The sequence below is a fragment of the Geobacillus sp. C56-T2 genome (assembly GCF_007829715.1).
GTDB lineage: Bacteria > Bacillota > Bacilli > Bacillales > Anoxybacillaceae > Geobacillus > Geobacillus icigianus.
In genome coordinates this window covers 405514-463184 of sequence record NZ_VJWB01000001.1, presented here as the reverse complement: position 1 = coordinate 463184, position 57671 = coordinate 405514, and the positions used below count along the sequence as shown (strand labels likewise).

General features: G+C 54.5%; 54 protein-coding genes and 2 pseudogenes (2 of these 56 only partly in view). 31 read left to right on the top strand and 25 right to left on the bottom strand.

Annotation, left to right across the window (positions count from 1 at the left end; translation table 11 throughout):
- The 5 genes from GC56T2_RS02290 to GC56T2_RS02270 form a co-directional block, all read right to left on the bottom strand.
- On the bottom strand, positions 1–831 hold the 5' portion of the coding sequence (locus GC56T2_RS02290; RefSeq protein WP_144972770.1) for a type I restriction-modification system subunit M. 627 nt of this gene lie to the left of the window's left edge; 831 of the gene's 1458 nt are visible here — the first part of the coding sequence; it begins with the start codon at positions 829–831; its stop codon lies off the left edge, out of view.
- Positions 832–1046: 215 nt separating this feature from the next.
- Positions 1047–2453, bottom strand: coding sequence for a 23S rRNA (uracil(1939)-C(5))-methyltransferase RlmD (gene rlmD, locus GC56T2_RS02285; protein WP_144972768.1), 1407 nt, complete (start codon positions 2451–2453; stop codon positions 1047–1049).
- Positions 2450–3316 carry a DNA-3-methyladenine glycosylase family protein gene (locus tag GC56T2_RS02280; protein ID WP_144972766.1) on the bottom strand — a complete coding sequence of 289 codons (867 nt, stop codon included), beginning with the start codon at positions 3314–3316 and terminating at the stop codon, positions 2450–2452. The genes rlmD and GC56T2_RS02280 overlap by 4 nt, the downstream gene beginning before the upstream one ends.
- Before the next feature lie 243 nt (positions 3317–3559).
- Positions 3560–4351, bottom strand: coding sequence for a delta-lactam-biosynthetic de-N-acetylase (gene pdaA, locus GC56T2_RS02275; protein ID WP_144972764.1), 792 nt, complete (start codon positions 4349–4351; stop codon positions 3560–3562).
- 173 nt (positions 4352–4524) lie between these two features.
- On the bottom strand, positions 4525–6072 hold the full coding sequence (locus GC56T2_RS02270) for a fumarate hydratase (protein ID WP_144972762.1): 1548 nt from the start codon (positions 6070–6072) through the stop codon (positions 4525–4527).
- 225 nt (positions 6073–6297) lie between these two features.
- Between GC56T2_RS02270 and yfkAB the strand changes: the two genes are divergently transcribed.
- Positions 6298–7437, top strand: a complete 1140-nt coding sequence (yfkAB, locus tag GC56T2_RS02265; protein ID WP_144972760.1) for a radical SAM/CxCxxxxC motif protein YfkAB — start codon at positions 6298–6300, stop codon at positions 7435–7437.
- 87 nt (positions 7438–7524) lie between these two features.
- Here yfkAB and GC56T2_RS02260 read toward each other — a convergent pair whose 3' ends face one another.
- Positions 7525–8313 carry a YfkD famly protein gene (locus tag GC56T2_RS02260; RefSeq protein ID WP_144972758.1) on the bottom strand — a complete coding sequence of 263 codons (789 nt, stop codon included), beginning with the start codon at positions 8311–8313 and terminating at the stop codon, positions 7525–7527.
- A gap of 490 nt (positions 8314–8803) precedes the next feature.
- On the bottom strand, positions 8804–9856 hold the full coding sequence (gene cax, locus GC56T2_RS02255; protein WP_144972756.1) for a calcium/proton exchanger: 1053 nt from the start codon (positions 9854–9856) through the stop codon (positions 8804–8806).
- A gap of 371 nt (positions 9857–10227) precedes the next feature.
- Here cax and GC56T2_RS02250 point away from each other — a divergent pair, with 371 nt between their 5' ends.
- Together GC56T2_RS02250 and GC56T2_RS02245 are read left to right on the top strand one after the other, a co-directional pair.
- Positions 10228–11361, top strand: a complete 1134-nt coding sequence (locus GC56T2_RS02250; RefSeq protein WP_144972754.1) for an MFS transporter — start codon at positions 10228–10230, stop codon at positions 11359–11361.
- A gap of 124 nt (positions 11362–11485) precedes the next feature.
- Positions 11486–11632, top strand: a complete 147-nt coding sequence (locus GC56T2_RS02245; RefSeq protein WP_033020583.1) for a BH0509 family protein — start codon at positions 11486–11488, stop codon at positions 11630–11632.
- Between the two features lie 242 nt (positions 11633–11874).
- On the opposite strand, the gene GC56T2_RS02240 is transcribed toward GC56T2_RS02245, so the two are convergent.
- Both GC56T2_RS02240 and GC56T2_RS02235 read right to left on the bottom strand, forming a co-directional pair.
- Entirely contained in the window at positions 11875–12708 is an 834-nt protein-coding gene (locus tag GC56T2_RS02240) for a YihY/virulence factor BrkB family protein (RefSeq protein ID WP_144972752.1), read from the bottom strand.
- Positions 12709–12813: 105 nt separating this feature from the next.
- Positions 12814–13296 (bottom strand): low molecular weight protein-tyrosine-phosphatase, encoded by a 483-nt coding sequence (locus GC56T2_RS02235; RefSeq protein WP_061912625.1) that lies wholly within the window; start codon positions 13294–13296, stop codon positions 12814–12816.
- Between the two features lie 217 nt (positions 13297–13513).
- Between GC56T2_RS02235 and GC56T2_RS02230 the strand changes: the two genes are divergently transcribed.
- The 9 genes from GC56T2_RS02230 to GC56T2_RS02190 all read left to right on the top strand — a co-directional run bounded on the left by GC56T2_RS02230 (position 13514) and on the right by GC56T2_RS02190 (position 21613).
- Complete coding sequence (locus GC56T2_RS02230) at positions 13514–13738, top strand: DUF1128 domain-containing protein (RefSeq protein ID WP_144972751.1); 225 nt, start codon at positions 13514–13516, stop codon at positions 13736–13738.
- Between the two features lie 706 nt (positions 13739–14444).
- Positions 14445–15152, top strand: a complete 708-nt coding sequence (locus tag GC56T2_RS02225; protein WP_144972749.1) for a phosphoadenylyl-sulfate reductase — start codon at positions 14445–14447, stop codon at positions 15150–15152.
- Positions 15153–15166: 14 nt separating this feature from the next.
- On the top strand, positions 15167–16240 hold the full coding sequence (locus GC56T2_RS02220) for a sulfate permease (protein WP_144972747.1): 1074 nt from the start codon (positions 15167–15169) through the stop codon (positions 16238–16240).
- Positions 16241–16277: 37 nt separating this feature from the next.
- Complete coding sequence (gene sat / locus GC56T2_RS02215; protein WP_144972745.1) at positions 16278–17438, top strand: sulfate adenylyltransferase; 1161 nt, start codon at positions 16278–16280, stop codon at positions 17436–17438.
- Between the two features lie 12 nt (positions 17439–17450).
- On the top strand, positions 17451–18062 hold the full coding sequence (cysC, locus tag GC56T2_RS02210; RefSeq protein WP_033020590.1) for an adenylyl-sulfate kinase: 612 nt from the start codon (positions 17451–17453) through the stop codon (positions 18060–18062).
- Positions 18063–18211: 149 nt separating this feature from the next.
- A complete protein-coding gene (cobA, locus tag GC56T2_RS02205) occupies positions 18212–18988 on the top strand; it encodes a uroporphyrinogen-III C-methyltransferase (protein ID WP_061912621.1) in 777 nt (258 codons plus the stop codon).
- 11 nt (positions 18989–18999) lie between these two features.
- Positions 19000–19746: a sirohydrochlorin chelatase gene (locus tag GC56T2_RS02200; RefSeq protein WP_144972743.1), complete on the top strand. Its 747-nt coding sequence runs from the start codon at positions 19000–19002 to the stop codon at positions 19744–19746.
- Between the two features lie 144 nt (positions 19747–19890).
- Positions 19891–21078, top strand: coding sequence for an IS701 family transposase (locus GC56T2_RS02195; protein WP_144972741.1), 1188 nt, complete (start codon positions 19891–19893; stop codon positions 21076–21078).
- Between the two features lie 250 nt (positions 21079–21328).
- The gene (locus GC56T2_RS02190) at positions 21329–21613 is read left to right on the top strand and encodes an acylphosphatase (RefSeq protein WP_144972739.1); all 285 of its coding nucleotides are present in this window, start codon (positions 21329–21331) and stop codon (positions 21611–21613) included.
- A 390-nt stretch (positions 21614–22003) separates the two neighbouring features.
- Here the strand turns inward: GC56T2_RS02190 and GC56T2_RS02185 are convergent, their stop codons facing one another.
- Entirely contained in the window at positions 22004–22774 is a 771-nt protein-coding gene (locus GC56T2_RS02185) for an arginase family protein (protein WP_144972737.1), read from the bottom strand.
- Positions 22775–22934: 160 nt separating this feature from the next.
- Between GC56T2_RS02185 and GC56T2_RS02180 the strand changes: the two genes are divergently transcribed.
- Together GC56T2_RS02180 and bshB2 are read left to right on the top strand one after the other, a co-directional pair.
- The gene (locus GC56T2_RS02180; protein ID WP_033020599.1) at positions 22935–23282 is read left to right on the top strand and encodes a YojF family protein; all 348 of its coding nucleotides are present in this window, start codon (positions 22935–22937) and stop codon (positions 23280–23282) included.
- 12 nt (positions 23283–23294) lie between these two features.
- Entirely contained in the window at positions 23295–23948 is a 654-nt protein-coding gene (gene bshB2, locus GC56T2_RS02175) for a bacillithiol biosynthesis deacetylase BshB2 (RefSeq protein WP_144972735.1), read from the top strand.
- A 254-nt stretch (positions 23949–24202) separates the two neighbouring features.
- Here bshB2 and GC56T2_RS02170 read toward each other — a convergent pair.
- The 5 genes and pseudogenes from GC56T2_RS02170 to GC56T2_RS02150 form a co-directional block, all read right to left on the bottom strand.
- Positions 24203–24577: pseudogene (locus GC56T2_RS02170) on the bottom strand (PhzF family phenazine biosynthesis protein).
- Positions 24564–25229, bottom strand: a complete 666-nt coding sequence (locus GC56T2_RS02165; RefSeq protein ID WP_144972733.1) for a precorrin-2 dehydrogenase/sirohydrochlorin ferrochelatase family protein — start codon at positions 25227–25229, stop codon at positions 24564–24566. The pseudogene GC56T2_RS02170 and the gene GC56T2_RS02165 overlap by 14 nt, the downstream one beginning before the upstream one ends.
- Positions 25230–25666: 437 nt before the next feature.
- Complete coding sequence (locus GC56T2_RS02160) at positions 25667–26230, bottom strand: hypothetical protein (protein WP_144972731.1); 564 nt, start codon at positions 26228–26230, stop codon at positions 25667–25669.
- A gap of 203 nt (positions 26231–26433) precedes the next feature.
- Complete coding sequence (locus GC56T2_RS02155; protein WP_144972729.1) at positions 26434–26805, bottom strand: DnaJ family domain-containing protein; 372 nt, start codon at positions 26803–26805, stop codon at positions 26434–26436.
- A 1-nt stretch (position 26806) separates the two neighbouring features.
- Positions 26807–29260: a putative bifunctional diguanylate cyclase/phosphodiesterase gene (locus GC56T2_RS02150; RefSeq protein WP_255515993.1), complete on the bottom strand. Its 2454-nt coding sequence runs from the start codon at positions 29258–29260 to the stop codon at positions 26807–26809.
- 344 nt (positions 29261–29604) lie between these two features.
- Here GC56T2_RS02150 and GC56T2_RS02145 point away from each other — a divergent pair, with 344 nt between their 5' ends.
- Together GC56T2_RS02145 and mreBH are read left to right on the top strand one after the other, a co-directional pair.
- Positions 29605–30057, top strand: coding sequence for a C40 family peptidase (locus tag GC56T2_RS02145; protein WP_144972725.1), 453 nt, complete (start codon positions 29605–29607; stop codon positions 30055–30057).
- A 434-nt stretch (positions 30058–30491) separates the two neighbouring features.
- On the top strand, positions 30492–31499 hold the full coding sequence (gene mreBH, locus GC56T2_RS02140) for a rod-share determining protein MreBH (protein WP_144972723.1): 1008 nt from the start codon (positions 30492–30494) through the stop codon (positions 31497–31499).
- Between the two features lie 254 nt (positions 31500–31753).
- Here mreBH and GC56T2_RS02135 read toward each other — a convergent pair whose 3' ends face one another.
- Positions 31754–33427: an L-lactate permease gene (locus GC56T2_RS02135; protein WP_144972721.1), complete on the bottom strand. Its 1674-nt coding sequence runs from the start codon at positions 33425–33427 to the stop codon at positions 31754–31756.
- Positions 33428–33894: 467 nt separating this feature from the next.
- On the opposite strand from GC56T2_RS02135, the gene GC56T2_RS02130 reads away from it, so the two are divergent.
- From GC56T2_RS02130 to GC56T2_RS02115, 4 genes are all read left to right on the top strand, one after another.
- Positions 33895–34620, top strand: coding sequence for a FadR/GntR family transcriptional regulator (locus tag GC56T2_RS02130; RefSeq protein WP_144972719.1), 726 nt, complete (start codon positions 33895–33897; stop codon positions 34618–34620).
- 111 nt (positions 34621–34731) lie between these two features.
- Positions 34732–35529 carry a (Fe-S)-binding protein gene (locus GC56T2_RS02125; RefSeq protein ID WP_144972717.1) on the top strand — a complete coding sequence of 266 codons (798 nt, stop codon included), beginning with the start codon at positions 34732–34734 and terminating at the stop codon, positions 35527–35529.
- A complete protein-coding gene (locus GC56T2_RS02120; RefSeq protein WP_144972716.1) occupies positions 35468–36898 on the top strand; it encodes a LutB/LldF family L-lactate oxidation iron-sulfur protein in 1431 nt (476 codons plus the stop codon). The genes GC56T2_RS02125 and GC56T2_RS02120 overlap by 62 nt, the downstream gene beginning before the upstream one ends.
- Positions 36895–37617, top strand: coding sequence for a LutC/YkgG family protein (locus GC56T2_RS02115; RefSeq protein ID WP_144972714.1), 723 nt, complete (start codon positions 36895–36897; stop codon positions 37615–37617). The genes GC56T2_RS02120 and GC56T2_RS02115 overlap by 4 nt, the downstream gene beginning before the upstream one ends.
- Before the next feature lie 46 nt (positions 37618–37663).
- On the opposite strand, the pseudogene GC56T2_RS02110 reads toward GC56T2_RS02115, so the two are convergent.
- The 7 genes and pseudogenes from GC56T2_RS02110 to hutP form a co-directional block, all read right to left on the bottom strand.
- Positions 37664–37924 (bottom strand): annotated as a pseudogene (locus tag GC56T2_RS02110) (NAD(P)-dependent oxidoreductase); the annotation flags it as partial.
- 106 nt (positions 37925–38030) lie between these two features.
- On the bottom strand, positions 38031–38366 hold the full coding sequence (locus tag GC56T2_RS02105) for a hypothetical protein (protein WP_144972712.1): 336 nt from the start codon (positions 38364–38366) through the stop codon (positions 38031–38033).
- Positions 38367–38763: 397 nt separating this feature from the next.
- Complete coding sequence (locus GC56T2_RS02100) at positions 38764–39309, bottom strand: hypothetical protein (protein WP_144972710.1); 546 nt, start codon at positions 39307–39309, stop codon at positions 38764–38766.
- 879 nt (positions 39310–40188) lie between these two features.
- A complete protein-coding gene (locus GC56T2_RS02095) occupies positions 40189–41121 on the bottom strand; it encodes a D-2-hydroxyacid dehydrogenase (RefSeq protein ID WP_144972708.1) in 933 nt (310 codons plus the stop codon).
- A gap of 23 nt (positions 41122–41144) precedes the next feature.
- On the bottom strand, positions 41145–41831 hold the full coding sequence (locus GC56T2_RS02090; RefSeq protein ID WP_144972707.1) for a TerC family protein: 687 nt from the start codon (positions 41829–41831) through the stop codon (positions 41145–41147).
- A 410-nt stretch (positions 41832–42241) separates the two neighbouring features.
- Positions 42242–43756, bottom strand: coding sequence for a histidine ammonia-lyase (hutH, locus tag GC56T2_RS02085; protein ID WP_144972705.1), 1515 nt, complete (start codon positions 43754–43756; stop codon positions 42242–42244).
- A 129-nt stretch (positions 43757–43885) separates the two neighbouring features.
- Complete coding sequence (gene hutP, locus GC56T2_RS02080; RefSeq protein ID WP_144972703.1) at positions 43886–44335, bottom strand: histidine utilization transcription antiterminator HutP; 450 nt, start codon at positions 44333–44335, stop codon at positions 43886–43888.
- 289 nt (positions 44336–44624) lie between these two features.
- On the opposite strand from hutP, the gene GC56T2_RS02075 reads away from it, so the two are divergent.
- From GC56T2_RS02075 to GC56T2_RS17700, 11 genes are all read left to right on the top strand, one after another.
- Positions 44625–45470, top strand: a complete 846-nt coding sequence (locus GC56T2_RS02075) for an SPFH domain-containing protein (RefSeq protein ID WP_144972701.1) — start codon at positions 44625–44627, stop codon at positions 45468–45470.
- Positions 45471–45485: 15 nt separating this feature from the next.
- Entirely contained in the window at positions 45486–45662 is a 177-nt protein-coding gene (locus tag GC56T2_RS02070) for a type II toxin-antitoxin system antitoxin (RefSeq protein ID WP_033018480.1), read from the top strand.
- Positions 45663–45753: 91 nt separating this feature from the next.
- A complete protein-coding gene (locus GC56T2_RS02065; protein ID WP_144972699.1) occupies positions 45754–45978 on the top strand; it encodes a hypothetical protein in 225 nt (74 codons plus the stop codon).
- Positions 45979–45982: 4 nt separating this feature from the next.
- Positions 45983–48238: a molybdopterin oxidoreductase family protein gene (locus tag GC56T2_RS02060; protein WP_144972697.1), complete on the top strand. Its 2256-nt coding sequence runs from the start codon at positions 45983–45985 to the stop codon at positions 48236–48238.
- A complete protein-coding gene (locus tag GC56T2_RS02055) occupies positions 48231–48674 on the top strand; it encodes a hypothetical protein (RefSeq protein WP_144972695.1) in 444 nt (147 codons plus the stop codon). Before GC56T2_RS02060 ends, GC56T2_RS02055 begins: the two co-directional genes overlap by 8 nt.
- 2 nt (positions 48675–48676) lie before the next feature.
- Positions 48677–49705 carry an XdhC family protein gene (locus GC56T2_RS02050; protein ID WP_144972693.1) on the top strand — a complete coding sequence of 343 codons (1029 nt, stop codon included), beginning with the start codon at positions 48677–48679 and terminating at the stop codon, positions 49703–49705.
- The gene (gene pucB, locus GC56T2_RS02045) at positions 49702–50355 is read left to right on the top strand and encodes a xanthine dehydrogenase accessory protein PucB (RefSeq protein WP_144972691.1); all 654 of its coding nucleotides are present in this window, start codon (positions 49702–49704) and stop codon (positions 50353–50355) included. Before GC56T2_RS02050 ends, pucB begins: the two co-directional genes overlap by 4 nt.
- A complete protein-coding gene (locus GC56T2_RS02040; protein WP_144972689.1) occupies positions 50327–52654 on the top strand; it encodes a xanthine dehydrogenase family protein molybdopterin-binding subunit in 2328 nt (775 codons plus the stop codon). Before pucB ends, GC56T2_RS02040 begins: the two co-directional genes overlap by 29 nt.
- Positions 52641–53477, top strand: coding sequence for an FAD binding domain-containing protein (locus GC56T2_RS02035; RefSeq protein WP_144972687.1), 837 nt, complete (start codon positions 52641–52643; stop codon positions 53475–53477). The genes GC56T2_RS02040 and GC56T2_RS02035 overlap by 14 nt, the downstream gene beginning before the upstream one ends.
- A 151-nt stretch (positions 53478–53628) precedes the next feature.
- Complete coding sequence (locus tag GC56T2_RS02030) at positions 53629–54111, top strand: (2Fe-2S)-binding protein (protein WP_144972686.1); 483 nt, start codon at positions 53629–53631, stop codon at positions 54109–54111.
- A gap of 215 nt (positions 54112–54326) precedes the next feature.
- On the top strand, positions 54327–54491 hold the full coding sequence (locus tag GC56T2_RS17700; protein WP_186440033.1) for a hypothetical protein: 165 nt from the start codon (positions 54327–54329) through the stop codon (positions 54489–54491).
- Positions 54492–54584: 93 nt separating this feature from the next.
- Here GC56T2_RS17700 and GC56T2_RS02020 read toward each other — a convergent pair whose 3' ends face one another.
- A complete protein-coding gene (locus GC56T2_RS02020; RefSeq protein ID WP_033018491.1) occupies positions 54585–55739 on the bottom strand; it encodes a saccharopine dehydrogenase family protein in 1155 nt (384 codons plus the stop codon).
- Positions 55740–56289: 550 nt separating this feature from the next.
- Positions 56290–57671 carry the 3' portion of an aldehyde dehydrogenase family protein gene (locus GC56T2_RS02015; RefSeq protein WP_144972684.1) on the bottom strand. Its footprint extends 100 nt past the window's final position, so the window shows 1382 of its 1482 coding nt (coding positions 101–1482); the start codon falls outside the window, past its right edge; its stop codon occupies positions 56290–56292.

Below are 57671 nucleotides of genomic sequence, written 5' to 3'. Positions count from 1 at the left end.
GCCTTTAAACGGCGGATTGGCCAAGACAAGGGTGTATTTGTCGCGATCGTTGTTTTGTTCCGACAAGGAGTCGCGATATTCGATATTCGGGTTTTCAATGCCATGGAGCATCATGTTCATCGCGCCAATCCGCAGCATCGTGCGGTCCATGTCAAAACCGTAGAACATCTGGTTGTGAAAATGTTCTTTTAAACTTTGCACTAAAAATAAGTCGCTGCGATGGTTGCGCAAATATTCGCCGGCGGCGACTAAAAACCCGGCGGACCCGGCGGCCGGGTCGACGATGATGTCTTCCGGCGTCGGTTTTACGAGTTCGACCATCATGTTGATAATATGGCGCGGCGTCCGGAATTGGCCGTTCGTCCCCGCGGTGGCGATTTTCGATAACAAATACTCGTACAAATCGCCTTTTGTATCGCGGTCTTTCATCGGAATGTGGTCAATGCCGTCGACAATTTTGACGAGCAGTTGCGGCGTCGGGATCATGAACATGGCGTCGCCCATATATTTCGCATAAGCGGACTCCTTGTTCCCATGCAAGTTTTTGATAAATGGAAACACTTCGTTGGAAACGACCTCATACATATGGGCGGCTTCAAAATGTTTGAATTTGCTCCAACGCAAGTGCTGCTTATCTGGCGGAAAGATGCGTTCCGATTCGATGCCCAGCAAAGCATCTTCCTGTTCGCGCTGCGTTTCGACTTCGTCGAGACCTTTGATGAATAACAAGTATGTAAACTGTTCAATAACCGTCAGCGGGTTCGTAATGCCGCCTGTCCAAAATGTTTCCCATATTTTATCGACTTTGCTCTTTAATTCTCCTGTCATCATATAGATGCCCCCTTATTATTTCCAAATTTAATTATACCTCGTTTTATCGTTGGTAGAAACTTCGATTTTGCAAGATTTCGTCATTCATGATAGACGAACCACGAAAATTCTCCCCTCGCCTCATCGGTCGTGTGGAAACCCGATGGAACGGCCAAAACGTTTTTGTCGATTCTCTGTTCCGAAAATGAAATAGCAGGAAACAACCCGTTTCCTGCTTACGTTTCTCGTAACACGATCTGCGCGACACATTCTACATGCGCCGTATGCGGGAACATGTCGACCGGCTGGATGTAGGCGACGCGATAGGCGGCCGCTAGGGTGTCGAGGTCGCGGGCGAGGCTGGACGGGTTGCACGAGACGTAGACGACTTTCTGCGGGCGGACGCGGAGGATCGTTTCGAGCAGTGCCCGGTCGCAGCCGACGCGGGGCGGGTCGACGATGATGACGTCCGGCTTCCAGCCTTCGTTCACCCATTTCGGCAGCCAATATTCCGCTTTGCCGACGACATAGTGCGTGTTCGTGAACCCATGTTTTTTGGCGTTTTTCTTTGCGTCTGCGATCGCTTCCGGAATCGTATCCATGCCGCGCACTTCGTTGGCGTCGCGGGCGAGCCACAACCCGATCGTGCCGACACCGCAATAGGCGTCCACGATCCTCTCTGTTCCGGTGAGAGCGGCCGCTTTTTTTACTTCATCGTACAATTTCACCGTTTGGATCGGATTGAGCTGGAAAAACGCGCGCGCGGAGAGCTCAAATGACAAATCGCCGAGCGTTTCTTGAATGTATTCGTCGCCGGCGAGCACTTCCGTCTCATCGCCGAAAATGAGCGATGTTTTTTCGCCGTTGATGTTTTGCACGATCGATTTGACTTCGGGGAGACGGCGGCGAATTTCGTCAATGAGCAGCTCTTGGCGCGGGATGTCTTTCGTCGCTGTGACGAGAACGACTTGGATGTCGCCGGTATGAAAGCCGACGCGGGCGACGATCGTCCGCACGACGCCGGTTCTTGTCCGCTCGTTGTAAATTGGGATGCGCAAGTCTTGCAAAATCGTTTTGATGATGTTTGTCACGCGCGTCGTTTGCGGGTGTTGGACGCGGCATTCCGACAAGTCGATGAGCCGATGGGAGTTGAGGCCGTACAGCCCGGCGAGCACCTTCCCTTCTTTCATCCCGACTTGGAACTGGCTTTTGTTTCGGTAATGCCACGGGTCATCCATGCCGATCGTCGGGCGGATGTCAAGCTGATCGACGTCGAGGCGGCGGGCGTGGCGGCGCAGCGCCTGGATGACAATGTCGCGCTTCGCCTCCAGCTGCGCTTCGTACGCCAAGTGCTGCAGCTGGCAGCCGCCGCACTGGTCATAGAGCGGGCATGGCGGCTTGATGCGGTTTGGCGAGCGCTTGCGGATGCGCTTGATTTTCGCCTCGGCATAGGTAGGGTGGATGTCGGTCGCCTCAACGATCACTTCCTCGCCCGGCAAGGCGCCGGGGACGAAGACGACTTGTTTTTGAAAATAGCCGACCCCTTCGCCGTTAATGCCGATCCGCTGAATCGTCAGCGGAAATTGGTCTCCCTTTCGAATCTTCACCTTCGTTTGTCGCTTTGCCATATCGGTCCCTCTCATTCAATGCTTCTCCATAAATAAAGCGCCGCGTAGCTCGCATACGGCTTCCACCGCTCGCCGAGCGCCGCCAGTTCGCTGGCGGTCGGCCGCTTCGGCAGCTGAAAAAGCTGTTCCACCGCCCGCTGCAAGCCAATATCCGCCGGCGGGAAGACGTTCAGGCGGCCGAGCCCGAACAGGAGGAAATTTTGCACGGTCCATGGCCCGATGCCGCGGATGGCGGTCAGCCGTTCCATCACTTCGCCGTCCTCCATCTGCCTGAGTTCATCAAGCCGCAGCTTCCCCTCGGCAATGAGGCGCGACATATCGACGATGTATTCCGCTTTCCGTCCACTCAGCTGCAAGGCGCGCAAGTCCTCGTACGAGCGGGCGGCGATCTCTTCCGGGCGCGGGTAAAACCAAACGCCGTCCCGCTCCTCGCCGAACGTTTTCACAAACCGCTCTGTGAGCCGATAGCCGACTTTGAGATGAAGCTGTTGGTGGATCAAACATTTGACGAGGCAAAAATACAAATCAAAATCAAGCACCAGCGGCAGCCCTTCATAACGAGCAAACAGCGGCGCCAGCTCAGTCGCCTGAAAATGACGGTGCACCGAAGCGAGCGGCGTCCGCCATTGAAACAGATCGGAAATCCGTTCAATGATCTCCTGTTGCCGCTCGGGATGCGGCCCCGACACGATCAAGCGCGGGGCGTCTTTTGTGCCGATGCTTTCCACCGCGACGGGCACTTTTACGTCATCGAGATGAAGCGGCACGGTGACGCGCTGCCGCTCTAGATCAACCGCCAGCAACGGATCGAGCGCCAATCGCTCCAACGCATGGGCAAAATCGTACGGCGCGGGCACGGTAATCGTTTGTTTCCACATCGTTCTCACCTTTCTCGTTCGTCCGTGCCCTTATTATAACGAAAAACGCCCCGCCAAACCAACGAATCGGACAAGCAGCCGATCCGTTTCTGGTGGCGAGGCGGGGAATGGCCTAGCGGCGCACCCTGTTGTTTTAACTATCCGCAACGCGACGACGACGGACACGGGGACAGAAGCTGTCGGCGCTGACCTTTGCACCAAAAAGCGCTCACTTCCATGAGCAGACAGGCCGCGCTGAAGGCCTTACGGACGAAACAGCCACGGATGGAGGCCCATCTTTTTCGCCATCAATTCATCTAAGCTGGCAAACGTATACCCTTGTTTGCGCAAGTCGTCGATCACCTTCGGCAGCGCGTCGGCGTTGTCTTTCGAGACCGAGTGCAAAAGCAAAATCGCCCCGGGGTGGATTTGCTTCATGATTTGATCGTACGCGTATTGCCAGCCGCGCTGGCGGTCGGTCTGCCAGTCGACGAACGCCAGCGACCAAAAGACGTGGTAATAGCCGAGCTCGCGGGCGAGCGCCAACGTCCGTTCACTGAAAATGCCGCGCGGCGGGCGAAGGTACGCCATCCCTTTTTGCCCGGTCAATTCCTCGGTCTTTTCTTTTACTTTTTCCAGCTCTTCACGGAACCGCTCTTCGCTTGCCGTTGTCAAATCGGGGTGGTGCCATGAATGATTGCCGATGATGTGCCCCTCGGCGGCCATTCGTTTCACCAACTCAGGGGCGGTTTGCAAGTAATGGCCGGTGACAAAAAAGGCAGCCGGCACGTTCTTTTCTTTTAACACGTCTAAAATTTGCGCCGTATAGCCGTTTTCATAGCCGTTGTCAAACGTCAAATAAATCGTTTTTTCGCTCGTATCGCCGACATAAAAGGCATCGTATTTGGCGAGCAGTTCGTCAAGCTCTTTTCCCACCGATGGGGGCTGATGGTTTTCGCTCCGCTTGAATCCCCAATGGATCGGCGCATGGCTTGCCGCGAACGCGGGGGCGGGGATCAACGTGAACAGCAACAAAAGAGAAAGAAGCCATTTCATGCGCACAATGCCTCCTTGGCTGCGGTCGTTTCCTTTTTCTTATTGTCTTCCCGCCTCCGCGCTTTACGCGCGCCATTTTTTGCAAAAAAAGCCCCAAACGCGCCTGTGGCACGCGCGTTTGGGGCTAGGTGAGCTGAGCGGCCAGCCGTTCGTTTGAAATCGCTTCTTTCTTTTTATTTGAACACCGGTTCTTTGAATTGAGCGAGCTTTTCAAGCGACGATTTTTCCACATCTTCATGCAAGCTGTTGCCGTGCGAATCCATCGTGACGACGGCGGTGAAGTTTTCGACGCGCAAATGCCACATCGCTTCCGGGATGCCGAATTCCAGCAAATCGACGCCTTCTACGGATTTGATGCAATCGGCGTAATATTGCGCGGCGCCGCCGATGGCGTTCAAATACACGCCGCCGTGTTCTTTTAAGGCTTGCAGCGTTTTCGCGCCCATGCCGCCTTTGCCGATGACGGCGCGGACGCCGAATTTTTTCATGATGTCGCCTTGGTACGGCTCCTCGCGGATGCTCGTCGTCGGACCGGCGGCTTTGACGTGCCAGCGGCCTTCTTCATCTTTTAACATGACCGGGCCGCAATGGTAAATGATTTGCCCGTTTAAGTCGACCGGCGCGTCATGATCCATCAAATATTTATGAATAGCGTCGCGGCCGGTGTAAATCATGCCGCTGATGCGGACGACATCGCCGACGCGAAGCTGGCGCACTTGTTCTTCCGACAGCGGCGGAACGAGGTCGATGACGCGTGTCTCCCCTTGTTCAAGCGCCGCGGCGGCTTCCGCTTTTTCCAATTCTTTCGCGAAATCAACGTCTTCGCCGTCTTGGTACAGCCATTCGATGATCTCGCCCGTTGCCGGGTCGATTTTCACGCCCATGCGGCGGAACGCCCAGCAATTGTAAGCCACGGAAACGAAGAAGCTCGCCGGGATGCGATGCATGACGCCGATTTTACAGCCCAGCAGCGTCGATTCGCCGCCAAAGCCCATCGTGCCGATGCCGAGCTTGTTGGCGTTTTCCATAACGTATTCTTCGAGTTGGCGCAGTTCTTCAATCGGATTGACGTCATCGACCGGGCGGAACAGCTGCTCTTTGGCGAGTTCATAGCCCGATGAGCGGTCGCCGCCGATGCCAACGCCGATGAAACCGGCGCTGCACCCTTGCCCTTGCGCTTGGTACACCGCATGCAAAATGCATTTGCGAATGCCGTCAAGGTCGCGGCCGGCGCGGCCGAGCCCTTCGAGTTCACACGGCAGGCTGTATTGAATGTTTTTGTTTTCACAGCCGCCGCCTTTTAAAATCAAACGGACGTCAATGTAATCGTTTTCCCATTGTTCAAATTTAATGACCGGCACGCCTTCTCCTAAGTTGTCGCCGCTGTTTTTGCCGGTGAGCGAGTCGACCGAGTTCGGACGCAGCTTGCCGTTTTTCGTCGCTTCAGCGATGGCCGCCCGAATCGCTTTTTTCATTTCAATTTGATTCACGCCGACCGGCACTTTGATTTTAAACGTCGGCAAGCCGGTGTCCTGACAGATCGGCGACACGTTTTCGTCCGCCATTTGAATGTTCTCGACGATCGTATCGAGCGCCATCGCCGCCCGGGTGCCGGCGTTTTCGCGCACTTTCGCCCGAGCGATCGCTCGACGAACGTCCTTCGGCAGCTTCGTTGACGTCTCAACGATCAAGTCATACATGCTTTGCTGGAATTTTTCCATGTCGGTTCCACGCCCTTTCCCTTTTGATCGCCCTATCGGCAGTTGTCTTATCTCCTTCTATTATACTGCTTTTTCTCGGTTATGGAAAAAATCTTTCTTTTCTGTCTCATCAGTCCCCCGCCCGCCTCATAGGAATGGGATAGAGGTTCGGTAAAACGATTGACAAGCGGAGTGACTGTTGCCGATAATGAACGTTGAGACTTTGAATGGAAAGAGGAGAAAGACATGCGTTCATCGACCATGCCAGCGATTACACCGGCGTATGACCCGTGGGAGGCGTATGTCGATATTGAAGAATATGGAAACCTTGAACTGACGAACATCGAGTTCACGACAACGACACTTTGCAATATGCGCTGCGAACATTGTGCGGTTGGCTATACGTTGACAGCCAAAGACCCCGAAGCGCTGCCGCTTGACTTGTTGCTCCGCCGGCTCGAGGAAATCCCGCATTTGCGCTCCTTAAGCATCACCGGCGGCGAGCCGATGCTGTCATTAAAATCCGTTGACCAATACGTTGTTCCCCTTCTCCGCTACGCGCATGAACGCGGGGTGCGGACGCAGCTCAATTCGAATTTGACGCTCGATTTAGCGCGTTATGAACGAATCATTCCGTATTTGGATGTGCTGCACATCTCCCATAACTGGGGAACGATCGATGACTTTGTCGACGGCGGATTCGCCATGATGGAGCGGAAACCGACGCGCGCCCAGCGTGAAAAGTATTTTCAGCGCATGCTCGACAATGCGAAAGCATTGGCGAAAGCAGGGGTCATGGTGTCGGCGGAAACGATGCTCAACAAGCGGACGGTTCGCCATTTGGAAACGATCCACCGCCAAGTGGTCGAGGACATGGGCTGCCGGCGGCATGAAATCCATCCGATGTATCCGAGCGATTTTGCCAGTGCACTTGAGACGTTGAGCTTGGACGAATTGCGCCAAGCGATCCACCATTTGCTTGACATTCGCAACGAGGACGTCTGGATGTTGTTCGGGACGCTCCCGTTTTACCCGTGCAGCGACAATGAAGAAGATGTGGCTCTATTGAAACGGCTGTATGAAAGCAAAAACGTCACCGTGCGCAACGACCCGGACGGCCGCTCGCGGCTCAATGTCAACATTTTCACCGGCGATGTCATCGTCACCGATTTCGGCGATGAACCGCCGCTTGGCAACATCATCCGCGATTCGCTGCCTGACGTGTATGACCAATGGCGCCGCTCGAAATTGGCCAATGAGCTGCTTTGCCATTGTCCGGCGGCGCGCTGCCTCGGACCGAACGTTCTTGTGAAGCAGACGTATTATCGCGACATCGATTTTACGAAGCGATCCGCGCGAGTGGCCCGCGCCAATCCCGCACATTGACGGAAGCGTCGCCACCGCCGCCCATCCGGTGGCCGATGGCGATAAAAGCGGAGGAAGGCGACATAGTCCGCCTTCCTCTTCCTTTGTTTATCTCGGCTGTTCGCTCACCGCATACGACATGTAGAGGCGATCTTGCACTGGAATCCACGCCCCCACTCCTCTTGTCGTGACGTTTTTAACGACAATGTTCTTTTTGTTTCCGCGCAAAACGACATACACTTCGCCGTAAGTCACTTTTCCTTTTTCATTGACCGCTGGAACATAGGCGTACAAATACCCCATCTTTTTCGCCGGCACTTGGTACGGCTGGTCTTTTTTCGTGCCAAGGCCGACGACCGTGCTGAACGCAAGCGGCAAATTCGTTTTTTCCATCGCTTTGTTCAGCATCATCCGCTTGACAGCATCCTCATTCGGCACTTTGGATGTCAACCCGCCGCGGACGTGTTTTTGCATTTCTTGTTTATAATACAATTTTTGCGCGGCATCGCCGCCGCGATTATCGAGAAAATTCATGTTGACTTTTTGGTATTCCCAATTCGTTGATGTCTCCAGCGACTGGTAATTGAGCGGCCATTGACCTAAATAAATCGTCGCTCGATAGCCGATGGCCCATGGCGTGTCCGTCGCCGATGATTCGTTTAAAAGATGGATCAATTCAGGATTTTCGATTTTCACGTTGGCCGATTTCAACAGCTGTTTCGCAAACGAGCTTGGCTCTAAATGCGGCAAGTCTTGCGTTGGATTTGGGTACGTATTTTCTTTCGATATATCGATCACCGCGGTGGGCGCCGGTTTGCCGGAGGACGCCAACGTCGGCGCTGCGGCCGCATACAGAAGCAGCGTGCTCACCAGCAACGAAACGGACCATTTTTTCATCCCGCATGTTCACTCCTTTCGCTCCTAGATATTCATGGTTAGTTTCTTTCAAAACCTGCTCTTTATCCGCGGCGATGAAAATTTTGTCCGGGGAAGAAGACATCGCGTACGATTTGCGGGATGCACCTTTATCCGTGGCGATGAAAATTTTGTCCTGCTTCGGCGTTTCGTTTTCTTCGTCTGTCCAAACCACTAGAAAGCCGGTGAAAAACTGCTGTCACACACAAATCGGCGGCATTTTATTCAAAAAAGAAAGCGGTTTCTACAAAGTTTCTCTAATTGAGAAACAGATCGAATCAGTCGTTTTCTCACTAAATCACCAACCTCCTAGGAGGTTGGTGAAAAACATTGGCTTCCTTTGATCGATGAAAAAAGTGTTCATTGTCGCAAGGTTTTTCTATTTGAGAAACGATGCTAGGAAACAGCGGCGCGAGTCAATCACCGCCCTCCTAGGAGACCGTTTTTAACGGAAGGCACCTTTTTGGCCCCGTCACAGCAAGTAAAAGCCGATTCCCATAATCGTATACGCCGCCAGCAGCGTCGCCCCTTCAAACCAATTTGTATCCCCGTCATTGGAAAGGACGATGATGAGCAGCACGGAAGCGGCCATCGCGACCAGCTCAGGAAGCGAAAAGACTAGCGGCATTTTTTCCGGAAACAGAAGCGAAACGAGCACAAGCACCGGCGCGACGAACATGGCGATCTGCAATGTCGAGCCGACAGCGATTTCGACGGCGACGTTCATTTTGTTTTTATACGCCATAATGACGGCCGAAGCGTGCTCGGCCGCATTGCCGACAATGGCGACGATGATGATCCCGATAAACAGCTCGCTCCAGCCGAACGATTCGGCGACCGTTTCAAACGTATGGACAAGCCGTTCCGATAAGTAAGCCACCGCCACCGTTGCCAGCGCCAAAATGGTCGTCGCTTTCCCTTTTCCCCATTCCGGCTCTTCGTGTTCTTCCGTTTCATCGGATTGATGCTGATAAACGCCGCGGTGCGTGACAAGCCGAAAATACAGGGCCGCGATATAAAGCAAAATCATGATGATGGCGATGCCGACGCTGAGCGCCAGCTGCTCTCCGCGGTCCATCTGCATCGTAAACACCTCAGGGATGACAAAGGCGACAAAAATGGCAAACGTCAACAGTCCCGCGTTGTGGCGGGCATCATAAATGTTAAATCCTTGCCGTTTGTATTTGAGCCCACCTACAAAAAATGACAGTCCGGCAACGAGCAATAAGTTGCCAAGCACCGAACCGGTCAAGGAAGCGAGCACAACGTCAACGAGCCCAGCCTTCAAGGCAAAAATGGAAATAATCAGCTCGACGGCGTTCCCGAATGTCGCATTCAACAACCCGCCGATGCGCGGTCCGGCGACAATCGCCAAACTTTCCGTCGCCCGCCCCATATAGCTGGCAAGCGCAATGATCGTCAAACAGTATAGCCCAAACAGCAAAACGGTCGGCCAGTGAAGAAGTCCGCCGATGACGGACACCGGCACGCCGATCCATGTCATCCAAGCGAATACTTTGTTCATTTTCGCTTCTTCCACCTTTCCATTCATTTTCGTTGCACAATCCGGCATTCGCCTGTACGATGAAGAGTGGCGCATCTACACCGAAACATTTGAAGGACAGCGTGATCGGCCGCGGGGGGAACCCTGCCGCTTGGTGACGGGATTTTTGCGGAGGGCCCACGGGCGACGCTTTGCCCTCTGCCCGGGGGATGAAAACGACCGCTTGCCGACGGGATTTCCTCAGAAAATTCGACGGGCAGCGTTTTCCCTCCATCCGGGGCTGAACATCACGCGCCAGTGCGGCCTTTTCACGAAAAACCGGCATAACGCTGCCTTGCCTCTGTCGTTTGGCAGCGGCAACGCGAACGATCCACAGAAACGGGGGCTTGCCAATGCGTTTCGCTGTTTTAACCGGAATCGTCGCCATCTCAGGCTTGTCTCAAGGAATGCTGCTTCCATTGCTGGCTCTTTTGCTTGATAAACAGGGGATTTCTTCTTCAGTGAACGGAGGGCATGCCGCCGCGCTGTATGCCGGTGTACTGCTCATTTCCCCTTTTCTGGAGCGACCTTTGGTTAAATACGGATACAAAACCATTATTATCCTAGGTGGTTTTATTGTAATATGTTCGCTCATCCTTTTTCCACTGTTCCCTTCCATTTTCGTTTGGTTTGTTCTGCGCTTTCTCATTGGGGTAGGCGATCATATGCTTCATTTTGCGACTCAAACGTGGATCACTGACTTTTCGCCGCCGGAGAAGCGCGGACGACGGCTGTCGCTGTACGGTTTAGCGTTTGGGCTCGGCTTTACCGTCGGGCCGCTGCTCGCTTCGCTCGCTTCGGTCAACGAGGCGTTGCCGTTTTTCATCGGCGCTCTGCTCAGTCTGATCGGCTGGGCGGCCGTGTTTTCGCTGCCGAATGAAAAACCGCGGCCGTTGGAACGAACGTCCACGGCGGCCGGGCGGTGGCTAGGGGCGTGGAAAGGGGCATGGCCCGCGCTCTTGTTGCCGTTTGCTTACGGCTTTTTGGAAGCGGCCATTCACTCGGTGTTCCCGCTGTACGCCTTGGATCAGCGGTTGAGCACAGAACAAATCGCGTTTTTACTGCCTTGCTTCTCATTGGGGGGCATCCTGTTTCAGCTGCCGCTTGGAGCATTGAGCGACTGGCTCGGGCGCCGCATTACCATCACTGGGGCGCTGTTGGCGGGCGCCGGCTGTTTTTTGGCGGCGTTTGCTGCCGATCCTTCTCCCGTCAGCCTAGCGATCTGCTTATTTGCCGCCGGGATGTTTACGGGGTCGCTGTTCTCGCTCGGCATCGCCTACATGACCGATCTGCTGCCAAAGGCGCTCCTCCCGGCCGGGAATTTGTTGTGCGGAATGTTGTACAGCCTCGGTAGCATGATCGGCCCGCCGCTTTCCGGCAGCGCTGTCGATGTTGCGGCGGACGCCTTTTTCCTAGTGGTCAGCGCCGTTCTCCTGCTCCCGGTTCTCGGCCTTGTGAAGCGACGAAAGCAGGAAAAAACGGCTTGACCACTTCCTTTCATTTTCTGTTTTTTTTTAAAAAATCATTGACCGTTTTCTCTTTTCTGTTATATAATAAAAACAAGATAATCACGATGTGTTTTAAAACAGTATATGAAAGGATGTGGCGATGATGAGCCGGACAGAACGGAAAAACATGATCGAATTTATTGAAAAAGTGCGGGGCTTGTCGCGGGAACAACTTGCTTGCATGACCGACGCCGAGATTGAATACCTGTATGAACGCTCGTATCATCATCACGAAGAAATTGTGGAGTAATAGCGATCGCTAGAATGGGCACAAAACGGAGCCGACCCAAAACAGACACGTTTTGGGTCGGCTTGATTTTCAATGGTAACCGTTTTGGCCGTTGGCACTCCCACTCGTTTTATGCTTCGGCCGATTTTTCCCTTTTTGCTTCGTTCCCCCGTCTTTTTTCGTATGCTTCGCCATCGTCATCCCCCCTGTATGAAAATCCCCACACCATTACATTGTCCGGTCGGCACTCGTTTTATGCACGTTTAACGGACCCGCTTTCTCCCTTCCCGTTCGCAATCGAACAGAGCGTTCAGCTCTCCTCCCAAGATCAAGATCATGCCAGACAAATAAAACCACACCATCAGCACGATCATCCCGCCAAGGCTGCCATACATCGCCGTATAATTGGCGAAGTTGTTGACGTAATAGGAAAACGCCGACGAGGTGGCAATCCAGCCGGCCGTGGCAAACACGGCGCCGCGCACCACATTGACGCAGCGCAGCCGCTTATTCGGGGCGAAATAGTAAAGCGCAGTAAACACCGCAAACAAGAGCAGGGAGCTTGTCACCCATCGCAATGTGTTCCAAACATCCAAAAACGGCCGTGACAACCCGAGCGCCGAAAACAAAAACAGCCCGATCATCCTTCCAAAAACGGGAAGCACGAGAGCGACGATAATGACAGCGATCATGCTGAGCGTCAATACGATCGACAACCCCCTTACTACCCAAAACGGCCGATCTTCTTGCACGTCGTAAGCGCGGTTGAACGCCCGCATAATCGCGCTCATCCCATTCGAAGCAGACCAAACAGCGGCAATGATGCTAAATGACAGCAAGCCACCGTTTTGTTCATCCATGAGGCGATGAACGTTCGTCTCGATGAGACGAAGCGCCTCTTTCGGGGCGTATTGCCGCACGAGCGCGAGCACATCCTCATGCGGAATCGGCAAATAGGCTAACAGCGTCATTAAAAACAGCAAAAACGGAAACAACGACAGGAGAAAATAATACGCCAGCTCCGCCGATAGTCTTGGGATTTCATCTTCCTGAAAACGCCGGGCCAACTCGCGGATGAATGTCGCATTCACCAACATCGGCCGTCCTCCCTTCCCTTGCTTTTCGAACGACTGCATCGTTGACCGCTTTTTTTCATCAGCGCCGTGAAAGAGAGCTCCCGCGCCAGGCGAAGCGGAAGCGGCTCAATGCTCCTCCGTCAACCGATGATCGCGCATGATCGTTTCCAGCAAATGCTCGCATCCCGCTCGGATCAGGCGGTACACTTCGGCAAAATTGCCCGTATAGTACGGGTCTGGCACGTCGTCCGTTTCCCGTTCCGGCACGAAATCGAGCAGCCGAGCGATCACCGCTCTCGACCGGGGGCCGGCCAATCGCCGCAAATCGTTCAAATTGGTGGCATCCATGGCGATGATATAATCGAACTCCTCCAAGTCGCGGCGGGCGACTTGCCGGGCGCGGATGCCGGAATAATCGATCTTGTTCTCGCTTAAAATTCGCCGCGTTCCCGCATGCGGCGGTTCCCCCACATGCCAGCTGCCCGTTCCCGCCGAATCAACGGTGATGACATGCTCTAGTCCCCGCTCTTTCACCAAATGGCGAAAAACAGCTTCCGCCATCGGCGAACGGCAGATGTTTCCAAGGCAAACGAACAGCACTTTCACCATCCCAAACGGCCTCCCTTTCGCCATCGTGATGAACATCGTTTCATTCGGTATTGTTTCTTTTTTCTCGCCGGCCTAGCCTCTCTTTCACCGCACAGGCCCACCTCTCCATTTTACCATACCGTCTGTTTCTCGGCTGGGCAACAGACGATCTTCTCTCCCGCTTTTCAGCGCCGATGTGGTACAATACATGATAACCGCTATGAAAGGAGCCCGAATCATGGACTTATCCAAACCGTCGGCGGAAAACGTCGAATACATGATTGACCAATTGAAACAAAAATTAAAAATGCTCAATTGGGAAGCGATGAAGCCATCACATTTTTCCGAGGAATGGTACGATGAATTGAAAGAAATTTTCGAGATGGTGATGAAACGCGAGACGTTCAGTCCAAGTGAAATGCAAGCCATTGTGGAAGAACTCGGGAATCTGCGCAAAAAGTAAAGGCTTGCCGATCGTAAGGGCGCGCGGTTTTGAAGGGCGGAAAACGAGGCGTCTTTCCGCCGAACCGCGGGTTTCGCTGACATGACGCACCGGCCAGCCATGATCCAAAGGCGCTTGCCCGCCAAGATAAAAATAATTCCCATCGAAAAACTAGGATTGACATTGGCGGCAATTGTGCTAAAATTTTAACTTAACAGCGGAATTCATCTCCTCCCTCTACACAAAGGGAACGTGGGAGGTGGATTTTGGTATAAAGAAAGGCCCGAAACAGTTAGGGATGGTCGAACAGGATGTGGAACCGCGGGGCACACGGAGATCGCTCGGTTCGCTTCCTGTCGTTGGGCGGGATGACCTAAGAAGCCCCTCACCTCTAAGCGTCAGCGTAGGTGGTGGGAGCATGTCAGTCCATTGAATGACCAGCGCTCCATGCCGGTGATCGGAGAAGAAAAACAAAAGTTGGCCATCCGCGCGGTGTAGCAAGCGGCCATTTTTCGAGCAGGGATTGTTTTGACGAAACACCCGATTGTTCGTGGTCGAAGGAAAAGCAACACTTTGCGCTTTTGCACAGACCAAACGGAGAAGACGGAACGGGTTCGTGGTCGAAGGGAAAGCGACGCTTTGACCGCCGCGGCGGCTTTTTTTCTCCATCAATATCCGACTAATTGCGTTGATTTTCTTTGATTTCAGCCAAGAAGGGGGAGAAACGATGCTCACGTACGATCAGTGGGAAACGGCAGAAAAACCGTCTTTTCCGTCTGACAATGAAACAAAAGGAGCGCTTGACGTTCTCGCTTGGGCGTACCGCGAGTACGGTGATGAAATTGTGTACGCCTGTAGCTTTGGCATCGAAGGCATCGTGCTGATCGATCTGATTTCCCAAGTGAAGCCGGATGCGGAAATCGTCTTTCTCGACACGGGGCTGCATTTTCAAGAAACGTATGACACGATCGAAAAAGTGAAAGAAAAATATCCTTCGCTCCGCATCGTGATGAAACGCCCGTCACTGACGTTGGAACAACAAGCCGCCCAGTTTGGCGATGAACTATGGAAGCGCGATCCGAACAAATGTTGCGAGCTGCGCAAAGTCATTCCGCTGCGTGAAGCGCTGACCGGGGTGACCGCCTGGATTTCCGGCTTGCGCCGCGAACAATCGCCGACGCGGCGCCATGTCGAATACATCAATAAGGATGACAAATTCCGTTCGGTCAAAGTCTGTCCGCTCATTCATTGGACATGGAAAGACGTATGGAACTACGTGTATAAGCACGATCTTCCGTACAACGTGCTTCATGACCGCGGCTACCCGAGCATCGGCTGCGCTCCGTGTACAGCGCCGGCAGTCGATCCGAACGATTTGCGCTCCGGGCGCTGGGCCGGCCAAGGGAAGACCGAGTGCGGGCTCCATCTCACATAGGAGGAACCCATCGTATGCTCCTTGCGATTGCGTTTATCGTTTCCTTTTTCTTCGCCATGAACATCGGGGCGAGCGGCGCGGCCGCCTCGATGGGCGTCGCTTACGGGTCGGGCGCCATTCCCCGAAAATCGGTCGCCCTCCTGCTTTGCGGCATCGGCGTGTTTCTTGGCAGCCTCGGCGGCGGAGAAGTGGTGAAAACGATCGGCTCGGGCATTATCCCGTCTTCGATCCTTACCATCAAAATCGTTGTGATTATTTTAACGGCGGCCACCGTTTCGCTTTTTGCTGCGAACATCATGGGCATTCCGCTATCGACGAGCGAGATCACCGTCGGGGCGGTCGTCGGTGTCGGCATTGCCTACCAAGCGGTGTACTTTCACAAACTGCTGTTTATCGTCTCGGTGTGGGTCATCATTCCGATCATTGCCTTCTCATTTACGTTCGCCGTCGGCAAATGGTTTTTGGCGCTCAAGCGAAACTATCCGCAGCTTGAGCGAGGCCGCTGGCAGAAGGCGTTTATGATCTTACTCATTGTCACCGGTTTTTTTGAGGCGTTTTCCGCCGGCATGAACAACGTCGCGAACGCTGTCGGACCGCTTGTCGGCGCCGGGCTGATCGCGGTCGGGCCCGCGACGATCCTAGGCGGCTTGTTCGTCGCCGCCGGAGCGCTCCTGCTCGGACACCGTGTATTGGAAACCAACGGAAAGAAAATTACGAACTTTTCCCCGTTCGAGGGGAGCGCCATTTCGGGCACTGGAGCGGTGCTTGTCATCGTTGCGTCGCTGTTCGGCTTGCCGGTGCCGCTCACGCAAATTACGACATCGGCGATCATCGGCATCGGCACGGCCAAAAGCGGCTTATCGATCTGGCAGAAGCGCATCGTTGTCCAACTTTTCAAAGTTTGGCTCGTTTCGCCAATTTTTTCCCTTGTCATTTCGTACAGCCTTGTGAAACTGCTGCTTGACAGCGATATCTATACGGTCATCGCCATTTTCAGCGTTTGTTTCGCGACCCTTGGGGTCATCAGCCTGAAAAAAACGGTCGCCGAAGAAAAGCGCTCGCTTCATGAACATGGCGGCGGCATTTAAGCGATTTTTCAGTCTATCAATCTAGGAGGTTGTGAACATGAGCGTAAGCATCCCGCATGGCGGCACATTAATCAATCGTTGGAATCCCGATTATCCGCTTGACGAAGCATCCAAAACGATCGAACTGTCGAAAGCGGAATTAAGCGATTTGGAATTGATCGGCACCGGGGCGTACAGCCCGCTCACCGGCTTTTTAACGAAAGCGGACTACGACGCGGTTGTGGAAACGATGCGCCTCGCTGACGGCACCGTCTGGAGCATTCCGATCACGCTCGCGGTGACGGAGGAGAAAGCGAAAGAACTTGCTGTCGGCGATAAAGCGAAGCTCGTTTATAACGGCGACGTGTACGGCGTCATCGAAATCGCTGATATGTACCGCCCAGACAAAACAAAGGAAGCTACGTTCGTTTACAAAACGGATGAACTCGCCCACCCTGGCGTGCGCAAACTGTTTGAAAAACCGGATGTGTACGTCGGCGGGGAAGTCACGCTTGTCAAACGGACCGATAAAGGACCGTTCGCCGCGTTTTATTTCGATCCGGCCGAAACGCGGCAGCGGTTTGCCGAACTCGGCTGGAACACCGTTGTCGGCTTCCAAACGCGCAACCCGGTTCACCGCGCTCACGAATACATTCAAAAATGCGCGCTTGAGATCGTCGACGGTTTGTTTTTAAACCCGCTCGTCGGTGAAACGAAAGCAGATGACATTCCGGCTGACATCCGGATGGAAAGCTACCAAGTGCTGCTGGAAAACTATTATCCGAAAGACCGCGTCTTCCTTGGCGTCTTCCAAGCGGCCATGCGCTATGCCGGACCGCGCGAGGCCATTTTCCATGCCATGGTGCGCAAAAACTTCGGCTGCACGCACTTCATCGTCGGCCGCGACCACGCCGGTGTCGGCAATTACTACGGCACGTATGATTCGCAAAAAATCTTCTCGAACTTTACGGCCGAAGAGCTCGGGATCACGCCGCTCTTTTTCGAACATAGCTTTTATTGCACGAAATGCGAAGGCATGGCGTCAACGAAAACGTGCCCGCATGATGCTGAGCATCATGTCGTTCTTTCCGGCACGAAAGTCCGTGAAATGCTGCGCAACGGCCAAGTGCCGCCAAGCACGTTCAGCCGCCCGGAAGTCGCCGCCGTCTTGATCAAAGGATTGCAACAGCGCGAAGCGGTCACCCCGTCAACGCGGTAAAGGAGGAGCGTCATGAGCACGAACATCGTTTGGCATCAAACATCGGTCACGAAACAAGACCGGCGCGAGCGCAACGGCCATCATAGCGCCATCCTTTGGTTCACCGGGCTGTCCGGCTCCGGCAAATCAACGGTGGCGAACGCCGTTTCCAGACGGCTGTTTGAGCTCGGCATTCAAAACTATGTATTAGACGGCGACAACATCCGCCACGGGCTCAACAAAGACCTCGGCTTTTCCGCCGCCGACCGGACGGAAAACATCCGCCGCATCGGCGAAGTGGCAAAACTGTTTGTCGACAGCGGACAGTTTGTATTAACGGCGTTTATTTCCCCGTTTGCCGAAGACCGGGCGCTCGTCCGCCGTCTCGTCGACGAGGACGAGTTTATCGAAATTTATGTTAGCTGTCCGCTTGAAGAATGTGAAAAACGCGACCCAAAAGGGCTGTACGAAAAAGCGCGCCGTGGGGAAATTCGCGAATTTACCGGCATCGACTCGCCGTACGAAGCGCCGACAGCGCCGGAGCTGACGATCGAAACCGACCGCTATTCGGTCGAAGAATGCGTCGAGCAAGTGCTCGCTTATTTGCGCGAACGGAGAATGATCCCGGCAGCGAAGGCGGACTGATTGTTCCTCCTTTGCTCAAAAGAACGGAAGAACATTTGCCAAAGTCGTTTGCGCACAAAAGCAAACGATGTACAATAAAAAGCACAGCTAGGCATTCACGCCGCTCTCCGGCGGTTGGCTGAATCATGCACGAAGGGGCTGAAACAACGATGGGAAAAGTCTACCTTGTCGGCGCCGGCCCTGGCGATCCGGAACTGATCACCGTCAAAGGACTAACATGCATTCAACGGGCGGATGTCATTTTGTACGACCGTCTCATTAACGAAGAGTTGTTGTCATACGCCAAGCCGGACGCTGAATTGATCTTTTGCGGGAAGCTGCCCGGCTGCCACGCCATGCAGCAGGAAACGATCAACCGCGCGCTCGTCCTGCATGCCAAAAAGGGGAAAACTGTCGTCCGCTTAAAAGGCGGCGATCCATTCGTGTTCGGGCGCGGCGGCGAAGAGGCGGAAGCGCTCGTCAAGCATGGGATTGAGTTTGAGATCGTTCCCGGTGTCACCTCTGCCATCGCCGCAGCGGCGTATGCCGGCATCCCGGTCACCCATCGCGAGTTCAGCTCAAGCGTCGCCTTTGTCACCGGGCACCGGCGCGAAGGAAGCGGCGACGAAATTCAATGGGAAAGCTTAGCCAAAGGCATCGACACCATTGCCATTTATATGGGGATTCAGCGCTTATCCTCCATCTGCGGCCAACTGATGAAATATGGAAAGTCGCCCGAAACACCGGCGGCGGTCATCGAATGGGGAACGACTTCCGCTCAACGCACGGTCACTGGCACGTTAGCGACGATCGCCGAAATCGCCGCCAACGAGCAAATGCGAAATCCGAGCATGGTCATCATCGGGGAGGTCGTGCGGCTGCGCGCGAACATTCAATGGTATGAGCGGCTGTTGTGGTCCTCTGCGGCCGCTGGCGCCACATCGTGAGGCGGTTCGCCATGGAAGCTGTTTTATACGTCAGCCACGGCAGCCGCGTCGCTGCCGCGCGCTTGGAAGCGGCCCGTTTCGTCGAGCAATGCAAGGCAGCCGTCGACATCCCGATTCAAGAACTTTGCTTTATCGAACTGGCGGAACCGGATATCATCACCGGGGTTGACCGTTGCGTCGCCCAAGGAGCAACGCGCATCATTGTCATTCCGCTTTTGCTCCTATCGGCCGGACACGCCAAACGCGACATTCCGGCGGCGCTCGAGCTGGCGAAACAGCGCCATCCAGCAGTCGAAATCGTCTGCGGTTCCCCGTTTGGCGTTCATGATGCGATGATTGACATCATCATTGACCGCATCAGTGAATGCGCGTCTTCCCTCGATGGCGAATCGATGATTTTGCTCATCGGCCGCGGCAGCAGCGATCCCGATACGAAGCGCGACATCACCGCCATCGCCCGGCGTTTGCAAGAAAAAACACACGTCCCGCACGTTAGCGTCTGCTTTCTTGCCGCCATCGGCCCGACGCTTGACGAAGGGCTTGAGCAGGCGAACGCCTCACCTTGCCGGCGCGTGTTTGTCGTTCCGTATTTATTGTTCACCGGGGTCTTAATGAAAACGATCGAACGGAAGCTGCGCGGGTTCCCTACTTCTGACAAACAATGGCATTTGTGTCCTTACTTAGGCTACCATCCGCGGCTAGTGACGCTCATTCGGCAACAAGTAGCGTCGCTGGCGCTGGCGAAAAAAGGAGCTTGACCGTCCAAGCTCCTTTTTTGTATGTACTGTAGATGAGCAAATTCGCTAACATAAATTTACAACCAAATAAAAAAGGAGACATGAACCCGATTCCTTGGTTAGAATAGATGTACCACCAACTACCCACAAGGAGGTTCATGTCTCATGAATAGATTAGCACATCATCAAGGAATCCACAAGTTTTTCATGACGCTGGGATTGGCGCTTTATTTCTCGAAGCCGGTCATCAAGCATCTCGTTCATCTTGTCGACGCCTTGACGACCAAGGGATTTTCGGGGACATTGACGGATGTCCGGTACTGGAGTTTTCACCCGAATCATCGAACGACACTGAGCCACTTTTTCACGAAAAGCCCTTGGAACGAGGAAAAACTGCTTGAGAAGCTGCAAGAATGGATCCTTCGCCAGATCGAACGCCTAGCCAAACAGGAGAATCAACCCCTTTTTGTTTCGATCGATGATACGATTTGTCAAAAAACGAAGCCTTCGTCACGGGCTGCCCGCGCCATTCAAGGGTGTGATTGGCACTACTCGCACAAAGATCATCAATCCGTTTGGGGGCATTCGCTCGTTTGGCTGATGGTGCATACTTTCTCGCAAGCGTTTCCGTTCGCCTTTCGTCTGTATGACAAGACGGCGGGAAGAAGCAAGATCGACCTAGCGATCGAGATGCTTTCCTCGCTCAAGGGGAAACGGGCTCAGCCGGTGTATGTGCTCATGGATTCGTGGTATCCGTCCCAAGCGCTCATCGAAGCCTGCCTGAAACAAGGATTCCATGTCATCGCCATGCTCAAGACGAACCGGATTCTCTATCCGAAAGGCATCGCCATCCAAGCGAAGAAGTTCGCCCGCTATATCGAGCCCAACGACACCCGCCTCGTCACGGTGGGGAAGGAGCGTTACCGCGTGTATCGCTACGAGGGAGCGATCCATGGCCTCGATGACGCGGTGGTGCTGCTGGCTTGGAAGGCGGATGAACCGATGACGCCAGATCATCTCCATGTTGTCTTGAGCACCGACCGGGAGCTAGGCGATGAAGAGATCTTGCGTTACTATGCCCAGCGCTGGACGATCGAATGCTTTTTCCGGCAGGCCAAAGACCAGCTGAAGCTCGATGGATACCGTGTTCGTCACATTCGGGCGGTGAAACGGTATTGGGCCGTGGTGCTGTTCGCCTGCGTATACAGCATCGCGGAATCTCAACAAGACCTCTCTTCCGGCCTGGAGCTTCTTCGTTCTCGGAAAGGACACAGCGTCGTTGAGTTCATCTACGATGCCGCGAAGCAAGAGATTCCCATTGATGTGATCAAAAAACAGCTCCATGTCGCCTAAGGGGTACCCTGTTTGTCTCTTAGTGAATGGAAATTACTGTAATGAAAAATGCTCATCTACAGTATGTACATTCATTCCCGTCTATTATATGATGAAAGCGGGACCGCAAAGAGCAGCGGCAACCATTGGCTGAACGCTCCGCACAGACCATTCCGTTATGCACCGAAGCAACGTTCATAGCTGTCCGCCTTTGACCCGCGTCAAAGGTAGGAAAATCGCCGGAGCGTGAGGCAACTAAGGAGGTCGCGATATGAAACGGGTGCATGTCATTGCCGAAGGACGCGTGCAAGGGGTCGGTTTTCGCTATTTCGTCCAGCACGAGGCGTTGAAGCGGCAGCTGACCGGCTGGGTGAAAAACAATGATGACGGAACAGTGGAAATGGAAGTGCAAGGGAACGAAAGCGCTCTTCAACTCTTTTTGGAAACAATTGAAGCGGGAACGATGTTTGCCAAAGTGACACGCCTGCACATCGCGCCGCGCGATGTTCGGCCTGATGAAAAACCGTTCCGCATTATGTATGGGAGCGGGTGCTGACCGCTCGGCCAATGAAATACCGCCTCTAAGAGGTCGGTGAAAAACCGCTGTCACACCCATTGGAGGCATTTTCATTCAGAAAAGAAAGCTGATTCTGTGAGGTTTCTCTCATTGAGGAACGGGTGGAACTCAGCAGTATTTTGCACGAAATCACCGGCCTTCTAGGAGGCCGATGATTTAAGGGAGCAGGTCGCTTACCAACCTCGTTTCTCAAGTAGAAAAAACTTGTTGCATCAGCCGCTATGTTCACGCGTTCCATCATCTGCCCAATGTGTGTTGCGGGCGCAAGATGCCCGTCCGGCACGCGGCGCTGGCGAACGAACGTGTTTTTCGCTTGCGCACAAAGCGGCTCGCCAGCTCCGGGGCAACTCGGCAGGATTCTCGCCCTGATCAAGCGGGCCGCAAATGGGGTGTTGCATAGCGGAAGCACGTCTCCAAAATGGCCATATTCGCCTGCTCGTTTTTCCTCTGCGCTTCACGACAAAGTGGATCAAACGCATCGACAGCGGACCGTGGATACTCCCCGCATACATCGATGCCCAATACGTTTTTCTGGAGCAACAGCCGCCGCAGGCAAGCAAGCAGCACCGAAAGCGGCATCGTTCCGTGATCCCAGTTCGTGACGGCATCTTCGCGGCTTAGCACATCTTTGTCAATGCTAATATAGACGCTTCTTGTCGGGACGACTTCTAGCAGCGCCCTCGGCCATTCGTCATCGTCAGCAAACGAAAGAACAGTGATGTTCGGGGATAACTGGAGATGGTTCGGAGAAAACGTCGGACCAGCGATCACCACCTTCCGCAACTGCGGATGGTCAAGCGCGCGGGCCACCCATGATCCGCACGACATGAGAAAGCCGTCGCCCGGATCCGCATCGGTATGGTGGTCAAACAACACAAGAGTGAACGGTTCCTGTATTTCTTGCAACAACAAATACGTGACATAATGATAGTTGCCGCTCCCGATCAGCACCGCCCCGCGGCTTCGCCGTCGGCGCAGCCGACGTTCGATTTCAGCGAGCGCAGTCGGGCTGCAATACAAACTCGTTTCCGGCACGTCAGCGAGGTCCACCCACTCGTGCGGAAAACGAAGCAGCCGCGTTTGCGGCCGGTACGTGCCATCGAGATGCAACAAAGCGACACCATTTCCTTGAAACCCCATTTCCCCTCACCTTTCCTTTCGTTGAACGGTCCGTCAACGCTTCTAGGTGCGGATGAGTCCAAGATGTGTCCGTTTCTATTATACAAAAAAAAGCGAAATAGTTCCGTTCTGATGCTTCGGTCATGTACAATATAGAAAACAGCAAAAGGAGGGACTTCGCGTGCAACCGATCGATGCCGCCGCCGTGCAAGAGGCGCTGAACCGCTTGGCCAACCGCGACGTGTACATTCATTTGGAGACGACGAACGGGGCGTACGCCGCTCATCATAATGAAGGGTTTTTTTCTGCCGGCGCTTTCATCCGCAACGCCCGCATCCGCTTCACCCGCGGCAAGATCACCGGATTAGGGCCGTACCGCATCGGGCTGAAGCTAGACATCGGCTGGGTGTACGCCGAAGGGTTAACCCATTGGGAATGGACGAAAGAAGAACAATTGCTGTTAGCGGGACATGACTATGAAGGAAAACTGGCTGTCGCCCTTGAACTGAGCGGCAAGCCGTTTGCCTAAGGAGGGCTTCCGATGAGCGAACGACATGTACTCGTTGTCTTTCCCCATCCGGACGATGAGGCGTTCGGTGTCTCGGGAACGATCGCCCAGCATGCGCAAAGCGGCACACCGGTCACATACGCCTGCTTGACGCTTGGCGAAATGGGGCGGAATATGGGCGTGCCCCCGTTTGCCAACCGCGAAACGCTGCCGTTCATTCGTAGACACGAACTCGAAGAAGCGTGCCGCGTTCTCGGCATTCATGATTTGCGCTTGCTCGGCTATCGTGATAAGACGATCGAGTTTGAGGATGAAGAAGAGCTGGCGGACCGCATCGCCGCCATCGTGGCGGAAACGAACCCATCGCTTGTCATTACGTTTTATCCCGGCTACAGCGTCCATCCCGATCACGATGCATGCGGAGCCGCCGTCATTCGCGCGTTGAAGCGATGGCCCAAAGAACAGCGGCCGACCGTGTATTGCGTCGCTTTTGCCAAAAACTGCGAGCAGGAGCTCGGCCAACCGGACGTCATCCGCGATGTGAGCTCGGTCATCGACACCAAACTCGCCGCCATACGCGCCCACCGCTCGCAAACCGAAGGGCTGATGCAGGCGGCCGCGAAGCGCGGCGACGCGCTCGCGTGGCTAAAAACGGAGCGGTTTTGGACGTACCGCTGGGATGATTGACAGAAGAAGCGGATCTATACAGTCTAAAAAGGGGGTCCCAACGCGACGGATCCCCTTTTCGTTTCGCGCCCGCGTGGAACGATGCCCATCTAGCCGCCCGTAGTAGCTGCTGTCTTGGCTGAAGCTTAGAAGGTTGGGGAAAAAACGCTGGTTCCCTTTATCAATGGGAGAACGCACGAAAAGCAGGACCGATGCATCATGGTTTTTCTAGTTGAGAAATGACATGGCAAAGCCGTATCCAGGATTAATAGAAACTAGCCGCTGCAGCCAGCGCTCCTTTCAACACGGTGACCGCTTCGCCTTCGAGTTGCCCCCGCTACCGTCATCCGCACAACGCCGCCGCTAGTTGTCAAAAAAGAAATAGTCTCTTCACAGCAACGTTCACCCCGCTCCCATAACACATGGGCGCTCGCTAAGGCCGCATGCCCGCACAGAGCGACTTCCGCTTTGGGCGTGAACTAGTGCAGGCGCTAGCCATCTTCGTGCGGAATGAAAAAGGCGGTCTCAGATCAGTTCATCACCGCGACGACACGTTGCATCCATTCGTCCCGAGCCGGCTGCGGCAGCAGACAGGCCGCGGCCGGATTGCCGGCGAACGGCCGAGCGGTGAACGCCTCAACAATGTACATCGGGATCTTCATCGTTCCTGCCCTCTCTTTCTCCGCTTCGTTCTTTTTCCTTCGCCAACAAGCCGGCCAACTCCTCATCCCAGCGGCCGTTTTGCCGAAACGAATCCGCAGCAAGCGCCCGAAACAGCCGCTTTCGCCCCTCAGGGTCCGCCACCTCGCGCAGCACGATGGCGCGGGCTCGCCGCAAAAACTCCAAATACGCCCCGTACTCTTCCCCATACCGCTCTTCAAGCTCGCGGCGAATGCGGCGAGCGACCGCCGGGCTTGCTCCTTCAGTGGAGACGGCGATCGTCAGCGGGCCGCGACGGATGACAGCAGGAACATGAAAATCGCATTGTTCCGGAGCGTCAACGATGTTCAGCAGCTGTCCCGGCGCTGCCGCCCGCGCCACGGCTTCGTTCACTTCTCTGTCGTTCGTCGCTGCGATGACAAGAAACGCGCCGTCCAAGTCATGCGGCGCAAACGTCTTGACGCGCCAGCCAATCATTCCCGCCGCCGCTAACGCTTGCAGCTCCGGTTCGGCTTTGGGAGCGATCATCACCACATCCGCCCCTGCCGCAAGCAGCCCGCGAATCTTCCGCGCCGCCACCTTCCCTCCGCCAACAACGACCGCCCGCCGGCCGCGCACTTGAAGCATAACCGGATATCCCATGGCCCACTGCTCCTCTCGCGATCAACTTTTCTTTTTTCCATAGGAGGTTGGTCATTTCATCGTGGATACGGCTTTACCATGTCATTTTTCAATTAGAAAAACCTTGTTGTAGCGGTCCTGCTTTTCACTCATTCTCCCATTGATGAAGGGAATCAGCGGTTTTTCACCAGCCTTATAGGAGACCGGTGATTGAAGGGAGCAAGCCGCTGATCAAGCCCATTTCTCAAATAGAAAAGCCTCGTCGCATCCGGATCGTCTTTCAAACGATCCCCCATTGCTCAAAAGAAACAACCGTTTTTCACCAGCCTTATAGGCAAAAGGGGAAAAAAAGAAGCCGTGCACGAAACACGGCGTTTTCCCTATATTATATCACCCTTGTGCGACCCTTCCAATACCAACTGGTGTACTGCCATCTGCTTGTTTTTTCCCTTAGTATGTCATCCCTGTTTAACTTCTTGGAGGCATTTCGCCAACCGCTCGTTGTCTTTTCTCATATAGTCGAGCCATTGCGGAAGCAGTTTTTTCATCGCCTCTTGATCATTGTTTTCCATGGCCTGTCTTGTCTGCTCATGAAGCATATGGAGCCGCTTTTTTTCTTCTTTTGTCATCCAATGTTTCTTTTTCCGTAACTGTTTCAGCTCTTGCTTAAACTGCTCTTTCGTAATTTTTTTGTCCGCGAGCTGATCGATGAGCCGGTCCAGCTTTGCCTCCCGCTCTTTTTTCATCTGCTTGTATTTCTCTTTCATCGCCCGTTTTACTTTTTCGTCCTTGAACTGCTCGCGCAGCGCGTTCCGTTCATCGAGCACCTTTTTCCACTCGCCAGCCTGCTCTGGCGTATACGTTTGAACCATTTCCATCCACTTTTGCTCATCGAGCGCCCCGTGCTTCCACATATGTCCGACCGGCAAAGGAAGATGGCCGATTTCATGATGGCCGGCCGCCACCCTTGACGGCATCGCCAGCACGAGGGAAGCAAAAAACGCTAACCATACGTTTTTCATGCTTTTTCACTCCTTTTCTTTTCGGTTCTTCTCCATGGCAACTTCGACCCACTCCATTCACCGTTCATTCACGTCTATGGCGATCTCCCCTTTCCAATGATCATTCCTTCCTATTTTCCCCGTTTTTTGGGCATCATTGCATAAAAAAGTTAAGGAGGTTCGTGAAAAATCGAACCTCCCCATGTTTTATTGAGAAAACTCGTTCAGCGGAATTTTTCCTCGATGCGCCGCCCGTAATCGCGCAGCGCCTTGGCGTTCGTCGGCTGCCGCTTTTTCATCAGTTCCGCAAAGCGGAGTTGTTTTTCCGTCCATTTTTTCGTCAGCTCTTGTTTTTTCTCGTCGTCCTCGCAACAGCGAAGCAAATCTTCAAGCGTCATCAGTTCTTTTCGCAATTTTGTCTCTTCCGTCACATACCCGGCATTTTTCAGCAACAAATACCCGAGCCGCAACTCTTCGGGAATATGGGAAATATCCTCAAGCTCGAGCGGCTTTCCAAAACCGGGCAAATGATCAAACTCGCCGTTTTTCATCGCCTCGCGAATTTTCTCCTCGGCAATGCGCCAAAATCCATCCATTTCACGTCAGCTCCTGTGCCTGCCGCCTCGCATGCTGCTCGGTTAAAAAGTGGACCAATTCCTCATACGGAAGCGGCGGGGAAAAATAATACCCTTGCGCCTCATCGCACCGTTTTCCTTGCAAGTAAGCCGCTTCAGTCTCTGTTTCTACCCCTTCGGCCAGCACTTTTACACCTATATTATGCCCGAGGCGGATAATGGCGGGCAAGATGACATCTTTTTTTCCTTGGATATGCTGGACGAACGAACGGTCAATTTTCAACCGATCGATCGGCAAATCGGTCAGGTAGCTGAGCGAACTGTAGCCGGTGCCGAAGTCGTCCATGCTGATCGTTACCCCGAGCGCTTTTAGCTTCGGCAGGATATCGAGCGCGCGTTCAGTATCCATCGTCATTCGCTCCGTAATTTCCAAATCTAAATGGTGCGGTGGCAATCCGATCTCATCGAGCAGGCGAGCCAATTTGTCCACAAAACGGCGGCTTTCGAATTCGTACGGCGATAAGTTGACGGAGACAGACAAGTGGGGAAACTGGCTGAGCAGCTGCTTCGTCTGCCGGCATGCCGTACGCATAACCCACTCATTGATCGGAATGATCATGCCGGTCTGCTCTGCCAAAGGGATAAACAGCGACGGCGGAATCATCCCTTTTTCCGGATGACGCCAGCGAATGAGCGCCTCCATGCCGATCACACTTCGGTCGTGCAGTCGAATTTGCGGCTGGTAGTACAATTCAAACTCGTCCCTCTCAAGCGCCCGCCGCAAGTCGCGCTCCATCGCCATGTTTTCGTGCAGCCGATTGGCCATCGGCTCGGTAAAAAACACAAAATCACTAACTGCTTTTTTCCGTACTTCATAGCGAGCGATATCCGCCTTGCGGATCAACGTTTTCGCTTCTTCCCCATCTTTCGGATATATGCTGATGCCAGCGTTCACCGTGATGTACAATTCGATTCCGTTGACTGTAATCGGCTCATCGGCTTCCTCGACGAGTTGCTTTGCCATTTCCTCCGCCTTTTCCAGCGTGCTGTCTGGAACAACAGCGAGGAATTCATTTCCACTCCAGCGGCCGATGATCATCCCCGCCTTTTCTTTCCACACCCGCGCCAAGTAAAGCAATACTTCATCGCCGACGGCATATCCGTAAAAATCGTTGATCGTCTTAATGCCAGACACTTCAAAAAAAATAATCGCTGCTTCCTGTCCGTTTCGTTTCGCCTCCGCCAAGCAGCGTTCAACGGTCTTGTACATCGCTTCTTTATTCGGCAGGCCTGTCAGCTCATCATGATTGGCAATGTATCGAATCCGTTGTTCCTTCTGTTTTTGCTCCGTCAAATCACGAACAGCGGCCACCGTCACGTTTTCCCCTTCGTAGTCATAGCGGCGGTGCACGATTTCCGCTGGAAACACCGTCCCGTCTTTCCGACGCAGGTCCATCTCCAGACGTTCGCGCTCCTCATGCGGCTGGCTGAACTTCATCGAGCCGTGAACGATCAATTCGTCGATCGGCAAATGAATGAGCTCGCTTTCTGCATAACCGAGCAGACGGCAGGCCGCTTCGTTGACTTCAATAATCCTCCCGTTTGCGTAAACAATAATGCCTTCCATCGTCATTTCCGCCAAGCGCCGCAACCGATGCTCGTTGGCCGCCAGCCTCTTTTTGTAAGCGGCGAACGCCTTCCGCTCCATTTGTTGATGCAAAGCAAGCAAATAAATGGCAGCGGCGATGAAATAAACGGCCATCATCATGCCCATCGCTTTTTGCCGCTCTTTTTGCAGCCGATGTTCGTATATCGCGGCATCATAATCGATGCCAACGACAGCGTCGACCGTCCCATCCGCGCGGCGCACCGGCATAAACGCGCTGATGCTCCTTCCCCATTCATCGGTCGTTGGGCGCGGCTGCATCGCAAAGTGGCCGCGAAATGCCATGTCGATTTCGGGAACATCATGGCGATAAACCGTTCCGGGCGGAACCGCTTGTTCTTTTTCGCCGTCAATGCGCCCGTTTCGATTGTAATCTGTCGGCGGAGCAACGACAAAATACAGTTGGCCGTTTTTGTTCTTTTTCATCGTGTATATGCTCAGCACGCGGCCGCGGGATTGCCATCGCTCCAGCGCAGCCATGATCTCGTCATACGCAGGCAGGCGCTCTGCGTGCCCATCCAAGCGCTCATGCCCCATAGCGGCCAAATCACCGGCGACCATGGCCGCCACTTGCTTCGCGTTTTCCTCGTACTCGCGATGCTCATGCTGTTCCATATAATGAATATATCCCTCTCCAACTCCGAGAAGCAAAAGAGAAACCATCGCAAAACCTGCCGTCAACTTCGGTGCGGCTCGCCAAGGCATGCGCTTCCAATGCCGTTTCGCCATCCAATGCCCATATATACAGACAACACCCGTTATCAACAACCATCCGAAGAAATAGAACACATATTCTATATGGTTCGACATGATCCATCACCGCCACCTATTTTTCGACTCTCCTCTTTTTTCAATTATACGGCGGCATTCCCCGCTTTCGCCCCCCTCCCCCGTTCCTATTCATTCGACAGCTTGCGACATTCATACACGGGTCATAGGACAATAGTGTCAAACGAGCGAGGCGTTGCTACAGGAAAACAGACGTTCAATGGAGCACAAAGAAGCACGTCGTTAGGATGAATCATTAGGACGAAGTACTATATCTGTAACTGTATTGTAACATTATTTAATTCAACTGTAAAAAACAACATAGCTTTCCTCTGCTATACTAGAAACGTCGAAACGAAACGGAGTTTGTCGGGGGTTAGGAAATGATGAAAAAATGGCTCACGCTTTTGTCGGTATTGACAATCGTTCTTTTTTCCTCCTTCTTTGTAAACACTTCCAACATAGATGCTGCCGCCAATAAAACGCGGCTCATCGCTGAAGCGAAAAAACTGCTTGGCACTCCTTACCGATATGGCGGCACAACACCTAAAGGATTCGATTGTTCCGGATTTGTTTACTACACCCATAAAAAAGTTGGTGTTACCTTGCCGCGCTCTTCGAAAGAAATGTATAAAAAAGGTACATATGTACATAGGTCGAAATTGCGACCAGGCGATTTAGTGTTTTTCGACACTTCCAAACGGACGAAAGGCGTCTCCCATGTAGCGATTTATATCGGCAACAATCAAGTCATCCACGCTGTGTCGCGCGGTGTGAAAATCGACAATTTGAACAACCCGTATTGGAAGCCGAAGTATGTAGGAGCCAAGCGGCTGTAACGGTTGTCTTATAACAGCATAGAAGGCTGGTGGAAATCGGCTGATCCTCCTTAGTCAATCGGCAAATGAACGGAAAGCAGAACCGATGCAACAAGATTTTTCTAAATTGAGACATAACATGGCAAAGCCGGATCCACGATTACATCACCAGCCTCATAGAGTGATTTCAAAAAAAGCGGCTCTCCGCAATCGGAGAGCCCATATTTATTCATAGGGGATCGGGGGAATACTTGGAAAACGTTACGCTATTATTCCTTTCCCCTTTTTTCATTTTTTATACACGAAAACAAAAAAATTTTTCTTTCCTTCATCAGCTACGCCGCCGATCCCCCCTTGTGTCTTCCGCCTCACCGTCATAAATACCCGTTTCGTGTCGAATGTTATAGATGATGGGCTGTCTGTTCATCGAACTTGGCAAAAGAGAGGTGTTTTGGTTGTTTGTTTCTTCAGAGCTCGGCATTGACTTAGGCACGATGAATGTCCGGCTGTTTAGCCAAACGAAAGGGCTCATTTTTGACGAACCAGCGGCGGTCGCCTATCATCGCCAAGCGGACAAGCTCATCGCCATCGGCCAACGAGCAAAAACGATGATCGGCAAAGCCCCGGTCCACGTCGAGGTCACCTATCCGTTGCAACATGGCGTGATCGCCGATTTTGAGCGCGCCAAAACGTTGTTGCAGGAAGTGTTTAAACAGTCTAGCAGACAGCTTGGCCTCTCCTTCAAAAAACCGAACGTCGTCATGAGTGTCCCGTTTCACGCCACCTCCGTCGAGCGCCGTTCTTTTTACGAAATCGCCAAACATTGTGGAGCCAAACATATTCACCTGATTGAAGAGCCGGTAGCCGCAGCCATTGGCGCGGACTTACCGGTCGGTGAACCTGTCGCCAATGTCATCGTCCACTTGGGAGCCGGAAAAACGGAAGCCGCGATTATTTCGTTTGGCGGCGTCGTTGCCTGCCGTTCGCTCCGCATCGGCGGCAATCGGCTCGACGAAGATATCATTCAATATGTTCGCCAGCGCTACAATTTGCTAATCGGCGAACAAACCGCTGAACAAGTGAAAATCGAAATCGGCAGCGCTCCCGGGACGTCTTTGACACAAGGAATGACGATTCATGGTCGCGATGTGGTCACCGGATTTCTTAAAGCCATTTCTCTTGATCCCGCCGAAGTGCAGCATGCCTTCAAAGAATCGCTTCTGCAAATCGCCGAAGCCATTCGCGCCGTCCTTGAGGAATGCCCGGCCGAACTGAGCGGCGATATTATCGACCGCGGCATCGTTCTCACCGGGGGCGGGGCCTTGCTTCGCGGCATGGAACAATGGCTTGGCGCCATGCTGCATGTGCCGGTGCATGTGGCGCCCAACCCGGCTGAGGCGGTCGCCATCGGCACCGGCAAAGCGCTGCGGGCGATGCCGAAACAGCTCGGCGCGGCGCTGTAGCGCGCTCCTTTCTCCCAAAAACGAGCGAGCCGCCGCCTGATGCAGCTGGTCTTCGCCTTTTATCATGAAAACCGTGTGTCACCGTTTGGCCACACCGCCCATGAGCACAACGGAAAACTTCGCCACCATCACGAAAAACCCCACTTCCATGGCGGGGTTTTTCGTTGATCATCCGACTTGTTGATAGCGGAAAAGGGGCCGAGCTTGGCGCCTCTCTTCCCCCTTCGCCAAGCCCCGTCCCCCCTTCGTTGCCGTTATGGAATCATCCATGACAATACCGTCGATTGCAAATAAACGAGAATGCCAATCAAGATGATTAAGAACAAGCTATGTTTGACCGTGAAGCGGAACAAGTCGGATTCTTTGCCCGTCAAACCGACGGCCGCACAGGCGACGGCGATCGACTGCGGCGAAATCATTTTCCCGACGACGCCGCCGGAGGAGTTGGCCGCCAACGCCAGCACTGGATCCATGCCGATCGATGTCGCTGTCACTTTTTGCAAGTTGCCAAACAATAAGTTCGACGACGTATCCGAACCGGTAATAAACACGCCGAGCCAGCCCAAAATCGGCGAGAAGAATGGGAAAAATGCCCCCGTTTTCGCCAGCACCATTCCGAGCGTCGTGCTCATGCCCGATGAGTTGGCGATATACGCAAAGCCGACGACCGAAGCGATGGTGATAATGGGGTATTTCAGCTCATTCAACGTTTCCGCAAACGTCCGCACCCACTCTTTCCATGAAATGCCGACAATGAACTTGCTCACGACCGCGGCGAGCAAGATGGCCGTGCCGGCCGCACCAAGCAGCTCAAGCTTATACACCGCCGCGATCGGTTGGCCGCTCGCGTTCAAAATTTGGTTGTTCAACCCCGGCACCGGCGGCATAAACGTCAAATGCGAGCCAATCGCATTGACGGCCTTCAGCAACGCGTTTGTTCCTTCATAATGACCGGTGAGCGCCGCCTTTACCTGCGGGATGCCCCAAAGCGAGATCAAAGCTGTCAGCACGAGAAACGGCGACCACGCGCGGAACACTTCCCAGCTGCTGTGCGTTGCACGAGCCGCTTGTCCGGCAGCCGCCACCTCCGACTCGGTCGCAAAGCGGAAGGTGCTTTTCGGCTTCCAATATTTCAAAAGGACAGCCAACGCGACGATTGAAACGAGCGAGGACAAAATGTCCGGCAGCTCCGGTCCTAAAAAGTTCGATGACAAATATTGCGTCAGGGCGAACGACACACCCGAGACGATAATGGCCGGAAATACTTCCACGGTCTTTTTCCAGCCCGCCATAATGAGAACAAGATAAAACGGGATAAAGATCGATAAAAACGGCAGCTGCCGCCCGACCATTTTCGAAATTTCCATCGCCGGCACGCCAGTCGGCCCTTCCATCGAGATGATCGGAATCCCGACCGCCCCGAACGCCACCGGGGCCGTATTGGCAATCAAACAAATACCCGCAGCGTAAAGCGGGTTGAACCCTAATCCGACTAGAAGCGCTGCCGAAATCGCTACCGGCGCGCCAAACCCGGCCGCCCCTTCCAAAAACGCCCCGAACGAAAAGGCAATGAGCAGCGCCTGCAGCCGCCGGTCTTCAGTGAGCGAAATGACCGAGTTGCGAATGATGTCAAAATGGCCGGTCTTCACCGTCAGCTTATATAAAAAGACAGACGTAATGATGATCCAGCCGATCGGAAGCAATCCGTACACCGCGCCTTGTGTCACCGACATGACCGCTTTTCCAGCTGGCATTCTGTAAGCGATTACAGCCAGCACAACAGCAAGCAGCAACGTCGTCAGCCCTGCAACATGCCCTTTCATCCGTTTGACGGCCAACGCCCAAAAGAAATACAAAATCGGAATGAGTGCGACAATCGCCGATAACCAAAGCTGATCAGCAATTGGCGTAAAATCTTGCTTCCACATGCGGTTTTCTCCTCCCCTTTGTGCCCGACTTGGCGGCGTTTGCAAATAAACACCCACTTATTTTCTCTTTCACTCTTCCAGTCATCAGATGACCGGATAAGAGCGCCATCTGTCTCAAATTATAAAAGCGTTTTCGGCAAAAGACAATAGGTGTTTTTGTATTTTTTTGAACTTTCGATCCATTGTGTTTCCTCACGCCGATGTTGACAGGCAACGGGGATGACCATCCTGCTTGTCGATACGGTCAAAGTTTCTTGACGATGTTGACGACAACCCAGCCCGTCGCCTTCACACTTCGCCATGCGCGATGATGGAATGGCTGGTTTTCCACGAACCGCTGACGCCCTCGTCTACCGGCAACAAAAAGCGCTTGTCTCGAGCGATGATGCTGTATCATAATAGACAGTGCAGGAGCTTTCCTTCCTCACAATCGGAAAGCTACTTTAATCATATTTGAGGTGGATCCATTGGCATTTAAACGGATTAAAACAAAAAAAATTTACGAAGAAGTGGCCGAAGCCATTTTTGATATGATTAAAAACGGAGAGCTAAAACCTGGTGATAAACTCGATTCCGTTCAGCAGCTGGCCGAGCAGTTTCAAGTCGGACGGGCCGCCATTCGCGAGGCGCTCACCGCCTTGAAAGCGATGGGACTGATCGAGCTCAAACAAGGGGAAGGAACGTATGTGCGTGAATTTGACCCAACGGTGATGACGTTTCCTTTATCGATTGCCGTCTTAATGAACAAGGAAGATATTTGGCATTTGCTTGAAGTGCGCAAACTGCTCGAGGCAGGCGCGGCCTCGCTCGCCGCCGCCAAGCGGACAGACCGCGACCTCGATGCGATGACCGAAGCGCTTCGCCAAATGAAAGAAGGGATCGGCAGCGATGAGCTTGGCGAAAAAGCGGATCTGGCCTTCCATATGGCGATTGCGGCGGCGTCGCAAAATCCGATGTTGATGAGTATTATGAACAGCGTTTCCGGTATGATCGTCGAAACGATGCGGGAGACGCGCCGCATATGGCTGTTTTCGAAACAAACGACGACCGAAAAACTGCTTGCCGAACACCAAGCCATTTTCGAAGCCATCCGCGACCAAAATCCGGACGCCGCCCGGGCGCGCATGCTGGAGCATCTGACCAATGTCGAAAACGTACTGCGCCGCTACATTCGCACTCAGCAACCGGACTGAGTGCGTTTTTTTTTCAAAAAAGGGCTACGAATCGGAAAAAAACATTTTATAATAGACATATAGTCATCAGATGACCTGTTCATTAAACTCGGTACACGGGAGGGAGAACCGATGAAAGTCTCGTTATTCGTCACCTGCCTCATCGATCTCTTTTATACGGAGGCCGGCAAAGCGACCGTCGAACTGCTCGAGCGGCTCGGCTGTGAGATTGATTTTCCCGAGGCGCAAACGTGCTGCGGACAGCCGGCGTATAACAGCGGCTATGTCCAAGAAGCGAAAGAGGCGATGAAACAAATGATGCGCGCGTTCGCCGATGCCGACTATGTCGTCACCCCATCCGGCTCATGCGCGGCCATGGTAAAAGAATACCCGCACCTCTTCCGCGGCGACCCCAAATGGGAAGACGAAGCGAAGCGCCTAGCGGCGAAAACGTACGAGCTGACCCAATTTCTCGTTGACGTGCTGAACGTCGAGGATGTCGGCGCCTCGCTCCCCGGACGGGCGACGTACCATACGTCCTGTCACATGACAAGGCTCCTTGGCGTCAAAGAAGCGCCGCTCCGCTTATTAGAACATGTCGAAGGGCTTGAGCTTGTTCCGCTGCCGAACGCCCATCAATGTTGCGGGTTTGGCGGCACGTTTTCCGTCAAAATGGGTCCGATTTCCGAACAAATGGTAGATGAAAAAATCGCCCATATCGACGAAGTGGACGCCGACTACGTGATCGGCGCCGATTGCGGCTGTTTACTCAACATCGGCGGACGCATCGAGCGGCTCGGCAAACCGATTCGCGTCATGCATATCGCCGAAGTGTTAAATCAGCATAGCGAAAAGGAGGGGAACGACAATGCCGATGAAAATCGAAAACGGGCCGTTTTGGAAACGGGTCGAGGAAAACTTGCAAAATAATTTTATGCGCGGGGCGGTCGCCGGCATGCAAGACCGCGGCTATGTGCGGCGGCTTGGCGTCATTGAAGAGCTCGGCCATTGGGAGGAGTGGCGCTCGCTCGCTGAACAAATCCGAAAACATACGCTCGAAAACTTGGATTATTATTTAATGCAGCTTAGTGAAAACGTTGCCAACCGGGGCGGCCACGTCTTTTTCGCCCGGACGGCCGAAGAAGCGAACGACTACATCCGCCGCATCGCTTTGGAAAAGCAAGCGAAAAAAATCGTCAAATCCAAATCAATGGTGACCGAGGAAATCAATTTAAACCCGGTGCTTGAAGCCATCGGCTGTGACGTTGTCGAAACCGACCTCGGCGAGTACATTTTGCAGATTGACGATCATGACCCGCCGTCGCATATCGTCGGCCCGGCGCTCCATAAAAACAAAGAGCAAATTCGCGACGTCTTCCGCCGCAAGCTTGGCTATACGAAATCGTCCGATCCGGTTGAACTTGCCCGCCATGCCCGCGAAACGCTGCGGCGCGACTATTTGACGGCTGACATCGGCATCGCCGGCTGCAACTTCGCCATCGCCGAATCAGGCTCGATCACGCTCGTGACAAACGAAGGCAACGCCGATTTAGTGACCGCGCTGCCGAAAACCCAAATTACGGTCATGGGCATGGAGCGGATCGTTCCGACATTTGAAGAAATGGAAGTGCTTGTGAGCATGTTGACACGCAGCGCCGTCGGACAAAAATTGACGAGCTACATCACCATCCTCACCGGCCCGCGCGACGAAGGGGACGCTGACGGACCGGAAGAGTTCCATCTCGTCATCGTCGACAACGGGCGCTCATCGATTTTAGGCACGGAGTTTCAGCCGGTGCTGCAATGCATCCGCTGCGCGGCCTGTGTCAACGTCTGCCCAGTGTACCGCCATATCGGCGGCCATTCGTACGGCTCGATTTACTCCGGCCCGATCGGTGCGGTCTTGTCGCCGCTCTTAGGCGGCTATGACGACTACAAGGAGCTTCCGTACGCATCCTCCCTTTGCGCGGCCTGTACGGAGGCATGTCCGGTGAAAATTCCGCTTCATGAGCTGCTCATCAAACATCGCCAAATCATCGTCGAGCGGGAAGGAAAAGCGTCGGTCGCGGAAAAGCTGGCGATGAAGGCGTTTCGCCTCGGGACCGCCTCGCCGTCATTGTACCGGTTCGGCACGAAGTTGGCGCCAAGCGCCTTCGCCCCGTTTGCCGAAGACGGGCGCATCACGAAAGGCCCCGGCCCGCTCAAAGCGTGGACGGAAAGCCGCGAATTTCCGGCGCCAAGCAAAGAGCGGTTCCGCGATTGGTTTCGCGATCGGCAAAAAGGAGGGAATCCGTCATGACGCGTGGTGCTATTCACAACCGTGACGCGTTTTTAGAACACATCGCCCATCGCCTCGGGAGAGCTCCCCGCCTGTCCGGCGTCTCCCAGCCGCAATGGAGCGATCAGCCGCAATGGAAAGTCTTGGCTGGCTATAGCCAAGACGACTTGTTGGCAGTGCTTCGCGAACAATGTAAACTGATTCACACTGATTACATTGAGACGACAAACGCCGGACTTGCTGGGGTGCTCAAGCAACAAGTCACGGCTTATGGCGGCGGCCCGGTCATCGTGCCGGATGACCCGCGCTTTGCCGAATATGGGCTGTCCGCCTTGCTCGGCGACGAATGGCCTGCGGAGCGAACAGCCATCCATATATGGAATCCGGCGCTTGGACGCCAAAACATTGACGCCGCCGAACAGGCGAACGTCGGCATCGCGTTCAGTGACATCACCCTCGCCGAGTCAGGGACAGTCGTTTTGTTTTCGCGCAATGAACAAGGGCGGGCCATTCACTTTTTGCCGAAGACGTATATCGCCATCGTTCCGAAAAGCACCATCGTGCCGCGCATGACGCAAGCGGCGGCGCTCATTCACGAGCAAATCGAACAAGGCGCCCTCGTTCCGTCATGCATCAACTTCATCACCGGCCCGAGCAACTCCGCCGACATTGAAATGAACTTGGTCGTCGGCGTCCACGGGCCAATGAAAGCGGCGTATATCATTGTCACCGACCGGTAAGCAACGCGAAACGGTGCCCCTTGTTCATCGGGCACCGTTTTTTCGTTCAATATTGCCGGCTCACATCGACCGCATTGGCAAGCGGTTCGCCCGTTTCGATGCGGCGGAGCGTGTCTAAAACGCTATGGGCGGCGGCGTCAACTGATGTCAGCGCCGCGATATGCGGAGTGATGATGACATGCGGATGACCCCATAGCGGCGAGTGCAGCGGCAGCGGTTCTTCTTCAAACACATCGAGCACGGCGAGGCGCACATTTCGGTTTTCCAGCGCCCCGACAAGCGCCGCCTCCTCGACCGTGGCGCCTTTGACGCTTCCTAAGAGGAAGAAAAGCCGTTTCTCCCCCACTTGACCTATGAAGCTTGGCACTTCTCATTCGTTGAAGTCAGCATCTCCCGCACTAATTTGCGCGGTTCTAATGATGAAACGGGCTTACAGATACTTTAGTGCGATTTTTCCCATCGGTAACCACAAGCAAAATCTTTCGTCCTCTTTTTTCATAGACAAAGGCCGATCCCCATCTGTCAACTTGAATCCATTGTCGTTTCTCAAGCTCATGAGCATAATAGTCAGCAATTTCATCGGCAGACAAAGACAAAACGACAAACTCCACCCTATCGTCTACCGATTGAATTTGGCTCGCTTTTGGATGCAAAGGAATATCTTCATACCCAGGGACAGTCTGTTGTTGCCGACATCCTGAGAAAAGAATCATCATAAAAATGAACATCAACGGGATGCCTACGCGCACTTCATCTTCCTCCGCTCCCACAGACTTAAAACTCTCAGCTTTGGAATACGTCCATAGCACGCGGAATTTTTGCTGGACGATCTATCATGAAACTCCCCAAATTCGAACATGTGGAAAGGTATTTTCATTCTTTCGATGGTGACAAATTTTTTTCGTCATGGAAGTCTAGCATCACACTTCGCAGCAGGTGATTGTATAACAGCGGTTTCCCCTAGTCCATGAACGACGGTGTGAAAAGAATAATCGGGGTTGCAAGGTTTCTTTATTTGAGAAATGATACTGGAAAACCTGTAGACGCTAGGAAAACCGCCTTTTAGGTTAGTTCACCCAATAGTAATCCGTCACATGGAGGAACCGTGTCGTCTTCGCTCCCAAATCCCAATGACGGTGATACGTATCATCTTTTCGAATACGTATCTTGACCGCTCACCTTGACAATCAGCCAATGACCATCCCGTTTGGCCAAGGTAGCGAAATAAGGAATGTTCGCTTCCTTGGTCATCACGGCTTCATTTGATCCCGGAAACATAGATTCGTACTCAACTGAAACGAAGACCTGAACCTTGGCTGTTTTGCCGCTAATCTCAACATTTTCGAAGACAGGATGAACCTTTACACTCGTATATCGAAATCCAGCACGAGCAGCCGGTTCCAAGTAATGTCTTCTCACATAGGCACGCTCGCGGCTTTCCTCTTGTTCGGAAGTGTCCGGATCATAAAACGATTTTATGTTCACCTGTGGATCGATCATTAGACGCCATCGTGCCTCTAAAGCTTGAACAATGGTCTGCTGTACAGCGACAAGATCACGGTCACTTGAAGGGCTTGCTACTAAACTGAAAGCTGTAGCCGTGCTCCCCCCTGAGACAAATAGGCTTGCTAGTCCTGCGACAAAGACAATCAGCGAGGCGATCAATCGCTTCCACTGTAATGGGCGAAACATAACATTCACTCTCCTTTGCTATTCCCTTTTTCCATCAATCATACCAACACCAATTCAGTTGAGAAACACAACGCGAAGCCATTTTAATCTCGTGGATTCTCCCCTTTTTCATGACAGTTGTATAGCTAGTGAGGTAAACCGGCTGGATTCTTAGTTCAGAAAGTTGAATTCCGTGGTCGTTGTGGAGTCACAAAGCGATGTGGAAACGAGTCGCGTTTTTAGCACATTATCAAAATTGATTATGATTACGGGAACATTGAACTCCAACGCAATATACAGTCGTGAACTCCCTTTCGAAAGAAAGAGGGTGAAAAACAGGAATGTTCCTGTAAAGAAAAAACAGTAAATAAACAATTTTCATACATATCGACACGAAAAGAAGTCTCAATTGTCAAGTACACGTTGTGGTGATAAACCTATTTTTATCATAACAAAACGGAATTTGGCTCTTCACCACAAAATGTACTTGACAAAAAACGTTTTTCATGATAAGAACGTCAAAAAGATTGATTACCATTTTTTGTTATTTTTGTTCAACCGGGAGGGATAATATCATGTTTGTTCCTAAAAGTCAAGTACATCTTTCGGTGATGAACCGGTATTTTCCACGATTGGACAAATTTTTTCACCGTTCCCCTTTCGCCAACGTCGGCCAAGCGATTGGCTTGTTTTATGAGACAAAGCCCCATCGCAGCCAACTATACGCGGGACGCATTGGACCGCCCACTGTCCTGATCAGCCAAGGATTGTGAAAGGTTTGGACATGGATGAAAACAAATGTCCCAAAGAGGGACGAGCGATGGCCAAAAAGGCGGCCGTCGCTCGTGGTGCCGGTCAAAAAGTTGCTCAAAAAGCCTTTGTGAAACAGTAGGATGCCGTTCAATATTGCCGGCTCACATCAACCGCATTGGCAAGCGGCTCCCCGGCTTCGATGCGGCTAAGCGTGTCCAATATAGAGCGGGCGGCGTCCTCCGCCGCGGTGAGCGCCGCGATATGCGGAGTGATGATGACATGCGGATGCCTCCATAGCGGCGAGTGCGGCGGCAGCGGTTCTTCTTCGAACACATCAAGCACGGCGAGGCGCACGTTTCGGTTTTCCAGCGCCCCGACAAGCGCCGCCTCCTCGACCGTGGCGCCGCGGCCGACATTGATAAAGCCCGCATTGTGCAGGCAGGAAAAAAACGTCTCATCAAAGAGATGATGCGTTTCCTCTGTCAGCGGAAGCGCGGCGATCACCCAATCGGCGCGAGCAAGTGCTTCCCCCGCCTCATCATGGCGGTAAACAGCCGAAAACGGCGGCGTGTCTCGGCCGCTTCGCGAGACGCCGACGGGCGAAACCCCAAACAGACGAAGCGTTTCGGCAATGCTCCGGCCGATCTCGCCCGTCCCGTAAATGACCATCCGCTGTTCGCTAAGCCGCTTCGGAGCGACCGGCTTCCACTGCCGCTGTTCTTGATACCAAGCATACACATCATGGCATTGGGCGTCGCGCAGCAAGTAACTGAGGCAATATTCAGCGATCTGCTCGCCAAATGACCCGATCGTCCGCGTCAGCAGCACGTCCGGCTTCCATTCCCGCTTCCACAAAAACGCGTCGACCCCCGCGCCGAGCGAATGCACCCAGCGCAAATGGGCAAGCGAAAACGGCCCGGCCGGCCGAAAGCCGATGTACGCGTCCGCCCAAGCAAAATCCGCCTCCTGCAATTCGTCTTCAGCGACAAAGCGAAACGCTTTATCGGGCCGCTTGTCCGGAAGAAGAGCGGCAAGCTCGGCATAAAGCCTTCCCGTCACGAGAATGCGTTGGATGTTCATGGACGCACACCACCTCCAGCCGCTCAAATCAACGTCCCTTCTTCACGCGCTGCTTTTTTATTCGCGATGTAACCGGCAGCCAAAACAAAAATCGTCACACCGGCCGCGACGGCATAGACGAACGGACCGTGCGAAAGATGAAGCAAGCGGAGCACCCCTTCATCGCCAACGATCATCTTCCCGGCCGTCCACGCCAAAATGCCCGACCCAACGTACGCGACCCATCGGTGTTGTTCCATCACCCGGACGATCGCTTTGGAGCCGAAAATCATAATCGGGATGCTGATGGCTACCCCGAGCGCCAGCATGCCAAGATGCCCTTCGGCCGCCCCAGCGACAGCGACAACGTTGTCCAAGCTCATCACCGCATCGGCGATGATAATCGTCATAATCGCCTTCAGCAACCGGTCCGATGATTGTACGTTCGCTTCCTCTTCCCGTTCAACAAGCACTTTATAGGCGATCCATACGAGCAGCAATCCGCCAACAAAGTGAACGAACGGAATGTTCAGCAAAAAGACGATGATGGCCGCAAACAAGATGCGGAGCAACACCGCCCCGGCCGTCCCCCAAAAAATCGCCTTGTTTTGCTGGTCTTTCGGCAGCCGCCGCGTCGCCATCGCAATGACGACCGCATTATCCCCGGACAAAATGATATCAATCGCAATAATCTTCCATAAGGCCAACAACGCCGCGGCCGAAATCGTCAACAGAAGCCACCCTTTCCCCTTTTTCTCTCTTTCTCATCTTACCGCAAATCTGCAAGGGGAACAACTTTGGGAGACTGGTGAAAAATGACTGATCTCGCCGAATGCGTTCAGTTGATAAAAGAGACGCTGATGCGCCAAAGTTTCTCAGCTTGAGAAGGGGCGCTTTTCACCGCTTTTTCATGACATTCTTCGATCCACTCACCAATGCCCTCGGCCTAACGAGAAAGCAACTGAAAGGAAAGACGGGCAAATTTTGCAAAAAGAATGAAGGGGCAAGCTATATTCACCGCGGGCCGCTTCCCGATCTCTAGCGGAACAAGGCGGCGGTTCAAGGTCTATCTACCTTCCATTTTTTGAAATATCGCTCCTTGAACGCCCCCTCACCTGCGCCCGCCATGCGTCTTCCTTTTCTAAGCTTTCGTTTCATCGGGGAGAAGTTGATGGTTTGCCCTTTCGCTCAACCACGCCGCCACCGCTTCGATGTCATCGGAAAACACGCGGTCTGCCACAATGGAAGGAACGATGCGGCGCGCCTCGTGGTAAAACTGCCTCGTTGACGCAGCCAGTCGCTCGACGCCGCGCGCTTCGACAGCCTGCAACGCACAAATGAGCTCAATCGCCAGCACCTTTCTTGCGTTTTGCACGATCATGTACGCATGGCGGGCGGCGGTCGTCCCCATGCTGACATGATCTTCTTGGTTGGCCGATGACGGAATGGAATCGACGCTGGCTGGATGAGCGAGCGTCTTGTTTTCCGATACGAGCGAAGCCGCGACGTATTGCATAATCATCGCCCCCGACTGCAAACCGGGCTGCGGGCTTAAAAACGGCGGCAAGCCTTCATTAAGCTGCGGGTTGACGAGCCGCTCGATGCGGCGCTCGCTCATGTTGGCCAGCTCCGCCACCGCGATTTTCAACAAATCCATGGCGATCGCCACCGGCTGGCCGTGAAAGTTGCCGCCGGAAAGAACGTCCCCGTTCGCAAAGATGAGCGGATTGTCCGTGGCGGCGTTCATTTCGATTTCGAGCGTTTCTCTCACATAGCGGAGCGCTCTGAGCGACGCCCCGTGCACTTGCGGGATGCAGCGGATCGAATACGCATCTTGCACGCGCCGCTCCCCTTGCCTTGTCGTAAGCTGGCTTCCAGCGAGGTAACGGCGCATTCGTTCCGCCACCTCCGCCTGTTCCGGAAATCCGCGGGCTTCGTGGATGCGGGCGTCAAAAGCATCGGTCACGCCATAAAGCGCCTCGACCGTCAATGCGGCGATCCGCTCGCTGTCGTAAGCGAGCTGTTCCGCCGCTAAGCAGGCCAAAATTCCGACGGCCGTCATCGCCTGCGTCCCGTTAATGAGCGCCAACCCTTCCTTTTCTTTCAGGGAGAGCGGTGGGATTCCGGCTTGCGAAAGCGCTTGGGCGGCAGGCATCCGCCGGCCTTGATACATCACTTCCCCTTCGCCGACAAGCGCCAGCGCCACGTGAGCCAGCGGCGCCAAATCGCCGCTCGCACCGAGGGAACCTTGCTGGGGCACGATCGGATGAATGCCGGCGTTCAAAAACGTAAGCAGCTGCTCAATGACCGCCGGCCGCACGCCGGAATACCCTTTTAACAAAGCATTCGCCCGCAACAGAAGCAGCGCCCGCACCACTTCCTCGGCAAACGGCTCGCCGACCGCACAGGCGTGTGAGCGGAGAAGGTTGATTTGCAGCTGCTCAAGGCTGCTTCCTTCAATGCGCACATCAGCGAGTTTGCCAAAGCCCGTATTCACCCCATAAATCGTTCGTCCGCTCGCAATCGCTTGTTCCACAGCCGCCCGGCTTTTTCGAACCGCTTCCATGCTCTCTAAAGCGGCCGCCACTCGTTCCCTCCCATAAATGACGCGTCTTGCCTCGTCAAGCGTTAACGAATGCCCGTTCAACACGATCATCATTTCATCCCCTTTCGTTCATGTCCAAACACAAAAAGAGGCGCCCCTGCCGTTTCCGGCAAGATTCGCCTCCTCATGACTCATTGCTTTAGGCGGATCCGTCTCTATCGAATGGCCCGAGCCGCCGCGTTATATATGATTGATGCCGAGCCCAACCGCCTCGTGCTCGAGCCCGCGCACCGGGGCCCCGATCGTCCCGTACAAGGCGACGGCGATCCACTCTCCTTCTTTTGGCCCTTCATACGGTGTGCCGCGCACAACGGCGAAACGAAGGCCGGCCGTTCTTAATAAATCTCCTAGCTCCATCTGCCCCCTCGTCACACCGTGCACCGCCTCTAAAATCGCATGATACAAGGCGTGCATATCGCGGTACAAGCCGCCGTCAACCACCTCATGCCGCTTCGCCGCCGTCTCGATCGCCGCGACGATTTTTTGCGGCTCCATCGCCCCGACGCGCCCTTGGCAATAGCGCCAGGCGAGCGACTCAAGCTGATGAAGGACCGGGCCTTCCTCCCCTTCGTCAAGCATCGCCAGCAAAAGCGCCAGTCGGCCGATGCGCACCGATTTTTCGTTTCCCATGCTCGATGCTCCCGTTTGCCTTTTTTTCTATTGTATGACAGCGGGAAAAACGGAGTCAATTGTTTTTTTTCATATTTTAACACGATAAATTGTTATCAGAATAAAGGCCTATGGTCAGAAGGGATGGCAAGTGAGGTTGTTTTCCACCCCCCGGTGGTTGATGGATGTTTCCTGACCGATCATAGGAAAGCAGCGAATGGCTGAAAACCACCATAATACTCGATTTACATTTTATTGAATGTATGATATCATAAAAATATCAAATTAATATGAATTAGGGGGACAATCAATGAGGGAACAGAACGCTTGGTATCTCGATGGATTCATCGGTATCGGCGGCATCGCTATGCTTCTCATCGCCGGGTTTCTCCTCCTCGCCCAGCAATTGTTTTTGCCCGCCATTTTGTTTTTCGTCATGGCTGTGCTGCTCGCGACCGGCATCACGATCGTCCAGCCGAATCAAGCAAAAGTGCTCACCTTTTTCGGCCGCTATTTCGGTACGATCCGCGACAGCGGGTTGTTTTTCACCGTGCCGCTCACAGTCCGCACGAAAGTGTCACTGCGCGTGCGCAACTTCACGAGCAACAAACTAAAGGTCAATGACACTCAAGGCAACCCGATCGAAATCGCCGCTGTAGTTGTCTTCCGGGTGATTGACTCGGCGAAAGCGGTATTTGACGTCGATGATTACGAACAGTTTGTCGAGATTCAAAGTGAAGCGGCGATCCGCCATGTCGCGACCAAATATCCATACGACACGTTTGAAGACGACAATGAAATTACGTTGCGCGGCAACGCCGATATTATTTCCGATGTTCTCGCCGCAGAGCTGCAAGAGCGGCTGCGCGTTGCCGGGGTCGAAGTGATCGAAGCGCGCCTCACCCATTTGGCGTACTCGCCGGAAATTGCGGGCGCCATGCTCCAACGCCAGCAAGCTGCCGCCATTTTGGCGGCGCGGAAAAAGATCGTCCAAGGAGCGGTTTCCATGGCGCAAATGGCAATCGAACAGCTTGACAAAGAAAACATTTTAGAGTTAGATGATGAACGAAAAGCGGCGATGGTCAACAACTTGATGGTGGCAATCGTCTCCGAACGAGCCACCCAGCCCGTGATCAACACGGGCAGTCTATATTAACGGTTGTGGAGTGCGATGACAAAGAAAAAACCATTCCCTTTGCGCATTGACTATGAGTTGTATGCCGTCTTGGAACAGTGGGCGCAAGAGGAATTCCGCAGCGTCAACAGCCATATCGAGTATTTGCTGCGGGAAGCTGCCAAGCGGGCCGGACGGCTCGGAAAAGGAAAAACGGATCAAAAAAGAAGCTAGCTGGCAACAGCTGGCTTCTTTGTTTTTCAGTCATGGGCATTTGTTACAGAAATATAATGATAGCAGAGCCTTTTTGAAAGGGGGCGAACCGATGCCGCACCCGCTGCCGCCGCTTGCCTTTTGGCAGCTCACCACACCGCCGTTTCGCGCTGAAACAGGCGTGCCGCCGTCACAGCTTCCCATCTACGCAGCAACGACGCCTGTACCTCCCCCGTTTTTGCCGTACCGTTCCATCGGCTACACATCTTCGTATCCATCGTACCAGCAGCTGCGAGCGATTATCACCGCCGATCATTTATCCTTCGTAAGGGGATGACATTATGGCTTGGGAGACGCCGCGCGAAGATATGAGCGTATATACGCAAGGCGAAATTGACAAGTGGGTGTATTCCACTTGCGGCATTTGCTCAAACGGCTGTGGTTGCTACATCGCGGTCAAAGACAACCGCATCGTCGGCATTAAAGGCAATGTCCGCTACCCAGTCAACCGCGGCCGGCTCGGCCCGAAAGGAGAAAACCAATGGTGGGCGAACAACAGCCTTGACCGGCTGACCCGGCCGCTCATCCGCAACCGGAGCGGAACACTCGTACCGGCAAGCTGGAACGATGCCCTTTCGCTGCTGGTGGAAAAAACGAAAGAATTGCTTTCCGCTCATGGTCCGGAGAGCATTGCGGTTTACCATAGCGGGCAGCTGTATTTAGAAGAATATTATACGATTGCGAAAATAACCCGCGCCGGTTTGCGCACCCACCACGTTGACGCCAATACAAGGCTATGCACGGCGACAGCCGAATGGTCGCTTATCCAAAGCTTCGGCGCCGACGGTCCTCCGGCCTGCCTTGACGATTTGGATATTGCGGAAGTCATCGTATTTATCGGCCGGAACTCGAACGAGACGAACACCGTCCTCTGGGAACGGGTACTCGATGCTCGGCGGAAGCGCGGCACTAAAATTGTGGAAATCGACCCGCGCCTTGACATCAGCCAAAAAATGGCTGACCTATCGCTCCGGCCGAAAAGCGGCACGAACGTCGCCGTCTTAAACGGGCTGATTCATTTGCTCATCGCCAACGGCTGGATCGACCGCGGCTACATCGAACGCTATACGGTTGGGTATGAGCAACTCGAGCGAACGGCCGCCCGCTACACGCCCGAAGTGGTGGAACAAATTACCGGTGTGCCAGAACGCGATTTGCGAACGTGCGCCGAATGGATCGGCACGTCAAAAACAACCGTCACCGTCCTGCTGCAAGGCGTCTATCAAAGCATGGACGCTACGGCCGCCGCCTCGCTCGTCAATTCGATGCACTTAATCATGGGCAAAATCGGCAAGCCGGGGTCGGGGCCGTTTCAGCACGCCGGGCAGCCGAGCTCGATGTCCAACCGCGAAGTCGGCGGCGCCGGCTTTTACCCCGGATACCGGAACGATGAAAACCCGAAACATTTGCAAGAAATCGCTGATTTATGGAATGTCGATGTCGAGACGCTGCCGGTCGGCCCGCAAACGCATGTCATGGAGATGCTTCGGCTGATCGAGGAAGGGCACATCCGCATGTGTTGGGTGATCGCCACCAATCCGGCCGTTTCGCTGCCGAACCGCAAGCGGGTGATCGAACTGCTCAAACGGGTGTTTCTTGTTGTCCAAGATCCGTTTTTCAACGAAACAGCCGAGTTCGCCGACCTCGTTCTTCCGGTCGCCTTATGGGGAGAAAAGGAAGGCACGATGACGAATTTGGAGCGGCGCGTCAACGTGCTCCGCAAGGCGGTCGACCCGCCGTTCGGCTTGCCGTCCGACTTGGAGCTGCTGATCGAATTTTCCCGGCGCATGGGGTTTCGCGACCGAAACGGGCGGCCGCTCATCACCTACTCCACACCAGAAGAGGCATTTAACGAATGGCGGATCGTCTCAAAAGGGCGTCCGTGCGACATGTCGGGCATGACCTATGAAAAAATCGAACGGCTTGGGGGCATTCAATGGCCGTGCAACGAACAATATCCGGAAGGAAAAAAACGGCTGTACACCGACAACGTGTTTCCGACAGCTGTCGATGAGGCTGAGTCATACGGCCGCGACATGCGGACAGGACGGGCGCGAACGCGCGAAGAGTTCGCCGCCATCGGCGCCAACGGCCGCGCCATTTTGTACGGGATCGACTGGTCGCCGCCGCTTGAATGGCCCGATCGTGAATACCCGTTTTGGCTGAATACCGGGCGCAACGTCTTCCATTGGCACACGCGGACGAAAACCGGGCGTGCTCCGCTTTTGCAGCTGTCGGCTCCGGAAGGGTATGCGGAAATTCATCCGGACGACGCCGCCCGCCTGCAGATCCAAATGGGCGACTGGGTGCGCGTCTCCAGCCGCCGCGGTGAAGTGATCGTTCGCGCTCGCCTCACCGACTCCGTGCTGCCGGGCATGGTGTTTCTTCCGTTTCACTACGGATCGCTGCTTGAGCAGGAAGCGGCAAACGAGCTGACACTCGATACGTGGGATCCAGTGTCAAAACAGCCGCATTTTAAAAACGGCGCCTGCAAAGTCGAAAAATGGTTAGGGAGAGAACGGGATCGCGATGAATGAACAAGGGGACAATCGAAAAGAGATAAGCGGTCTGCTCAGCGACATTCAAGCGGCCAATGAAACGATCCAGCAACAGCTGCGCCCATACGTACAAGAACATCGGTACACCTATCCGCTTTTTCAACGGCTCGCCGCATTGGCCGAAGAACTCAGGGAACACGTTTCCGCCCTTCTTAGCGGACCGCTTGAACGAAACGAAGCGAAATATCATCTAAGCGTGCTGTTTCGCACGACCGAAGCCATGGCAGAAACGAACGAGATGCTCAAAGCGGTCGGTCGGTTCCACCCGAGCGTGCCGCTTCAAGCGCTCACGTACGCGCTGATGCGGCTCGTGCCGATGGTGGCTGCCGCTTACGGCCATTATGAAAGTTTATTGATCGTCACGCCGCGTTTTCAACAGCTGAGCCGCCTTTTTCGCCACGCGGAAGGAGGATAAGCATGGAAAGCTACTATACTGTGCTCGAGGCGATCGCCAGCGCTCCAAGCGATGGCGTGGTAGCCATCATCATGGACGTTGAAGGCTCGGCCTATCAAAAGGAAGGGACGTGCATGTGGATTGACGCAAATGGAGAAACGGTTGGGCTGCTGAGCGGCGGATGCCTTGAAGAAGCGGTGGCGGCCCACGCCCGTGACGTATTGGCGAGCCGCCAAGCCGCTGCTGTTTCGTTCGATTTGCGGACCGAGGACGATTTGTCTTGGGGGCAAGGCGCTGGCTGCAACGGACTCATCCGTGTTTGGCTCGAGCCGGTGACAGAGGACACAAAATCGGTCTGGCTGGCGCTCAAACGCTGCCTCGACCGCGGCGAACATGTGCTGATGGCGCGAAGCATCGCTCATCCTAAGGAACCGCCGTTTTTCCAAAGCGAAACAGGGGAACGCTTCGGCGGCTATGTTTCACCGCCGAGGCCGGAATGGCTCAACGCGCTGCATGGCACCCCGTTTTTCCGCGGCCGAAACGGGGTGCAGGAAACGGATGACGGCGCGTTTTACATCCAACATTTTTGGCCGAAGCCGCGCCTCGTCATTTTCGGCGCCGGCCCGGACGCCCCGCCGCTCGTCTCGGCGGCCAAAGCCGCCGGGTTTTCCGTCACCGTCAGCGACTGGCGCCCGGCGTTTTGCCAGCCATCGCACATCCCGAACGCCGATGCTTGGGTTGTCGGCTTTCCGCATGAAACGGTGCCGATGCTGCACCTTACTGAACGCGACTTTGTCATTATGATGACCCACCAGTTCGAGCGCGACCGGGAACTTACCCAATGGTTAGCCGACATACCGCTCGCTTATCTTGGCGTGCTCGGGCCGCGGCGGCGCACGGATCGCCTTTTTCCTTCCGGCTCGGCTCCGCCGTTTGTCCGTTCACCGGTCGGACTGCCGATCGGTGCGCGCAGCCCACAGGAAATCGCCATTAGCATAGTTGCCGAGCTGATCAGCGTTCTTCGCGGGCGGCCGCTGGAGGCCTCTCGATGAACAAGGGCGCCATCGCCGCCGTTTATTTAGCGGCCGGGCAAAGCCGGCGGATGGGGACCGATAAGCGCGCCTTACCTTGGGGAGACGGGACGCTCGGGGCAGCCGGGCTCAAGGCGGCGCTTCGTTCCTCCCTCTCGCCCGTCATCGTGGTCGTGCCGCCCAATGACGCGCTCGCTTGGCTTCCTGACGCGCTGCTTCGCCATGACAAATGCCGCCTTGTCCGCTGCGCCGCCTGTCACCGCGGACAGGCGCACTCTCTCACCTGCGGCTTGCGGGCAGCGATGGCAGAAGAGGCGGACGCCGCCGCCGTATTATTGGCCGATCAGCCGTTTGTAACAGCGGAAACGATCGATGCTCTCGCCGCTCTTTATCGTCGCCATCGCCCGGATTACCTCGCCTTTTCCCGCTCGGGCACACCGATGCCCCCGGTCATCTGGGGAAAACGGACGTTTCCTTCCCTGCTGGCGCTTGAGGGGGATGCAGGCGGACGGCAGCTGTTTCACCATCCGCATTGGCGCGGTCTCTTCTGCGAAGGAGACAAGTGGATCGGCATGGACATCGACACCTATAGCGACTATGAGCGCGCGGTCATGGAACAAAAACGAAAGGAGGAGTCCTTCCATGGCTGTTGGAAAAAGTGTGATCCGTAAAGAAGCGCGGGATAAGGTGACCGGGCGCGCCAAGTACACAAACGATTTCAAACAGCCGGGAATGCTGCACGCCGCCTTGGTGACAAGCCCATACGCCCACGCGCGTATCGCCTCCATCGAGACAAGCGCCGCGCTTGCCGCCCCCGGCGTCCATGCTGTTGTGACCGGTGAAGGGCTGCCGCTCACCGGTGAAGATATGCGCGATCGTCCACCGATCGCCGTCGACAAAGTGCGCTACTTTGGCGAAGTCGTCGCCGTCGTCGTCGCTGACACGCTCGCCCAGGCCGAACAAGCCGCCCGCCTCGTCCGCGTCGCTTACGAACCACTGCCAGCGGTCGGCTCGCCGCGCGAGGCGTTGAAAGAAGGCGCTCCGCTATTGCATGAACATCTCGACCGCTACGAAAAAAACAAAACGACTCATCCTGAACCAGGAACCAACATCGCCCACCGGACGAAAATCCGAAAAGGCAACATCGAACAAGGCTTTGCCGAAAGCGATGTCATCATCGAAACGAGCGTCTCCTTCAACCCGTCCGACCACGCAGCGATGGAGACGCGCTGCGCCACAGCGGAAATTGGGCCGGACGGCACGATCCATATCACCGCCTCGTCACAGTCGCCCTTTATGATCAAAAAGCTGCTCCACACCTATTTTGGAGAAGACACAGGCAAGATCATCGTCCAAACGCCGCTTGTCGGCGGCGCTTACGGAGGCAAAGCTCCGGTGCAGCTTGAGCTGCTCGCCTACCTCGCCGCGAAGGCGGTCGGCGGCCGGAAAGTGAGCGTTTGGAACAGCCGCGAACATGACATGGTCACCTCGCCCGTCCATATCGGATTGGAGGCAACGGTCAAAATCGGCGCGACAAACGACAGCGTTTTCAAAGCGATGGAAATTCTCTTTTTGTTTGACGGCGGCGCTTATTCCGACAAGGCGATTGACATCAGCCGCGCCGCGGCCGTTGATTGCACCGGCCCGTACCATGTCGAACACGTCTGGTGCGATTCGCTCTGCGTCTATACGAACCGGCCGTATGCGACACCGTTCCGTAGTTTCGGCCATTGCGAGCAGTCGTTTGCTGTTGAGCGTGCCATTGACGAATTGGCAAAAGCGCTGCAGCTTGACCCGTGGGACGTGCGGCGCAAAAACGTCATCCGCCCAGGGCATACGACCCCGACGCAAGTGCGGCTCACGAAAAGCAATGTCGGGGATATGGCGGCCTGCCTCGACCGATTGCGTGAACTGATGCGCTGGGACGAGTGGCAACGCGTCGAGCTTGACGCCTATACTGTGCGGGCCAAAGGCATCAGCGGCGGTTGGAAAACGTCAACGATTGACACTGACGCGAGTTCCGGCGTCATTTTAACGTTCAATTCAGACGGCAGCGTCAACCTCATTTCCGGCGTCGTCGAAATCGGCACAGGCACGAAAACGGTGCTCGCGCAAATCGTCGCCGAGCGGCTGAACATGAACGTGGACGATGTTCATGTCAAAATGGACATCGATACACAAACGACGCCGGAGCATTGGAAAACGGTCGCCAGCCGCGGAACGTTTATGGCCGGGCGCGCGGCCTTGGCCGCCGCCGATGACGCCATCCGCCAGCTGAAAGAGATCGCCGCCTGCGTGCTGCGAGCCTCACCCGCCGATTTGGAAGTCGGCTTCGGGCGCGTCTTTTTGCGCGATGACCCGGCCATTTTCATCCCAGTAAAAGACATTGCCTACGGCTACAAATTTCCCAACGGCAACGCCATCGGCGGACAAGTGATCGGGCGCGGCCACTATATTTTGCGCCACTTGACCCCGCTTGATCCGGAAACCGGCGCCGGAAAACCGGGACCGGAATGGGGCGTATGCGCCGAAGGAGTCGAAGTGGAGTTCAACCGCCGCGACTACACGTACCGCGTTGTCAAAGCGTACGCGGTCATCGATGCCGGCAAGGTGCTCAACCCGAAAGCGGCGCTTGGCCAGGCGATGGGGGCGATGAGCATGGGGCTGAGTTTTGCCAGCCGTGAAGGGTTTCTTTTTGATCAAGCCCAACGTGTCTTAAACCCACAGCTGCGCACGTACCGGCCGATCCGCTTTGGCGAACATCCCGTCTACATTGTCGAATTTGTCGAAACGCCGCAAATCGACGCTCCGTACGGTGCGCGCGGCATCGGCGAACACGGCTTGATCGGCATGCCCGCCGCTTTGGCAAACGCCTTATCGCTTGCCGCTGGTGTGCCGCTTAACGAACTGCCGCTCGTTCCCGAACTCATTTGGCGGAAACAGAAAGGAGACGGCTATGGTTCCCTTTGATTTTGCCTACTATCGGCCACAGTCGATCGCTGAAGCGACGGCGCTGTTTCTCGAACTGGAACAACAAGGAAAACAGCCGCTCTATTACAGCGGGGGCACCGAGATCCTCACCCTATCGCGCCTCGGCTTCGTTTCTACCGCCGCTGTCATTGATATTAAGGAGATTCCCGAATGCCGGGTGCTTGACGCCGACGGGGATCCTCTCGTGCTCGGGGCAGCGCTGGCGCTCACCGAGCTCGAAGAAACGAATCCGTTCCCTTTGTTGACAAAGGTGACCAAAGAAATCGCCGATCGGACGGCGCGCAACCAAATTACACTCGGCGGCAACTTATGCGGGCAAATTTTTTATCGTGAAGCAGCGACTGCGCTGCTTGTTGCAGAAGCAGACATCGTCATCGCCGGGCCAGCCGGCGTCCGTCAAGCCCGCATCAATGATTTATTTCATCAACAGCTGCAGCTGGGCCGCGGTGAGTTTGTCGTCCAGTTCAAGGTTGACCGCGCCACCGCCATCCTGCCCCATTTCCATCGCAAGCGCCGCAAACAAGGTGAAGTCGGCTACCCGTTGGTGACGATTGCAGCGCTAAAAAAAGACGAGGCCGTTCGCGTCGCTTTCAGCGGCATCTGCCCGTTTCCGTTTCGCTCGGCTGACGTCGAGGCGCACCTCAACGACCGGAACCGCCCGATTGGCGAACGGATCCAAGCGGCGATCGCCGCCTTCCCGCGCCCGATTTTGCATGATATTGAAGGATCGGCGGACTACCGTCTGTTTGTCGCCGCCCAACTGTTGGAAGATGCGCTTCACGAGTTAGGGGAATCCATCTAGGAGGCCGGTGAAAAACGGCTGATTCCCTTGCTCAATGCGGGGGCGAAAAGCAGGGGCGATGCAACGAGGGTTTTCTCATTGAAAAATGGCAGTCTAAAGCCGTATTTCCGATGAAATCACCAGCCTCTTAGACGGGAGGTGCACATGCACGATGGAAGAACCGACAAAACGGGAGCTTGTGTTGCACATTAACGGGGAGCAACGAACCGTCGTCGTCCGCCAAGCGGAGACGCTGCTGTTTGTTTTGCGCGATCACCTCGGGCTGACCGGCGCCAAACCGGGGTGTCTAAACGGGGACTGCGGCGCCTGCACCGTCCTCGTCAACGGCACGCCGATCAAATCATGCATGATGCTGGCGATCGAAACGGTCGGCAAACCGATCACGACGATCGAAGGGCTCGATGATGCTCCTATACAGCACGCCTTCGTCCGCCACTTCGCTTTTCAGTGCGGCTACTGCACGCCGGGCTTCATCATGAACGCTCAGGCGCTCATCGACCGGCATCCGGACGCCGATGACGCGATGATTCAAGAATGGCTCGAGTCGAACATTTGCCGCTGCACGAGCTATCAAGAAATTGAAGCGGCGGTCAAAGAAGTGCTCAAAGCCAGCAAAACGAGCGTGACGCGCTAGCGCCATTTCCAGCTGACATCGCCCCAAGCAGCCGGCGGCACAAAGAGTCGGCCAAGAACGCTCAGCTGTCATAGAAGCGTTTATCGGCTCAAACAAGAATTGAAACAAATGAAAAAGCGAGTCAACATGATCTTGCAAGAAGCGGGAGAAGAATGGACGAAGGAAGACAAACAAGGGCGCGGTGAATCACCGTTGTCGATGCGTTTTTGGCGTTTATGGGCATCGGGGTGGTCGATCCGATTTTACCGGTCATTGCCGAAAGGGGGGTGTGGTGGCACGCTTTGTCCGTCAAAGCCCCGTTTATGGTCGCCATGGCGCTGGCCGCCTTTCTTTTCCTAGCTTGGCGCAAAGGTGAGCCGTCGGAAACGAAAGCCGCCTAACCGCCGCGCATAGCAGCGCAATCAGCACCGCCACCCCACCCCCGTTTCGCAGCTGAAAACGGGGTGGGGTAGTTTCGTTTGGTGCGTTCTTCTCTAGCGATCTGTTTTCTTCTCGCGAATCATCACTCCGCGCCGCTTCATCTCCTCAATATACACATCCCCTGGAACGATTTGTTCAGGCGGATAGACGCCGCGCTTTTGGATGATGCCGCGGCCGATCAGTTGGGCGACAGCCGAAATCGTGTACGCTGTCGTCCGCGCCATCGCCGTCACGTTGTTTTCGCGGTCGTTGAATGTGACCGTCTCATATTCGAGCACCGTTTCCTTTCCTTCTTTCCGCCCGCCGACGATCACCCGAAGCAAGACGACATCGTCTTTCCCTTTTAAATCAAGAAGCGGCGTCAAGACGGCCAGCAGCACGTCGCGCGGCTTGATTGGGCGCCCGCCGATCTCCACTTCAAAATCGTTGCGCGTCAAGTTCAAGTCAACGAGGAGTTTAAATTTTTCCGCGTGGCCGCGATAGCGGATCGTTTTATACTCAAGCCGCTTCAAGTTCGGAAACGAGCGCGACAGCGTCGATGTTCCCCCTGAAGTATGAAACGCTTCAAGCGGCCCAAACCGTTCAAAATAAATCGGCTCGATCTCTGAAAGGGACGGAACTTCCTGCACCTTGCCGTCGCGGATGATCAAAGACGGATCGGTGTAATGATCAAGAAGCCCTTCCAACGAAAACACATGGTTGTACTCGAGCGGCGGATCGGGATGGACGGGAATGCCGCCGACATACAGCTGAATCGATTCGACTTCATCGAGTTGGCTCGCTCCATAGCCGGACAAAATATTAATCATGCCGGGAGCGACACCTAGGTCAGGAATGATCGTCACCCCCGCTGCCTGGGCTTGATCATGGAGCTCCAACACGCGGTCGGTAATATGGCCGATATGCCCCCCTAAATCGACCGAGTGAACACCGGAGGCGATCGCTGTTTTCGCCACGGTTTCATTAAACCGATAAAACAGCGCATTGACCACCACATCATGCTTTTTCATCAAAGCGGACAGCTGTTGCTGATCGCCAGCATCCGCTTGTACTGCCGAAAGTTTTTCCGATTGGAGTTGCCGCGCGGCTCGCTCCGCTTTCGTTCGATCGACATCCGCCAAGGTGACGGCTTCCACCGCTTCGCTTTGCACTAAATCACGCGCTGCTTCCTTTCCCATCAACCCTGCGCCAAGCACGAGCACTTTCATCGTTTCTCCCTCCTGTCACCGATTGTTGATCATGCGCTCGCGTTCTAGAAGGCTGGTGATTTCGTGCAAAATACCGCTGAGTTCCACCCATTTCTCAATGAGAGAAACCTCGCAGAATCAGCTTTCTTTTCTGAATGAAAATGCCTCCGATTGGTGTGTGACATCGGTTTTTCACCGGCCTTCTAGGAGACCGGTGATTTAAGGAGGCAAGCCGCTTATCAAGACCGTTTCTTAAATAGAAAAGCCTTGTCGCATCAGGATCGCCTTTCAAATGCTCCCCCATTGCTCAAAAGAAACAACCGTTTTTCACCGACCTTCTAGGAGGCTGGTGATTTAATCGTGGATACCGCTTTACAATGTTATTTCGCATTTCGAAAAACCTTGTTGCATCGGTCCTGCTTTTCGCTCATTCTCCCATTGATGAAAGGAATCAGCGGTTTTCACCCGCCTTCTAGACGCTCTTCCCTTTTGCCGCAGATGCCCTTCCTTTTGGCTGTCCGTCCTCCTCGTCGGCCGCCGTTTTTCCGTTCCGCGCCGATGGCAGCCCGGTTCAGTCAGCCGTATCAATTTGCGCCCGCTGCAGTCTGCCGCTGAAATCGACATAAATGCTCCGCCACTCGGTGAATACGTCAAGCGCGGCGACGCCGGAGTCGCGATGGCCGTTGCCCGTCCCTTTCGTACCGCCAAACGGCAAATGAATTTCCGCACCCGTAGTGCCGGCGTTGACGTACACAATGCCGGTGTCCAAATCGCGCATGGCCCGAAACACGTTATTGACATCGCGCGTGAAAATCGCGCTTGACAGCCCATAATCGACGCTGTTGTTGACATCGATCGCTTCGTCCAAACTGCGGACGGAAAGGATCGACACGACCGGGCCGAAAATTTCTTCGCGGGCGATGCGCATCTTCGGCGTGACATCGGTGAAAATCGTCGGTGCGTAGTAGAAGCCGCGCGCATAGTCGCCTTCACGCAATATATAACCGCCCACAAGCAGCTTCGCTCCTTCTTCTACGCCAATACGCACGTAGCGGTCGATTTTTTGCAACGCTTCTTCATGGATGACCGGCCCTACCTTGACCGTTTCATCCAGCCCGTTGCCGATTTTCAATGTTTTCACGGCTTCAAGCAGACGCCGTTCAAGCTCCTGTTTCACCCGCTCATGGACAATGACCCGGCTGCACGCGGTGCATCGCTGCCCCGAGGTGCCAAAGGCGCTCCAAATAATGCCGTCGACCGCTAGCGACAAGTCGGCGTCATCCATGACGATCACCGCGTTTTTCCCGCCCATTTCAAGCGAAACTTTTTTCAACAGCCGTCCGCATGTTTCCGCAATCATCCGCCCGACTTCATTCGAGCCGGTAAACGAGATGACCTTGACATCCGGATGTTCGACGAGCGCATTGCCAGCTGTCGGCCCGTCGCCATGGACAACATGAAACACTCCCGGCGGCAAACCCGCTTCTTCAAAAATGCGCGCCAACTCCTGCGCCATAATTGGCGTTTCAAGCGCCGGCTTCCACACGACCGCATTGCCGGCCACAAGGGCAGGGAATGACTTCCAAGTAGCGATCGCGATTGGGAAATTCCACGGCGTGATGATGCCGACTACTCCGACTGGCACCCGAACGCTCATGGCGAATTTATCTTTCAACTCCGATGGCGTCGTGTCGCCGAACAACCGCCGCCCTTCCCCCGCCATGTAAAACGCCATATCGATGCCTTCTTGCACTTCGCCGCGCGCTTCCTCAATCACTTTGCCCATTTCCATCGTCAACAGCCGAGCCAGCGCCTCTTTCCGCTCTTGAAGCAGCGTCCCGACTCGATACAAAATTTCCGCGCGTTTCGGCGCCGGCACGAGCGCCCATCGTTTTTGCGCTTCCTTGGCTGCCTGAACCGCCTCATCGATATCTTGGGCCCCTGACATCGGCG

Excerpts from the sequence above, each read along its gene's own strand:
- rlmD (WP_144972768.1), bottom strand. The coding sequence starts at position 2,453 with ATGAGAGGGACCGATATGGCAAAGCGACAAACGAAGGTGAAGATTCGA.
- GC56T2_RS02280 (WP_144972766.1), bottom strand. The coding sequence starts at position 3,316 with ATGTGGAAACAAACGATTACCGTGCCCGCGCCGTACGATTTTGCCCAT.
- pdaA (WP_144972764.1), bottom strand. The coding sequence starts at position 4,351 with ATGAAATGGCTTCTTTCTCTTTTGTTGCTGTTCACGTTGATCCCCGCC.
- GC56T2_RS02270 (WP_144972762.1), bottom strand. The coding sequence starts at position 6,072 with ATGGAAAAATTCCAGCAAAGCATGTATGACTTGATCGTTGAGACGTCA.
- yfkAB (WP_144972760.1), top strand. The coding sequence starts at position 6,298 with ATGCGTTCATCGACCATGCCAGCGATTACACCGGCGTATGACCCGTGG.
- GC56T2_RS02260 (WP_144972758.1), bottom strand. The coding sequence starts at position 8,313 with ATGAAAAAATGGTCCGTTTCGTTGCTGGTGAGCACGCTGCTTCTGTAT.
- cax (WP_144972756.1), bottom strand. The coding sequence starts at position 9,856 with ATGAACAAAGTATTCGCTTGGATGACATGGATCGGCGTGCCGGTGTCC.
- GC56T2_RS02250 (WP_144972754.1), top strand. The coding sequence starts at position 10,228 with ATGCGTTTCGCTGTTTTAACCGGAATCGTCGCCATCTCAGGCTTGTCT.
- GC56T2_RS02245 (WP_033020583.1), top strand. The coding sequence starts at position 11,486 with ATGAGCCGGACAGAACGGAAAAACATGATCGAATTTATTGAAAAAGTG.
- GC56T2_RS02240 (WP_144972752.1), bottom strand. The coding sequence starts at position 12,708 with ATGTTGGTGAATGCGACATTCATCCGCGAGTTGGCCCGGCGTTTTCAG.
- GC56T2_RS02235 (WP_061912625.1), bottom strand. The coding sequence starts at position 13,296 with ATGGTGAAAGTGCTGTTCGTTTGCCTTGGAAACATCTGCCGTTCGCCG.
- GC56T2_RS02230 (WP_144972751.1), top strand. The coding sequence starts at position 13,514 with ATGGACTTATCCAAACCGTCGGCGGAAAACGTCGAATACATGATTGAC.
- GC56T2_RS02225 (WP_144972749.1), top strand. The coding sequence starts at position 14,445 with ATGCTCACGTACGATCAGTGGGAAACGGCAGAAAAACCGTCTTTTCCG.
- GC56T2_RS02220 (WP_144972747.1), top strand. The coding sequence starts at position 15,167 with ATGCTCCTTGCGATTGCGTTTATCGTTTCCTTTTTCTTCGCCATGAAC.
- sat (WP_144972745.1), top strand. The coding sequence starts at position 16,278 with ATGAGCGTAAGCATCCCGCATGGCGGCACATTAATCAATCGTTGGAAT.
- cysC (WP_033020590.1), top strand. The coding sequence starts at position 17,451 with ATGAGCACGAACATCGTTTGGCATCAAACATCGGTCACGAAACAAGAC.
- cobA (WP_061912621.1), top strand. The coding sequence starts at position 18,212 with ATGGGAAAAGTCTACCTTGTCGGCGCCGGCCCTGGCGATCCGGAACTG.
- GC56T2_RS02200 (WP_144972743.1), top strand. The coding sequence starts at position 19,000 with ATGGAAGCTGTTTTATACGTCAGCCACGGCAGCCGCGTCGCTGCCGCG.
- GC56T2_RS02195 (WP_144972741.1), top strand. The coding sequence starts at position 19,891 with ATGAATAGATTAGCACATCATCAAGGAATCCACAAGTTTTTCATGACG.
- GC56T2_RS02190 (WP_144972739.1), top strand. The coding sequence starts at position 21,329 with ATGAAACGGGTGCATGTCATTGCCGAAGGACGCGTGCAAGGGGTCGGT.
- GC56T2_RS02185 (WP_144972737.1), bottom strand. The coding sequence starts at position 22,774 with ATGGGGTTTCAAGGAAATGGTGTCGCTTTGTTGCATCTCGATGGCACG.
- bshB2 (WP_144972735.1), top strand. The coding sequence starts at position 23,295 with ATGAGCGAACGACATGTACTCGTTGTCTTTCCCCATCCGGACGATGAG.
- GC56T2_RS02165 (WP_144972733.1), bottom strand. The coding sequence starts at position 25,229 with ATGGGATATCCGGTTATGCTTCAAGTGCGCGGCCGGCGGGCGGTCGTT.
- GC56T2_RS02160 (WP_144972731.1), bottom strand. The coding sequence starts at position 26,230 with ATGAAAAACGTATGGTTAGCGTTTTTTGCTTCCCTCGTGCTGGCGATG.
- GC56T2_RS02155 (WP_144972729.1), bottom strand. The coding sequence starts at position 26,805 with ATGGATGGATTTTGGCGCATTGCCGAGGAGAAAATTCGCGAGGCGATG.
- GC56T2_RS02150 (WP_255515993.1), bottom strand. The coding sequence starts at position 29,260 with ATGTCGAACCATATAGAATATGTGTTCTATTTCTTCGGATGGTTGTTG.
- GC56T2_RS02145 (WP_144972725.1), top strand. The coding sequence starts at position 29,605 with ATGAAAAAATGGCTCACGCTTTTGTCGGTATTGACAATCGTTCTTTTT.
- GC56T2_RS02135 (WP_144972721.1), bottom strand. The coding sequence starts at position 33,427 with ATGTGGAAGCAAGATTTTACGCCAATTGCTGATCAGCTTTGGTTATCG.
- GC56T2_RS02125 (WP_144972717.1), top strand. The coding sequence starts at position 34,732 with ATGAAAGTCTCGTTATTCGTCACCTGCCTCATCGATCTCTTTTATACG.
- GC56T2_RS02120 (WP_144972716.1), top strand. The coding sequence starts at position 35,468 with ATGCCGATGAAAATCGAAAACGGGCCGTTTTGGAAACGGGTCGAGGAA.
- GC56T2_RS02115 (WP_144972714.1), top strand. The coding sequence starts at position 36,895 with ATGACGCGTGGTGCTATTCACAACCGTGACGCGTTTTTAGAACACATC.
- GC56T2_RS02100 (WP_144972710.1), bottom strand. The coding sequence starts at position 39,309 with ATGTTTCGCCCATTACAGTGGAAGCGATTGATCGCCTCGCTGATTGTC.
- GC56T2_RS02095 (WP_144972708.1), bottom strand. The coding sequence starts at position 41,121 with ATGAACATCCAACGCATTCTCGTGACGGGAAGGCTTTATGCCGAGCTT.
- hutH (WP_144972705.1), bottom strand. The coding sequence starts at position 43,756 with ATGATCGTGTTGAACGGGCATTCGTTAACGCTTGACGAGGCAAGACGC.
- hutP (WP_144972703.1), bottom strand. The coding sequence starts at position 44,335 with ATGGGAAACGAAAAATCGGTGCGCATCGGCCGACTGGCGCTTTTGCTG.
- GC56T2_RS02075 (WP_144972701.1), top strand. The coding sequence starts at position 44,625 with ATGAGGGAACAGAACGCTTGGTATCTCGATGGATTCATCGGTATCGGC.
- GC56T2_RS02070 (WP_033018480.1), top strand. The coding sequence starts at position 45,486 with ATGACAAAGAAAAAACCATTCCCTTTGCGCATTGACTATGAGTTGTAT.
- GC56T2_RS02065 (WP_144972699.1), top strand. The coding sequence starts at position 45,754 with ATGCCGCACCCGCTGCCGCCGCTTGCCTTTTGGCAGCTCACCACACCG.
- GC56T2_RS02060 (WP_144972697.1), top strand. The coding sequence starts at position 45,983 with ATGGCTTGGGAGACGCCGCGCGAAGATATGAGCGTATATACGCAAGGC.
- GC56T2_RS02055 (WP_144972695.1), top strand. The coding sequence starts at position 48,231 with ATGAATGAACAAGGGGACAATCGAAAAGAGATAAGCGGTCTGCTCAGC.
- GC56T2_RS02050 (WP_144972693.1), top strand. The coding sequence starts at position 48,677 with ATGGAAAGCTACTATACTGTGCTCGAGGCGATCGCCAGCGCTCCAAGC.
- pucB (WP_144972691.1), top strand. The coding sequence starts at position 49,702 with ATGAACAAGGGCGCCATCGCCGCCGTTTATTTAGCGGCCGGGCAAAGC.
- GC56T2_RS02040 (WP_144972689.1), top strand. The coding sequence starts at position 50,327 with ATGGCTGTTGGAAAAAGTGTGATCCGTAAAGAAGCGCGGGATAAGGTG.
- GC56T2_RS02035 (WP_144972687.1), top strand. The coding sequence starts at position 52,641 with ATGGTTCCCTTTGATTTTGCCTACTATCGGCCACAGTCGATCGCTGAA.
- GC56T2_RS02030 (WP_144972686.1), top strand. The coding sequence starts at position 53,629 with ATGGAAGAACCGACAAAACGGGAGCTTGTGTTGCACATTAACGGGGAG.
- GC56T2_RS17700 (WP_186440033.1), top strand. The coding sequence starts at position 54,327 with ATGGGCATCGGGGTGGTCGATCCGATTTTACCGGTCATTGCCGAAAGG.
- GC56T2_RS02020 (WP_033018491.1), bottom strand. The coding sequence starts at position 55,739 with ATGAAAGTGCTCGTGCTTGGCGCAGGGTTGATGGGAAAGGAAGCAGCG.